Origin of the sequence: Variovorax sp. KK3 (genome assembly GCF_001984055.1) — a bacterium.
Classification (GTDB): domain Bacteria; phylum Pseudomonadota; class Gammaproteobacteria; order Burkholderiales; family Burkholderiaceae_C; genus Variovorax.
The window spans coordinates 1-57,671 of sequence record NZ_LYVO01000041.1 but is presented as its reverse complement, the minus strand read 5'-3'; the positions used below and the strand labels follow the sequence as shown (position 1 = coordinate 57,671).

Below are 57,671 nucleotides of genomic sequence, written 5' to 3'. Positions count from 1 at the left end.
CTGGCCTACCTGCGCGCCACCCGCAAGCGGGGCTTCGCCATGATCAACGAGGTGTTCGCGCCGGGCATGACCGCCATGGCGGCGCCGGTTCAGGTGGGGAAGGGCCCGGTGCTGGGCGTGGTGACGATCGCCGGGCCGCTGGTGCGCCTCACCGAGGCGCGCATGGCCGAACTGGGGCCGGCGCTGCTGGCCACGGCGGAAGATGTCGCGCAAGCCAGTGGCGCATCGACGCTTCTGCGCAAGCGCGCTTGAGCGGGCGGCCTCAGCAGCGCGCGGCGGCCTTCGTCAGGTGCGCGAGGCGGCACGATGCATGGGGCGAGCGGTGCTGCCGGTGCGTGCAGAGCGCGAGGCGCCGCGAGGCGCGGCGGCCATCTGCGCCGCGAAGCTCAGGATCTGTTCCAGCGCGATGATGAACGCGCCACCCACCGCCACCAGCGTGACCAGCACCGGCAGGTCGAGCGCGCTGATCACGCCGAAGCCGTTCGGAATGGCGCGCGGCGTCGCGGTCGTGCAGATGAAGTCCGCGGCGCCCATGCCGGTGTAGTGCATCGAGCAGACGGCCAGGCCCATCACCAGTGCGGCCGCGAGGCGCACGCCGATCGTGCGGGTATTGAAAGCCAGCCACAGGGCCGCGCTCGCAGCCACCATCGCCATCAGGACAGACAGCGCGACGATGCCGGCATCCCAGCGGATGAAGCCGCCGAAGCGCATGCCATACATGCCCAGGTAGTGCATCACTGCCACGCCCAGGCCCAGCAGCGAGCCGGCCGTGACGATGCGTCGCGGGTTGTTCGGTGCCTGCGCCACGTAGGCCAGCGCGAGTGCAGAGGCGGCGATCGCAGCCACCAGCGAGACCAGCGTTTCGAAGAGCGAATAGGCGATGCCCATCTGCAGCTTGACCGCGACCATGCCGATGAAGTGCATCGACCACACGCCGATGCCGCCCAAGGCGATGCCGGTGACGATGCTGTTGGAGATGCTGGTGCTGCCGTCGGCACGGCGAATGCGCCGTGCAGCGGTCAGTGCGATGAAGGCGCCGATGACCGACAGCAGATAGGAGAGGCCGACGAATCCGACCTGGTAGACGGGGACGATCAGGGTTTCCATGGTTCGCGCCGAGGCCCATCAGGGCGTTGTTTTCAGTGGTAACAATGTTATTCATTGTTACTACATCAGGGCTGTGATTGAAGTCACGCGAAACAAAAGTTCTCGTCTGTTTGCGTTCGTCTACCAGGGCTCTTCCTGCGATTTCACGGCGTGGCGGGGCGGCAGAATGGCGCCAACCTCCAACTTTCACCCACTGCATGACCACCACGACGCCTGACCATCCGCCCCCGCACGCCCAGTCCGGCGCCTGTGCCTACCTGCTTCACGTGCTCCTGCAGGAGGCCGAGCGAAGGCAGTCCGGCTTCATCGGCGGCGTCATCGACGGTGTGGTGAACGACCACCGGAGCATCCCGGGCAACCTGCCCGAGAAGCCCCTGGTCGATGCGATCTTCGGCGAGACGCTCCGGATTCTTCGGCACGCCAACGAGCCCTTCGGCCCGCCCGCGCTGGAGCCGGCGCCCAAGCCCGCGGCCGCGTAGGCACCGGGCGCGACCCTCAGGGTTGCTGCAGGCGCTGGAGCAATTCGAGGCTCGGGAAGCCGTCTGCCGGCAGGCCGACGCTGCGCTGGTAGCGGCGCAGTCCCTCGCGCGTCGCCGGCCCCATCACGCCATCGGGTGTTCCGCTGGCAAAGCCGCGCTGGTTGAGCGCGGCCTGCATGTCGACCAGTTGGCTGCGCGTGAGGGCGACCATGTCGCGCGGCCAAGACGCCTGCACGCCGGGCCCGCCGGCCAGGCGCTGCGCCAGCAGGCCCACCGCCAGCGCATAGCTGGTCGAGTTGTTGTAACGCAGGATGGTGCGGAAGTTCGGGCCGACGAGGAACGCGGGGCCGCGCGCACCGGCGGGCTGCAGCACCGACCCATCGGCGAACTCGGGCAGCGGCCGGCCGTCGATGCTGCGCAGGCCTTCGGCGGCCCACTGCACCGTGGGCTGCCGCACGGCCGCATCGGCGCGGGCGGGGTCGAAGCCGGGTGGCAGTACGACCTCGGTTCCCCACGGTTGCTGCGCCTGCCAACCCGAGCGCGACAGGAAATTGGCAGTCGACGCCATCACGTCGGGCATGCTGCCCCAGATGTCGCGCCGGCCATCGCCATCGGCATCCACTGCGTAGGCCAGGAAACTCGAGGGCAGGAACTGCGTCTGGCCCATGGCACCGGCCCATGAGCCGATCATGTCCTCGCGCCGGATGTCGCCGCGTTCGAGGATCTTGAGGGCCGCGAGCAGTTCTCCACGCGCCCAGTCGGCCCGGCGACCTTCGAAACCCAAGGTCGCCAGCGCGTCGATGGTCGGCGTGTTGCCGTAGTTGCCACCATAGTTGCTTTCCATGCCCCAGATGGCGACGAGGATGGTCGGCGGAACGCCGTAGCGCACGGCAGCGGCATCGGCTTCGGATCGGACCTGCACCAGCTTGTCCTGGCCATTGGTCACGCGTGCGTCCGACACGGTGCTGTCGAGATAGGCCCAGACCGTGCGCGTGGACTCGGGCTGCGCGCGGTCCAGCTCGATCACGCGCGGAAGGAACTGGGTCGCTTCGAAGGCGCGCTGCAGCGTCGCTTCGCCGATCCCGTTGGCGCGGGCGAAGTTGCGGTAGTCGGCGATCCACTGCGCGAAGCGCTGCTGGTGCTGCGCATCGTCCACGGGCAGGGGCACAGGCATCGCCGCCGGTGGCGGGGCAGCCGCGGGCGGCTGCGGTCGCACGGCCGCAGGCATGGGCGGGGTGGCGGAAGGTGCGGGCGCGGGAGCGGTCGCACAGCCTCCCAGAACTGCGATCGCGATGACGGTGATGGCACGCCGATGGAGGCGCACCGCAGGGTGTCGTACTGGGTGCATGGCTGCATTGTCGTCGGCCTGTCGCGCCGGCCTGGCTCGGCACCATGACGCGCTGCCGCGATGGCTCAGGCTGCCGCGCTGCGCTGCGCGAAATAGGCCGCCAGTCGCGTGCGCTCGTGCTCGAACGCGGGCATGCCCGCGGCGACGGCTTGCCAGTCGCCGCGGCGGCTGGCGCGCTCGATGTGCTCGCACGCCAGCGCGAACGAACGCGCGCCGACCATCTTGCTGGCCCCGGCCATGCGATGCGCGAACTGCGTGACCTGCGCGGCATCGTCGGCGGCCAGGGCCTGTCGCAGGCCGGCAGAGTCGTCTTCGCAGGTGCGCTGGAACGCGTTCAGCACCTGGCTCACTACCGATGCATCGCCGACGCAATTGGCCGTGAGCAGCGCCTGGTCGATCGGGCTGTCGGCGGCGGCATCCGTGCCGGGCTCGTTGCCAGGCTTCGTCGACGACGACGGCGGAGCGAGCGGGGAGGGCGTCACCGCCGCTGGCAGCGCCGCCGGCAGCGGCAGCCATCGATCGAGCCTGCCGGTCAGCTGCGCGAGTTCCACCGGCTTGATCAGGAAGTCGTCCATGCCCGCTGCAAGGCAGGCCTCGGCCTCGCCCTGCAGCGCGTTGGCGGTGCAGGCGATGATCGGCACGCGTGTTCCGCCGGCTGCCGACTCCAGGCTGCGGATGCTGCGCGCCAATTCGTAGCCATCCATGTGCGGCATGTGGCAGTCGGTGATGACCAGGCCGAAGCGGCCCGTTTTCCATCGCTCCAGCGCCTGCGCGCCGTCGTCCGCCGTCTCGGCCGCATAGCCCAGCGTGCGAACCTGCCGCATCAGCAGCATGCGGTTCACCGGATGGTCGTCGACCAGCAGCACCAGCGTGCCTTCTGCCTCGGCCTGTGCGGTGTCCGGCGCCGCACGGCGCGCCGACGCGGGCAGCGGGCGCGCGGCATCGGCGTCGCTGCCTGCCGGCGCCTCGGCGATGGGCAGCGACAGCTCCAGCGTGATCGTGGTGCCCTTGCCCGCCGCGCTCTCGAGCGTGATGGTGCCGCCCATCATCTGCGCGAGCTGCCGCGAAATGACCAGGCCCAGCCCGGTGCCGCCGGGCCGCCGCCGGCCTTCGTCGCCATCGGCCTGGGTGAAGGGCTGGAACAGGCGCCGCTGGTCGTCCGGAGAAATGCCGATGCCCGTGTCCTTGACCTCGAAGCGCAGGTGCTCGTGCCCCTCGTTGCGTCCCAGCCATTGCACGTTGATGTCGATCCAGCCATCGGCGGTGAACTTGATCGCGTTGCTGACGAAGTTGTTGAGGATCTGACGCAGCCGCACCGGGTCGACCCGCAGCGCCGGGCTCACGCGCGGGTCGACCATGCGCCGCACGATCAGCCCCTTGCTGCTGGCGTTGCCCAGGTAGATGCTCTGCACTTCCTCGATCACGCGCTTGATCGACACGACCTCGGGCCGCACTTCGAGCTTGCCGGCCTCGATCTTCGAGAAGTCGAGGATGTCGTCGATGATGCGCAGCAGCGAGCGGCTCGATTCGCGCACCAGCCCGAGCGTTTCGCGCTGTTCGAAGTCGAGCTCGGTCAGGCTCAGCAGTTCCAGCATGCCGAGCATGCCGTTCATCGGCGTGCGGATCTCGTGGCTCATGGTGGCCAGGAAGGTGCCCTTGGCGCGGTTGGCCGCCTCCACCTCGGCACTGCGCCGCGACAGCTCTGCGTTGAGCCGCTCGATCTCGCGTTCCTTCTTCTTCTGCTCCGTCACGTCCTCCGAAATGGTGAGCACGTAGCGCGCCTGGCCTGTGTCGTCGAGGATCGGGAGCTTCTTCGCATGCAGCACCCTCACGCTGCCGTCGTGGGCGTGCAGGGTCTCCTCGGGGATGTCGACTTCGCGGCCGAGCGCCAGGGCCTCGCGGTCCTTGGCATCGAAGAAGTCGGCTTCTTCGCTGGAGCGCACGAACTCGTGCGCCGTCATGCCGATGAGCTCCTGCTGGCTGCGCCCGGTCAGCTCTTCCATGGCGCGGTTGACGCGCACCACCTTCAGGTGAACGGGGTCCTTGACGATCACCTGGTAGGGGATGTGGTTGATCACCGAGTTCAGGAAGGCGTTGGTCGTTTCCAGCTCCGTGGTGCGCTCGCGAACGCGCGCCTCCAGCTCGGCGTTGAGTGCGCGCAGATCTTCTTCGGCGCGGCGCAGCGCGGCCCGCTGGCACTGCTCGGCCAGCGCGCGCCGCACCGAAAAGCCAAGACGGCGCAGGCGCTGCTTCAGCACGTAGTCGGTGGCGCCGGCCTTCATGCAGTCGACCGCCTCTTCCTCGCTGAGCGCGGTCGCGATCACGATGACGGGCAGCTCGGGCCGCTGCTTGGCCCGCCGTACCGCGGCCAGGCCGCCCACTTCGAAGTCCGACAGCACGAGGTCGAAGGCCTGCTTCTGCAAGGCGGCGTCGAATTCATCGCGCGTCCGCACCCGCACCAGATCGCAGGCCAGGGCTTCCTCGTCGAGCCGGTCACGCAGGCGGTCCGCATCGGCCGGGTCGTCCTCGAGGACGAGCACGCGGATGGCGGCGGCGGTGCTCATCGCGGGCTGCCCTCGTCGCCGCGCAGCGATGCCACCACGTCCTTGAACTCCTCGCGGTTGTGCTCGCTGAGGGCCGACAACGCCTCGTGCGCGCGAAGGATGCGCGCCTGCGCAAGATCGTCGGCGCCCTGCGCGTTCAACGCGTAAAGCCCCGGCGCAGCCGGAAGATCGTCGCGCACCGCATCGAGCACCTGCTGCATGCTGAGTTCCTCGAACAGAGCGCGCACGGCCGGCGTCACGCCCGCCAGCAGCACGCGCCCGCGCGCCACCAACTCGTGCACCGTGCCCAGGCAGGTGCTGTCCATGTACTCGCAGCGCGACAGGTCGATCACGAGCAGGCGCTTCGCGTCCAGCATGGCCAGGGCGGCGTCGTGGAAGGCATCGCAGTGCATCCAGGCGGCCCGACCGCGCAGCGCGAGCCACGCGGCATCGTCGGTCTCGCCGTAGAAGACCACCTCGCCCTCGTTGCGCGGCACGTCGGCGATGACCGATGAAGGCGCCTCGGCACCGTTGTCGAACCACGAGGCGCCGGCGTGGGCGTCGATGAGCAGGATCGTCACGTCGTCCCGGTCCGGCGACGGCGCCGCGCTGCCTTGCAGGTGCGCCGCCACCTCTTGAGCGCTGGACATCGGCCGGGCCAGCACCTCCTGCAGCAACTCGAGTTCACGATCCGAGCCCGATGGCAGCAGCCCGTCGGTGTAGAGCAGGATGCGGTCGCCCGCCAGCAACTGCAGTCGCTCCTGGCCGAAGCGCGCGTCCGGCGCCAGGCCGAGCGCGGGGCCGGTGCGGCGCACCAGGCGGGTCGGCGCGCCTGCGCGTGCGTGCAGCACGGGAGGATGTCCGGCCGATGCCAGCGTGAGGCTGGCGTCCGAGGAGTCCAGCAGGCCGAATACGGCGGTCAGGAACAAGCCCGGGGCGGCATGCGCCTCGCAGATCGAGCGGTTGACCGCCGCCAGCACTTCCGCTGGCGGCAGCGCCAGTCCGGTGGCGGGATCGGCCAGCACCAGCCGCTGTTTGAACAACACCGACAGCATCGCCGAGGTCACGCCGTGGCCGGTGGCGTCGGCCAGGTAGAAGGCCAGGTGCCGCTCGCCCAGCCGCACCACGTCGTACAAATCGCCGCCCACGTGCTGCCCCGGGCGGTACACGGCCTGGATGCAATAGCCCTCCATTGGCGGCGGGCTGCGCGGCAGCAGGGCGCGCTGGATGACTTCGGCGCGTTCAAGGTCGTGACGCAGCGCCGCGGACGTTTCTTCGAGCTCGCGCACCTTGCGCTGCAGCTCGCGATGCAGCCGCTCGCGCTCGGCCAGCAGCTGTCGCTTCTCCAGCGCATTGCGCACTGCGACGCCGATCTCTTCGCGGTGCGGCGACTTGGGCAGGAAGTCGAAGGCGCCCAGGCGGATGGCCGTCACCGCGGAGTCGAAGGTCTCCAGGCCCGACAACACGATCCACATGGCGTCGGGCACGGCCTCTCTGCCCCAGCGCAGCAGCGCCAGGCCGTCCATGCGGGGCATCATGATGTCGGTCAGCACCAGCGCGACCTCGGGATGCGCGCGCAGCACCTCTTGCGCCGCGATGCCGTCCTGGGCTTCGAGAACGGGCGCACAGCCCAGCCCCTCCAGCGTCAGCTTCGCCATCAGGCGAGTGACTGGCTCGTCATCCACCACCAAGGCCACGGGAGGGACGGGGTCGGGGTTCATAGCTTCGCGAGCGACGCGGTTGCCGTGCGAGTGCGAATTCTCGGAGTCGACAGGCGGGATGGCAAGCCGTCGATGTCGACGCGATTTCAACGCGATTTCAGCGCGTCACATCGGGGCTCCGACAGGCGCCGTGCGACAGGCCGGCAAGTGCGATGCCGGCCCCCAAGCCCGGCTTGACATCGATCTTCCTTGTGCTTAAGCTCGGTTCTAGGTTAGCGCTATCATAAATTCTACCGATCTTCGAAGATCGTCGGAAATCATCGGAAAGCGAAGGAGACATGCAGATGTTCAAAGCCAGGGTGATCGTCACGGGCCTCATGGCGTTGCTGGGCACGTTCGGCGCCTCGGGCAATGCATCGGCCGAGGTGTTTCCCGACAAGCCGATCAAGCTGGTCGTGGCCAGTGCGGCCGGCGGCGCGTCGGACATCGTCGCGCGTCTCATGGCCGATCGGCTCACGCAATCGCTCGGCCAGCCCGTGGTGGTCGAGGCCAAGCCGGGCGCCAACGGCAACATCGCGGCCGAGCTGGTGGCCAAGTCGCCGCCCGACGGCTACACGCTGATGATGGGCACCATCGGCGTGCTGGCCATCAATCCGTCGATGTACAAGAGCGTGCGCTTCGATCCGCTCAAGGACTATGCGCCGGTGGCGCGGCTGGTGTCGTTCTCGAACATGCTGGTCGTCACACCCAACCTGCCTGTGAAGACGGTGAAGGAGCTCGTCGAGTACGCGAAGGCCAACCCGGGGCGCCTGCGCTACGGGTCGCCCGGCGCGGGCGGTTCGCCGCACATGGCGATGGTCGTCTTCGGGCAGATGACGAACACCGATCTGACCCATGTTCCGTACAAGGGCGCCGCACCGGCCCTGACGGACCTCATGGGCGGCCACATCGACTTCGCCTTCAGCGACCCGTTGCTGACCCTGCCGCAGGTGCGGGCCGGCAAGGTGCGCGCATTGGCGGTGAGCGGTAACACGCGCCTCGCCTCCGCACCCGAGATTCCCACCGTCGCCGAGGCCGGCGTGCCGGGCTATGCGGTGAGCGGCTGGCTCGGCATCGTCGCGCCGGCCGGTACGCCGGCCGATCGCATCGCCAAGCTCAATGCCGCCCTCAACGAAGCGCTGGCCGTGCCCGAGGTCAACGCCAAACTGGTGGAGCAGGGCTCGGCCGTCATCCCCGGCACGCCGCAGGAGTTCGGCGCCTTCATCCGCAGCGAGTACTTCCGCTGGAAGAAGGTGGTGGACGAGGCCAAGCTGGTGGCCGACTGAGCCATCGTTTCATCTTTGTTCAAGACACGACCACGACACGAGATCGCATCGATGACCCATGACTCTTCGGCCGGCGCGGATGCCAGCCTTTCCGGCGCCCAGGCGCTGGTCGCCCAGTTCGCAGCGCGCGGCGTGAAGCGCATCTACGGCGTTCCCGGCGGCGACTGCAGCCTGGACATCATCGCCGCGGCGCACGAAGCCGGCATCGCCTTCGTGCTGGCCCGCACCGAAAGCGCCGCCGCGATGATGGCCGCCGCCGAAGCCGAGCTCACCGACAGCCTGGGCGTGCTGCTGACCACCCGGGGCCCGGGCTTGGCCAACGGCGTCAACGGCGTGGCCTGCGCCATGCTCGACCGCTGCGGCATCGTGGTGATCAGCGACGGCTACGAGAACGAGCAGGCTTTCGTCAGCCACCAGCGCTTCGACCAGCAGCGCATGCTCGAGCCGGTGACCAAGGGCGCGCTGCGCGTCGATTCGCCGCAGGCGCTGCCCGCCGTCGGGCCGCTCCTGGACCTCGCGCTCGCGCGGCCGCGCGGCCCGGTCTACCTCGAGGTGACGGGGCAGGGCATGCGCAACAAGGTGCCGGCTTCGTCGCTGCCGGTGCAACCCGCGCGGCAGGCGCCGCTGCCGGCGCACCCGGCCGACGCCGTCGCGGCCGCGAGCAAGCTGATGGCGCATGCTCGTCGGCCGGTCGTCATCGCCGGACTGCAGACCCGTGAAGCCGGTGCCGCGCAGGGCCTGCGCGACCTGGCCGCGGCGTGGCAGTGCCCCGTGTTCTCCACCTACATGGGCAAGGGCGCGCTGCCCGATGCCGATCCGCGGATGATGGGCCTCTTCATGGCCGGTGGCGCGGAAGACGAGGCGATGAAGTCGGCCGACCTCATCGTCACCTACGGGCTCGATCCCATCGAGCTGCTGCCCAAGCCCTGGCGCTACGGCGCGCCGGTGCTGGAGCTCAGCACGCACCCCTTCGGACGCAACCACTTCACGCCAGCGGTGGCCCTGGTCGGCGACCTCGGCGCCGCGGCCGCGCAACTCGGCGAAGGCCTGGGGCGCAGCGGCTGGCAGGCCGACGAACTCAAGGCCTTGAAGTCGCACATGCAGGCACGCGCAGTCGCGGAAGGCGCAGGCATCACGCCGACGCTGCTCGCGCAGACCGCGTGCAGGCTGCTGCCGCAGCGGGCCCGCATCACCGTCGATGCCGGTGCGCACATGCTGCCGGTGATGGCCTTCTTCGACGCCGCGGCGCCGCGCGACGTGCTGATCTCGCGCGGCCTGGCCACCATGGCCTACGCACTGCCGACCGCCATCGGCGCGGCGCTGGCCGACCCCTCGCGCCCCGTGGTGGCCTTCACCGGCGACGGTGGCCTGATGATGTGCGCCTCGGAGCTGGCCACGGCGGTGCAGGCGGTGTGCAAGCTGACGGTGGTGGTCTTCAACGACTCTGCCATCGCCATGATCGGCGTCAAGCAGGGGCAGCGCGGCCTCGAGCGACGCGGCATGGATTACTCGCCCAGCGATTTCTCGCTGGTGGCGCAAGGCTACGGCTGCCAGGGCCTGCGCGTGAGCGAGCCCGCCGAGCTGGGCGCCGCGCTCCAGCGTGCCTTCGCCGCCGACGGCCCGGCGCTCGTCGACGTCATCGTCGATCCCAGTACCTACCCGGCGCAGCTGCGTTCGCTGCGCGGCTGACCCGACCCTCACACCCTTCATGGACAAGCACCTACCGACCACGGTCAGCGACCCGGCATTGCGCGCCGAACTGCGCGACCTCCACGACGACTACGCCACGACGCTCGACGACCTCGACTTCGCGCGCTGGGTCGGCTTCTTCACCGAGGGATGCGTGTACCGCGTCGTCTCGCTCGAGAACTTCGACCAGGGCCTGCCGTTGTCGACCATCGCATGCGATGGGCTCGGCTCGCTGCGCGACCGCGTCGCGGCCATTCGCGAGACGGCGGTGTTCGAGCCGCGCACGCTGCGCCGCCTGGTCAGCGGCACGCGCATCAACGCCATCGACGGCGACGAGATCCAGGCCCAGGCCAGCTTCGCGATTTTCGAGAGCCTGTCGGACCGCGAGCCGCACCTGTTCATGACCGGCCGCTACCTCGACCGCGTGGTGCGCGAGGACGGCCGCCTCAAGCTGCGCGAGCGCGTCTGCGTGTTCGACAACTACCGCGTACGCACCTCACTTGTGTATCCCGTTTGACGTTCGAAGCTCCAAGTTCGACCATGACCACTGACACCCTTCCCGAAGCGACATCGTGCGCCGCGGCAACCGAAACCCCGATCTCCACCTGGCAGATGCGGCGCTGGCCCGACACGCGCGACACTCGCATTCCGGCCTGGATCTATTCCGACCCCTCGCTCTTCGCGCGCGAGATGGAGGTGTTCCACGACGGCCCGGGTTGGAACTTCGTCGGCCTCGAATGCGAGATCGAGGCCGTCGGCGCCTTCAAGCGCAGCTGGATCGGGCCGCGCTCGGTGATCATGGTGCGCGGCGAGGACGACCACATCCACGTGCTCGAAAACCGCTGCGCCCACCGCGGCTCGCAACTGTGCTGGGAGAACAAGGGCGTGGTGAAGGACTTCACCTGCCCCTACCACCACTGGAACTACGACCTCGAAGGCAACCTGCTCGGCCTGCCATTCTTCCGCGGCGCGATGGGGAAGGGCGGCATGCCGCGCGACTTCCAGAAGTCCGAGCACGGGCTGCGCAAGCTGCGCGTGGCCACGCTGGGCGGCATCGTCTGGGCCAGCTTCTCTGACGAGGCGCCCTCGCTCGAAGACTACCTGGGTGAAGAGATCCACTCCCTGGTGCTGCGCGCCACCGGCGGTGGCAAGAAGAAGCTGCGCCTGCTGGGCTACAACCGCCAGTTGCTCCCCTGCAACTGGAAGCTTTACCTCGAGAACAGCCGCGACCCTTATCACGCGACCCTGCTGCACAGCTTCTTCCTCACCTTCGGCCTGCTGCGCACCGACACCGCCTTCAAGGCCGTGCCCACGATCGGCGGGCGCCACGGCATCATGGCTTCCACCTATTCGGCGACCACCGCGGGGCAGCAGAACGAAGTCACGAAGCAGTTGGCCAACCTGAAGACCGACTTCAAGCTCGAAGACATGGAAGTCGTCAAGCCGGTGGACGAGATGGGCGACAGCGCGATGATCAATTTCTCGGTGCTGCCCTCGGTCTTCTTCCAGCAGCACGGCAACTCGCTGGCCTTGCGGCACCTGGTCCCCAAGTCGGCCTCGCAGACCGAACTGTCGTGGACGCACTACGGATTCGACGACGACGACGAGGCCATGAACCGGCGCCGGCTCAAGCAGGCCAACCTGATGGGCCCGGCCGGCTACGTGGCGATCGACGACAGCGAAGTGCTGGCACGCATGCAGCCGGTGGCCGAAAGCGCACCGGAGTCGGTGCAGGTCGTGACCATGGGCGGCGTGGACCACGCGCCGCAGGACACCATGCTCACCGAGACGCTGATCCGCGGCTTCTACAGCTACTACCGCGAGAAGATGGGACTTTGAGATGACGCAATGGCATCGTGCGAGCTCGCTGGAGGACGTATGGGAAGGCACGCCCCTGCCGGTGACGGTGGAAGGGCGCCCGATCGCGCTATACCGCTTCGGCGACCGCGTGCATGCCGTGGGTGATCTCTGCCCGCACCAGAAGGACGTGAAGCTGTCGGACGGCTATCTGGACGGCGAAACCATCGAGTGCCCGATGCACCAGTCCTGCTTCAACGTGTGCACGGGCGAGGTGCTGAACGCGCCGGCGCGCGAGAACCTGCCGGTGTTCGAAGTGCGCATCGAGGACGGCGACGTCTTCGTCGGCGTGTAGCGCATGGAAGCGATGGTTCGCCATCTTGACCTCGGGTTGGTTAGCGCTATCATAATTCGACAAGAAACGGGTCGATGCGTGTAGCGCCCGGCCGAACGAAGGAGACACCATGAACCACTGCCGCAGCCGTGTTCAACGTACCGCCATCGCCGCCTGTTCGGCGCTTTCGCTGATCGCGGCGTCGCCCGCGTTCGCGCAGTTCTCGGGCGACGTCATCCGGATCGGCTTCCTGACCGACATCTCCGGCGTCTACTCCGACAACGACGGGCAGGGCGGCGTGGAGGCGATCAAGATGGCCGTGAAGGACTTCGGCGACATCAGCGGGAAGAAGGTCGAGTTCCTCTACGCGGATCACCTGAACAAGGTCGATGTCGCTTCGTCCAAGGCGCGGGAGTGGTTCGATCGCGAGGGCATGGACATGCTGGTGATCGGCGCGAACTCGGGCGCTGCGCTCGCGCTGGCCAAGCTGGCTGCCGAGCGCAAGAAGCCGATGTTCGCGGTCACCGCGGCCACGGCGCGCCTCACCAACGAGGAATGCACGCCCTACAACGTGGCCTATGCGTACGACACCGTGTCGGTCGCGCGCGGCACGGCCAATGCCATCGTCGAAGCGGGCGGCAAGGATTGGTTCTTTCTGACTGCCGACTACGCCTTCGGCACCTCGCTGGAAAAGGACGCCACCGACGTCATCAAGGCGAAGGGGGGCAGGGTGCTCGGCGGCGTGAAGCACCCGGTCGGCGCCACGCCCAACTTCTCGGCGCTGCTGCTGCAGGCGCAGTCGTCCAAGGCGAAGATCCTGGCGCTGGCCACCAGCGGCGACGACCTGATCAACGCCATCAAGGTGGCCAACGAGTTCGGCATCAACAAGTCGATGACGCTGGCCGCCATCCTGACCCACATCCCCGAAGTCAATGCGCTGGGCCTGAAGCTGACGCAGGGCATGTACCTGACCGACGGCTGGTACTGGGACCAGAACGATGCCTCGCGCGCCTGGGCCAAGCGCTATTTCGAGGTGATGAAGAAGATGCCGGGGGCCATGCAGGCGGCCGACTACTCGGCCGTCACGACCTACCTGAAGGCCGTGAAGGCGGCAGGCACCGACGACGGTGACAAGGTCATGGCGACCTTGAAGTCCACGAAGATCAACGACATGTACACCGCCAGCGGCGTGATCCGGCCCGACGGCCGCATGGTCTACGACATGTCGCTGCGCCAGGTGAAGAAGCCCGAGGAGTCGAAGTACCCCTGGGACTACTACAAGACCGTCAAGACCATCCCCGGCGACGAAGCTTTCACCAAGAAGTCGGAGACGAAGTGCGCGCTGTGGAAGTGACGTTCGGCAAACGCGCCTGACTTTCGGCGCGCACACTCTCTGCGACCGGCCATGGAACTCTTCGGCGTCCCGCTGCAGGCCCTGCTGGCGCAGCTTTTCCTCGGGCTGGTCAACGGCTGCTTCTATGCGCTGCTCTCGCTCGGGCTCGCGATCATCTTCGGCCTGCTCAACGTGATCAACCTGTCGCACGGCGCGCTCTACATGCTGGGCGCCTTCGTCACCTGGATGGCCTTTTACTACTTCGGGCTCAGCTACTGGGTGATGCTGCTGCTGGCGCCGCTCCTCATCGGCGCCTTCGGCATCTTCATCGAGCGCACGACGCTGCGCCGGCTCTACCGGCTCGATCACCTGTACGGCATGCTGCTGATGATCGGCCTGGCGCTCGCGCTCGAAGGGCTCTTCCATTCCTTCTACGGCGTGTCGGGGCGCTCGTACTCGGCGCCCGATGCGCTCTCGGGCGCGATGGACATCGGCTTCATGGTGCTGCCCAACTATCGCGCGTGGGTGGTCGCCGTCTCCATGGTCGTCTGCTTCGCGACCTGGTTCGTCATCGAGAAAACGCGCCTGGGCGCGACGCTGCGCGCCGGCACGGAGAACCCGAAGCTGGTCGAAGCCTTCGGCGTCAACGTGCCGCGCATGGTGACGCTGACCTACGGCTTCGGCGCGGCCCTGGCGGGCTTTGCCGGCGTGCTCGCAGCGCCCATGGTGCAGGTCTCGCCGCTCATGGGCGCCAACCTGATCGTGGTCGTGTTCGCGGTGGTGGTCATCGGCGGGCTGAGTTCGATCCTCGGCGCGATCCTCACCGGCCTGGGATTGGGCTTGATCGAGAGCGCGGTGGGCATCTTCTATCCGCAGTTGTCGGCCACGGTCGTCTTCATCGTCATGGCCGTCGTGCTGATGCTGCGGCCCGTGGGCCTGTTCGGCCGCGAGAAGTAGAGGCGCGCCGATGGACCTTCGAAAGCTGGGCTACGCCGTCGCCGTGCTCGCGCTGCTGGTGGCGCCGGCCTTCCTGTACCCGGTGCTGGTGATGAAGGTGCTGTGCTATGCGCTCTTCGCCTGCGCCTTCAACCTGCTGATCGGCTTCGCCGGGCTCGTGTCGTTCGGGCATGCGACCTTCTTCGGCGGCGCTGCCTATTTCTGCGGCTACGCGCTGGCGTCACTCGGGCTACCGACGCCGCTGGGCATTCTGTTCGGCACCGCAGCCTCGGCACTCGTTGGGCTTTTCATCGGCAGCCTGGCCATCCGCCGGCAGGGCGTGTACTTCTCGATGATCACGCTGGCGCTCGCGCAGATGCTGTACTTCTTCTACCTGCAGGCGCCGTTCACCGGCGGCGAGGATGGCCTGCAATCCATTCCGCGCGGCACGCTGTTCGGGCTGGTGGACCTGCGCAACGACCTCGCCATGTATTACTTCGTGGTCGCGATCTTCCTGGCCGGCTTCGCGCTGATCATGCGGATCGTGCATTCACCCTTCGGCCAGGTGCTTCAGGCCATCAAGGACAACGAGCCGCGCGCGGTCTCGCTGGGCTACGACATCGCCAAGTACAAGCTCGCAGCCTTCGTGCTGTCGGCCGCGCTGGCCGGCCTGGCCGGCGCGACGAAGAGCGTGGTGCTCGGCGCGGCCACGCTGACGGACGTGCACTGGGCCATGTCGGGCCACGTGATCCTCATGACGCTGATGGGCGGCATGGGCACCTTCGCCGGCCCGGTGTTCGGCGCCGCGATCATCGTCGCGCTCGAGAACAAGCTGGGCGACATCGGCAACCTGCTGGCCAGCTCGACCGGCGTCGAATGGTTCCGGGCGATCGGCACCTCGGTGCCGCTGGTGACCGGCCTCATCTTCATGGCCTGCGTGCTGGCCTTTCGCCGCGGTGTCCTCGGCGAGCTGGCGCACGTGTTGCGGCTCGGGCGGGCCGCGCCGGGCAAGGCCGCCGATGCCTGACGCCATCCTGAAGGCGCAGGGCCTGCGCAAGGATTTTCGCGGCTTCCGGGCTGTCGACGGCGTGGACCTGGAGGTGCAGCGCGGGCACATCCATGCGCTGATCGGACCGAACGGCGCCGGCAAGACGACCTGCTTCAACCTGCTCACCAAGTTCCTCGAGCCGAGCGCGGGCAGCATCCTCTTCAACGGCCGCGACATCACCCGCGCGCGGCCGGCGGAGATCGCGCGCCAGGGCGTGATCCGTTCCTTCCAGATCTCGGCCGTGTTCTCGCACATGACGGTGCTGCAGAACGTGCGCGTCGGCCTGCAGCGCAGGCTGGGCACTTCCTTCCACTTCTGGAAGCGCGGCAGCACGCTGAAGGCGCTGGATGCCCGTGCCATGGAACTGCTGGCCCAGGTCGACCTGGAGCGCTTCGCGGGCGACCTGGCCATGGACCTGCCCTACGGCCGCAAGCGCGCATTGGAAATCGCGACCACGCTGGCCATGGAGCCCGAGCTGATGCTGCTGGACGAGCCCACCGCCGGCATGGGCCTCGAAGACGTGGCGCGCGTCACCGCGCTGATCAAGCGCGTGGCGGCCGGGCGGACCATCCTCATGGTCGAGCACAACATGAACATCGTGGCCGGCATTTCCGACCGCATCACCGTTCTGCAGCGCGGCAGCGTGCTGGCGGAAGGGCGCTACGAGGAAGTGTCCAGCAATCCGCAGGTGATCGAGGCGTACATGGGGTCCTAGAGGTCCTGGACCACGGAGAGGATCACGCGCTGGCGGGGCACGGCCTCGAACTCGTCCTGGTCGGCGGTGCTCGCCTTCGGCACGTAGGCGCGGAAGGCCTCGATCGACTGCCAGCGCTCCACCATGATGTACGTGGCGCAGCCGGGGTTGCCGCCCACGTGGAAGCTGTTGAGCCCGGGCGGCAGCGCCGACATGTCGTCGAGCCGGGTCAGCGTCTTGCCGATGAAGCCCTCGTGTCGGGGCACGGCCTGGGCGTGGTGCCAGGCCAGGAAATCCTGCTCGCGCTCGGGCCTGATCAAGCGGCGGATCAAGACCATGCATTCCATGCGCTGCTCCTCGTCAGTGCGCAGGCGAGTCGAGCCGCACGATCCAGCCCTCGTGCTCGCGGCTGCCGGCGGCGAAGCGGCGCAGCACTTCGGGGTCGTGCCCCGGCACGACGAGCTGCGGGGCATCGGCGAGCGCATGCACCCGGGCATAGCCTTCGAGCATGTCGCCGACGTTGTAGACCACCGGGAAGGGCCTCTGCTGGTCCATGTTGGCGTACAGGTGCGATGCGTCCGAAGCCAGCACGAGCCAGCCCAGCCGCGTGTGGACGCGCACCACCTGCAGGCCGTTGGTGTGGCCGCCGACGCGATGCACGCTCAGCCCGGGCGCCACGTCCGAATCGCCGTCGTGAAAGCGCACGCGTCCGTCGAACACCCGCCGCACCATGCTGGCGACGTCCTCGACCTCGAATGGATGGCTCAGCGTGGGATGACACATGCAGCGGCCGGTGCAGTAGGCCATCTCGCGGTCCTGCAGGTGATAGCGTGCGCGCGGAAACAGCTCGCGGTTGCCGGCATGGTCGTAGTGCATGTGGGTCACGATCACGTCTTCGACCGCGGCGGCGTCGATGCCGATCGCCTTCAGGCCTTCGTCGATGGGGCGGGTGATCACACGGCCGCGCTTGGCAGCGCCCGCCTGGTCGAAGCCGGTGTCGACCAGGAAGGTGCGCGACGCGCCGACCACGGCCCAGACGAAGTAGTCGAGCGGCATGGGCACGTCGTGGCTGTCGCCGCCGATGAAGTTGGCCGACGACATGCGGTCGTGATGGGCGTACTTGATGGCGTAGACCTGGTAGTCGGGGAGAGCGTCTGTCATGGGTTCGCGCGTCCGGTTCGAGAATCGATGCGAATCATGATACCGCTATCATAAATGGCTGTCACCGGGCCTGTCACTTATCATTTCCCGGATGAAGAATCACAAGTTCCAGGGTGCACCTGCGGCGCGCAGGGGCGGCGGCGACGCGGACGCAGGGGCCGGCCATGGCTGAGGGCAGGGTTCGTTCGGGCGGGCAGGGCGCCCGCATGCGCGACGTGGCCAAGGCGGCCGGCGTGTCGTTGATGACGGTGTCGCGCGCGCTGCGCGAGCCGCAGCGGCTTTCCGAGGAGACGCGAAAGACGGTGCTCGACGCCGTCAAGAAGATCGGCTACGTGCCCAACAGCATCGCGGCGAACCTGGCGTCGAACCGGTCGAGCGTGGTCGGGCAGATCGTGCCCAGCATCCAGAACTCGCTCTACGCCGAAACGCTCAAGGGCTCGGCCGACGTGCTGCGCACGGCCGGCATGCACCTGATGCTCGCCGACAGCGGCTATTCGATGCAGGAAGAAGAGGCGCTGATCGGCGCCTTCCTCGCGCAGCGCGTCTGCGGGCTGATCCTGCACAACACCGACCACACGCCGCGGGCGCTCGAAATGATCGAGCGCGCCGGCGTGCCGGTGATCGAGACCGGCGACATCCCACGCAGTCCCATCGACATGGTGGCCAGCTATTCGAATGCCGAAGCCGCGAAGGCCATGACGCTGCACCTGGCGGCGCGCGGCTACAAGCGCATCGGCTTCGTCAGCCTCGACACCAAGATCAACCGTCGCGCGCGCGAGCGCCTGCGCGGGCACCTGGCGGCGCTCAAGTCGCTGGGCCTGCCGAAGGATGCCTCACTGCTCAGCGAGGTGGGGCCGGGCCTGACCTCGGGCGCCCACGCGATGGTCGACATGATGTCGCGCGCGCCCGACGTCGACGCCATCTTCTTCGCCGGCGACGTGCTGGCCATCGGGGCGCTGTTCGAGGCGCAGCGGCGCGGGTGGAAAGTGCCCGGCCGCATCGCGATCGCCGGCTTCGACGACCTCGACATCCTGCAGCACACGGTGCCGCGGCTGACCTGCCTGCGGCTGCCGCGGCTGGAGATCGGCCGCCGCAGCGCCGAGGCCTTGCTGGACAGGGTGCGGGGCACGGGCGACGCGGTTCGCCTCGACCTCGGCTTCGAAGTCATCCAGCGCGAAAGCACCTGAAGCCCGGCCCGCCGAGCCGGGCAGGGCGAAACTACTTGCACGCCCCTTCTTTTTCCGATAATGTTACCGCTATCACAACGCGATGGCGGCCAGCACACTTTGGGATCGGATGATTGAGCATGAAGGGTAAGACAGCACTGATCACCGGCTCGTCGGGAGGGCTCGGCTTCGCGGTGGCCCAGGAGCTGGCGCGTGCGGGTTGCAACGTGGTCCTGCATGGGATCGAGCCGGAAGAGGGCGTGCGCGGCCGCGCGGCAGAGTTGGCGCAGGCGCACGGCGTGGTGGCCAGCTACATGCAGGTCGACCTGACGGACGCGGCCGCCACCGAGAAGCTTGTGCGCGACGTGCACGAGCGCCACGGTGGCATCGACGTGCTGGTCAACAACGCGGTGACACGGCACTTCGCCGCCATCGATGCCTTTCCCGTCGAGTGCTGGGACCGTGCGCTCGCGGTGAACCTGAGCGCCGCGTTCCACACCATCCGGCTCAGCCTGCCCGGCATGCGGGCACGCGGCTGGGGCCGCATCTTCAACATGACCTCGGTGTACGGCTCGCGCGGCATCGCCAATCGCGTCGACTACGTCACGACAAAGACGGCGCTGATCGGCATGACGCGCGCCGTGGCGATGGAGACGATCAACCAGGGCATCACCTGCAACGCCATCTGTCCGGGTGCCGTGTTGACGCCGACCAGCGAGCTGCGCATCGACGCGCTGATGGAAGAGACCGGACTGTCGCGCGAGCGCGCCACGCAGCAGTTCCTGCAGGGCAAGCAGCCGACGCACCGCTTCATCGACGCGGCCCACGTGGCGCAGATGCTGGTGTTCCTGTGCGGCCCGGCGGGCGGCGAGATCACCGGGGCCGTGATGCCCGTGGAGGCGGGATGGCTGGCGAGCTGAGCGGCATGGAGGGCTCGAACGAGATCAGCGCGGCGCTGTCGCGCTTCGTGGTTCGCACGCGATGGGACGAACTGCCCGAGGCGGTGCGGCACGAGGCCAAGCGCGCGCTGGTGAATTTCTTCGCCACGGCCCTGGCAGGCTGCCGCGACCCGGCGATCGAAGCGGCCTCGTCCGTGTTTTCCGGATTTCGCAGCGGCGCCGGCTGCACCGTGATCGGGCGGACGGAGCAGACCGACGCGCTGCATGCCGCGTCGTTGAACGCGATGAGCGGCAACGTCTTCGACTTCGACGACACCCACGTGCCGACCATCATCCACCCGACCGCGCCGGTCGCGCCGGCACTGCTCGCGCTCGCGCAGACGCGGCGGTTGTCGGGGCGCGAACTGCTGCTGGCCTTCGTCCTCGGTGTCGAGGTGGAATGCCGGCTGGGCAACGCGATCTCGCCGGGGCACTACCAGCGCGGCTGGCACATCACGTCGACCTGCGGCGTCTTCGGCGCTGCCGCGGCCAGTGCGCGCGTGCTGGGCCTGGAAGCGCAGGGCGTGCTCTGGTCGCTCGGCAACGCCGCTGCGCAATCGGGTGGCCTGGTGGAAAACCTCGGCAGCATGGCCAAGAGCATCGGCGTGGGCAACGCTGCGTCCAATGGGCTGCTGTCTGCACTGTTGGCGGCTCGCGGCTTCCAGGGCCCGGCGCAACCGGTGGAAGGGTCGCGCGGCTTTTTGCGGGTGACGGGCGAACAACCCGACCTGCAAGGCGTGGCGCAGGGCCTCGGCGAACGCTGGGAGCTCATGAAGAACACCTACAAGCCTTATCCGTGCGGCGTGGTGCTCAACCCGGTCATCGAAGCTTGTCTCGCACTGCACGAGAGCGCGCGCCGCATGCTCGACGAGGTGGAAGCCGTCGCCCTGACCGGCCACCCGCTGCTGCGCGAACGCACCGACCGGCCCGCGCCGCGCTCGGGCCGAGAGGCGCAGGTCAGCGCGCAGCATGCGGTGGCGGTCTGCCTGACGCTCGGCAGGGCAGGGCTGGACGAGTTCAGCGATGCCTGTGTGGCCGACCCGGCGTGGCGCGATCTGGGCGCCAAGGTGCGCTTCGTCGACGATGCGCGCTATGGCATCGAGGCGGCGCAGGTCACGCTTCATCTTCGCGGCGGCGACACGGTGTCGCACCGCGTGGACGCCGCACGCGGCAGCCTGGGCGCACCGTTGACCGACGAAGACCTCGCACGCAAGCTCCGGACGCTGGCCGCCTGGGGCGGCAGCGGCTGCGCACCCGACCCGCTGATCGACGCGCTGTGGTCGCTCGACACGGCCGACGATGCCGGTGCGCTGATGCCGCTGGCCGCCGGCCGCACCTGACCCGGCATTTCCCAATCCCCTAGCTCTGAAGGAAGACACACCATGAACCAGGAACTGTTCGACACGGGCCTGAAGATCCGCCGCGAAGTGGTGGGCGACGCTTACGTCGATGCATCGCTCAAGGGCGCCGACGATTTCAGCATGCCGATGCAGGAACTGGTCACGCAGTACTGCTGGGGCGACGTGTGGGCGCGGCCGGGCCTGGACCGCCGGGCGCGCAGCCTGCTCAACCTCGGCATGATCGCGGCGCTGAACCGGCCCGAGGAGCTTGCCACGCACGTGCGCGGCGCCCTCAACAACGGCGTGACCAAGGACGAGATCCAGGAAGCCTTCCTGCAGGTCGCCATCTACTGCGGCATGCCTGCGGGCCTCGGCTCGTTCAAGATCGCGAAGCAGGTGTTCAAGGAGATGGGCCTCTGAGCCCGGAGGACGCATCACCATGTCAACAGACATCAAGACCCTGGGATTCATCGGCGTCGGCGTGATGGGCAACCCGATCGCGAAGCATCTGATCGGCAAGGGCCACCAGCTGGTGGTCTACGACAAGAGCGAGCGGGCCGTGGCAGCGCTCGTGGGCGAAGGTGCGAAGGCCGCGGCGAGCATCTCGCAGGTGGTCGACGAGGCCGAGATCGTCTTCACCAGCCTGCCGTCACCGGCCATCTTCACCGAGGTGGCGCTCGGCGCCGGCGGAGTGAAGGAGGGCAAGGCGGTGCGCATCATGGTCGACCTGTCGACCGTGGGCTCGCGCGCCACCCGCCATGCAGCGGCGCAACTGCTGGAGCACGACATCGACCTGGTCGATGCGCCGGTCAGCGGAGGCGCCGCCGGTGCGCAAAAGGGGACGTTGGCGGTGATGGTCGCCGGCAAGCCCGAAGCGGTGGCAGAAGTGCGCGAGCTGCTCGAAGCCTTCGGCAAGCTCTTCATGGTGGGCCCGCAGGCAGGGCAGGCGCAGCTGCTGAAGCTGCTCAACAACATGCTGTCGTCGACCGCCTTCGCCATCACGTCCGAGGCTTTCGTGGCCGGCGTGCGCGGCGGGCTCGACCCCGAAGTGATGATGGCCGCCATCAATGCGGGCAGCGGGCGCAGCGGCGCGTCGCAGGACAAGTTCATGAAGCAGGTGATGCCGCGCACCTTCGACTTCGGCTTTCCGATCGCCAGCGTGTGCAAGGACATCGGCCTGGCCGTGGAAGAGTGCGAGGCGCTCGGCGTGCCGATGTGGGTGGGCAACACCGTGCGCCAGCTCTGGAACTTCGCCGGCCGTCAAGACGGCATGCAGCGCGACATGACCGAGCTGGTGACGTCGATCGAGCACTGGGCCGAAGGCGACGCAGCGGCGTCCAGGCCGCGCACGTGAACGCAGCCGGAGGAGACGAGATGGAAGGCATCCACGTCATCGCGGAAGGCTTGCTCTTTCCAGAAGGACCGGTCGCGATGCGAGACGGCTCCGTGCTGGTCGTCGAGATCCGCGGCGGCACGGTGCGCCGCGTGGCAGCGGACGGCGCGCTGTCGCTCGTTGCCGAATGCGGCGGCGGGCCGAACGGCGCAGCCATCGGACCCGACGGTGCGCTGTACGTCTGCAACAACGGCGGCTCGAGCTACACGCCCGGGCAGGTGCTGTCGAGCGGGCCGGCCGCGGATTACACGGGTGGCTCGATCCAGCGCGTCGACCTCGCCACCGGCGAGGTGCGCGTGCTCTACGACGGCTGCGACGGCACGCGGCTGTCGGCACCGAACGACCTGGTCTTCGACCGAGAAGGCGGCTTCTACTTCACCGACATGGGCAAGAAGCACGCCACGCACCGCGTGCACGGTGCGCTGTATTACGCGCAGGCGGACGGTTCGGGCATCCGGCAGCTGGCCTACCACCTGCAGCAGCCCAACGGCGTCGCGCTGTCGCCGGACGGCGGCACGGTCTACGTCGCCGAGACCGACACCGCGCGGCTGTGGGCCTTCGACGTGGCCGCGCCCGGCGAGATCCGCCGGCACGGCACTCCGCCGCCGCACGGGGGCCGGCTCGTGTGCGGGCTGCCGGGCTACCAGGGCTTCGACAGCATGGCGGTCGATGCGCAGGGCAACATCTGCGTGGCGACCCTCACGACGGGCTGCATCACGGTGGTGTCGCCAGGTGGCCAGGTGTTGCGGCAGGTGCCGGTGCCCGATGCGCACGTCACCAACATCTGCTTCGGCGGGCCCGAGCTGCGCACGGCCTACGTGACGCTGGCCGGCACCGGCAGGCTGGCGGCGATGCCGTGGCCGGAGCAGGGGCTGGCCTTGAACTTCAATGCCTGAAGATCGCGCCATGTCATCTGCATCTGCGTCTGCATCGGCCGAACCACCTGCACCGCGCGGCGTCGCCGTCGTCACCGGCGGCGCGCGGGGCATCGGCGAGGCGGCGGTCCGACGCTTCGCCGCGGACGGCTACCCGGTAGCCATCCTCGACGTCGACGCGGGACGCGGCGAAAAGCTGGCCGCGGAGCTGAGCCGTGATGGTGCGCAGGTCGCATTCCATGCCTGCGACGTGGCAGATCCGGACACGGTAGCCGCCGTGGCCGACCGGGTGGCCGCCGAGTTCGGCCCTGCCGGCGTGCTCGTGACCTCCGCCGCACTGATCCCGAACACCGAGTCGATCATGGACATGGACCTCTCGGCCCACGACCGGATGTGGCGGGTGAACTACCACGGCACGCTCCACGCCTGCCGCAGCTTCGGGCGCCAGATGGTCGATGCCGGGGCAGGGGGCTCGATCGTCACGGTGGGCTCCATCAACAGCCTGCTGCCGTTGCCGCTGCCCGCGTACAACCCGGCCAAGGTCGCCTTGGCGCGCCTCACGCAGCTGCTGGCGGCCGAGCTCGGGCGACATCGCGTGCGGGTGAACAGCGTGGCGCCGACCTACGTCATGACGCCGGAACTGCAGGCCCGCATCGACGCGGGCCAGCGCGACCTCGGCAAGATGATGGGCGTGCATGCGCTCGACACGCTGCCGCTCACCGCCGACGTGGCGGACGCCATCGCGTTCCTGTGCTCGCCGCAGGCTCGGACCATCACGGGCGTGCTGCTGCCGGTGGATTCGGGATGGGCCGCGAGCGTGAGCTACATGACCTATTCCGGTGGAGTGCCATGGCAAAAGCCGAATACGCGCTGAGTGCCGGCGTCGCCTAGCCGAGAAAGTCCACCAAGGCCGGGATGACCTGGTCGGGCGCCTCTTCCATCAACCAGTGGCCGGAGCCGACGACGATCACGCCCTTGACGTTGGTTGCGACCATCTTTCCCTGGTCGATCAGGAAGCTGCCGCCGGCCTTTTCGCCCGACAACACCAGCATGGGCATCGGCAATGGCGTTTTGCCCAGTTCCGCGAACTCGGCCGCGTCGCGTTCGAAGGCCTTGAAGTACTCGAAGCCGGCGCGCATACCGCCCGGTTGCGCATACGCCTTGGCGTAGACGCGGCGGTCCGCTTCGGGCACCGAGCGCTTGGGGTCGGCCGCGAAGTCGTTCCAGAAGTGTTCGAAGTAGGTGCGTTCACGGCCTTTGACCAGGGCCAGCGGCGTGGGTCCGTGGAAGTGAAAGTGCCACAGGTCGCGCAGCAGCCAGACGTTCTGCCAGGGGCCGATGCCGGGCAGGAAGGCGTCCATCAGCACGACGCGGTCGGTCTCGGAGGGGAACTGCGCGGCGTACGCGTAAGCCACCATCAGTCCGATGTCGTGGCCCACGATGCTGGCCTTCGCGATGCCGAGCGACTTCACGAGTTCGTGAATATCGACGGCCATGTTCTTCTTCTCGTAGCCCGCATCGGGCTTGGACGAACCGCCGGCGCCGCGCAGGTCGGGAACGACGACGGTGTGCGTCTTCGCGAGCAGCGGCATCAGCGGGTTCCACATGTGGCTGGTTTCGGCGTAGCCGTGCAGCAGCACGACGGCAGGGCCGGTGCCGCCGATTCGATAGTGGATGCGTGTGCCGTTGACGTCCGCGGTGCGCGAGCGGAAGCCTGCGACCGTGTCGGTCGACGCGGCATGGGCCGGATCGCCGAGCACGAAGGTGGCGCCGATGCCGGCGGCTGCGGCGAGGAGGGTGCGGCGGGTGGGGAGGGCGTCGGTGGCCATGGGTGTGTCGTTTTTCGGTGTGCTGGTGAAGACGAAGGTGCCAAGGACCGAATCTAAGATTCAGCTTCGCTTTCAGGAAGGCAGCAAAGCTGCTCTACTCGTTCAGCTTTCATGAATGATCGGAGCGAGCATGGACCGCCTCAGGGCCTTCGAGGTTTTCGTGACCGTGGTGGCACGCGGCAGCTTCATCAAGGCGGCCGATGCGCTCGACACCTCGCCGGCCAACGTGACGCGCTACGTCAACGAACTCGAAACGCACTTGGGCACGCGACTGCTCAACCGCAACTCGCGCCGGCTGTCGCTCACCGAGGGCGGAGAAGCCGTCTACGAGCGCGCGAAGTCGATCCTCGAGGACATGGCCGAGACAGAGGCGCTGGCCAGCACCGCGTCGCTGCAACCGCGCGGCCGCTTGCGCATCAACACGCCGCTGAGCTTCGGCATCCTGGTGCTGGCGCCGTTGTGGCCACGCTTCATGGCGAAGTACCCCGAAGTCGAACTCGACATCGCATTGATGGATCGCGTGGTCGACATCGTCGAAGAAGGCTACGACCTGGCCATCCGCATCTCGCGCAGCGGCTCGACGAGCCACATCGCGCGCCGGCTCGGCTGCTCGCGCAACATCGTGTGCGCCTCGCCGGATTACCTGGCCGCGCATGGCATGCCGCAGGTGCCCGCCGATCTGACGCGGCATGTGTGCCTGGGCTACACCTACGGCGCCACGTCCGACGACTGGCAGTTCATCGGGCCCGGCGGAGAGCGTGAATCGGTGCGCGTGCGCTGGGCCATGCGTGCCAACAACGGCGACACCGCGCGCGCGGCCGCGCTGGCGGGCGCCGGCGTGATCTGGCAACCGAGCTTCCTGATCGGCGAAGACGTGCGCGCGGGCCGGCTGGTCGAGGTGATGCCGGGCTACCGCATGCCGGACATCGACATCCAAGCCATCTACGCGAGCCGCCGCCACCTGAGCGCGAAGGTTCGCGTGATGGTGGATTTCCTGGTCGATGCCTTCGATGGCATTCCGCCGTGGGAGAGTGCGGAGGGCGCTTGAACTCGGCTGGCGCCGGGGCGTGCTTCAAGGAGGGCTTGCTGAACCATCCCTCCGAACTCATCTCATTCGTTTTACATAATGCATATTGTGATCTTCAAAGATGGACCGAGGACAAGGCGGGGCCACACGTTGATTCGAGTTTCAGGCGACCTCGAAACTCACGTGACTTCCACAGTCGTCTGCCCCGGCGTCACCACGCTGATGGCGCCACCCCATATGCACTGAAGCGTGCAGCCATCGTGCAATGCCGGCAGCCCGCCGAGCTTGACCTTCGTCGCGCCCGGCACCCAGGGCGATGGCGTCACCGGCACGCAAGGCATGGGCGTGAGCACGCCGCTGGCCGCGGCGGTGGCCGAAGCCACTGCGGGGTTCGCGGGACTGCGGCACATGCCGAACGGCGCGATGTTGAGGAACGGCACGTTGTCCTGCACATGGCCCGGCGGACCCGCGGGCATCGACGCCAGCATCGGCGTGGCCGTGAACACCGATGGCGCGAGCCCCATCGAGCATGAGATCTGGGCACCGGTACACACCTGCATCGGCATACGCACGCTCCTTCGATGTCGCGATGATCGATCGATGGCAGCTTAGCGGGCTGTGCGACGACTTCAACCGCTGCACGGCCGACGACGCTCGGCTGCACGGTCGAAGACGAATGCGTGTCATAGCTCCAAAGGTCTAAGGCCGACGGCCGGATTGACGCTACCCGGACCCCAAGAATACTGTTGCGCTCCCCGACAACAGGGGGCGAAAGGTGCAACGTTGATCGACACAGCGCTCGAGTTTGTGGCAGAGGAACTCAATGCCCATTTGCGCAAGCGCATGGGCAATGAACTCTCCACCGTCGATCTCGGTCCGGTGGTCGACGAGCGCGGCAACTGGGTCGGCCCCATGGACACCTTGCGCGTCACCTTGTTCCAGATCGACGAGGAGCGCGTGCTGCGTGCGCAGATGCCTGAACGCACGGTCGTCGCGGGGCGCGAAGTGATGCTGCCGCCACCCATCAAGCTCAACCTGGTGCTGTTGTTGTCGGCCCGCTACCAGCAGTACGCGCAGGCCTTGCGCACCCTCTCCCACACGATGGCGTTCTTCCAGGCGCGGCCGGTGTTCACGCCCGCGGACAGCCCTGCGCTGCCGGACAACCTGGAGCGCCTGTCCATCGACCTGGTCACCTACGGCCCCGAGCAACTGAACCAGATGTGGACCTGCCTCGGCGCGAAGCACCTGCCGTCGGCGGTGTACCGCGTTCGACTTGTGGCGCTGCAGGATTCGGAGCCCATCGGCACCGGCGCGCCGATCACGACCATCGAGACCACGCTGCACGGTCGCTGACATGGCACGCATCGATTTCCGACCGCTCTGGACCGTGGAGGTGCAGCATGCCTTCTTCGGCGGCACCTGCGATGCGATGGAGTTCATCATCCCGCCGTCCACGCTGCGCGCGCTGGCCGGCGCGCATGCGATCGCGCTGCAGCGCGACGGCCGGCTGCACGTGCTCTACGAGGCGCGCGAAGACGGGCAGCCGCTGTCGCCCTTGGCAGGGCGGCACTTCCTGTTCGGGCTGCGGCCGCGCTCGGCCTCGTTCGATCTCATCACCCTGCCCTTCGGCATTCCGCCCGGCGACGCGGCACTGTGGCGCAACGCGCCGGATGCCGATTCGCTCGCGCTCGCCGCCGCGGTGCGCATCAGCGGCGAGCGCTTGCGCATCGAGCCGCGCTCGACGCAGCGCCCCTTGACGGTGCGCCTCTTCGACAGCAGCGACACCGAGCGCGCGCAGATCGTGTTGAACATCGGCGACGAGGCGTGGACACCGCAGGGCGCTTTCACGGAAGGTCCGTGGCGCGTCGAGGAGACCGCAGGCAACGGCCCGCCGGCAAGCTGGATCCTGCACATCGCACCCGAACTCGGCGGCGCCTGGGGCTTGCTGGACCTCACCGTCGTTGCCGCTCACGTTGCCGACGGCCACGCGTTCGCGCTTTCTTTCGCCGCCCGCAGCGACACGCTGCGGTACTACGTCGTCGCGCATCGCCTCAGCGATACCGAGTTCAACCAGCTGCAAGTGCTCGACAACGGTTTCGCCGCCGAGGCGCGCCCGCAGATTGCGTTCGACCGCGTGCTGCCTGCTGCCTTCGGTGCGGATCACCTGGCGCCCGGGCTGCTCGATCCGTCAGGCAGCGCGCGCATGGCCTTGTTCGAGGCCCAGGCACCGGTCGCACGCCGCGCCCGAGGGCCTGCCGGCGTGGAGCTTCACCGCAATGGCGAACTCCTCGTGGGCAACCTGCCGCAGCCCGGTGCCGACCGCCCGGATGCGCAATTCGTCGTGCATCTCTGAGCACAGCAACCCATTCACCCGAACGTCCGCCAAAGGAGTCTTCGCCATGCCGACCTACCGCACGCCCGACGTCTACGTCGAGGAGATCTCGGTCTTTCCACCATCGGTGGCCGAAGTGGAGACCGCCATACCGGCCTTCATCGGCTACACCGCGCAGGCGCGCAAGGTGAGCATCGGCGACCTGGCTGGACGGCCCACCAAGATCTACAACTTTGCAGAATACGAGCAGTACTTCGGTGGGCCCGATACGCCCGACATCGGAGTCGCACTGGTGGCTGAGGGGCCCGGCTTCATCAGCACCGTCACGCCGCCCACGGTGACGTACCTGCTGTACCACGCCGTCAAGATGTTCTTCGACAACGGTGGCGGCAAGTGCTACATCGTGTCCGTCGGCACCTACGTCGACGCCATCGCCATCGCCGCCCTCACCGCCGGGCTCGACGCCGTGGCGCTGGAGGACGAACCCACGCTGCTGGTCTGTCCCGAGGTCGTGCGGCTGGCAGCCAACGGCTACGACACCATGTCCCAGAACATGCTGATCCAGTGCGGCACGCTGAAAGACCGCTTCGCGATCCTCGACCTCTTCGGCGGCGACGCGGCGCAGGACAACGCCGCGCTCACCGCCAACCGCGCAAGGGTCGGCAACAACCACCTGAAGTACGGCGCGCTGTACTACCCCTTCCTGAAGTCCAGCTTCAACCACGCGGTGGCGGGCGAAGGCACCAACGTCAACGTGACCATCGACGGTGCTGCGGCGGTGACGCTCGACACCCTGCAGACCACCGCCACCGCCGCCTTCAATGCCGCCAAGGCCGCGCTGCTGGACCACTTCATCGTGCTGCCGCCCAGTGGCGCCGTCGCCGGCGTGTATGCCGCCACCGACACCGCCCGTGGCGTCTGGAAGGCACCGGCGAACGTCGGCCTGGCCGACGTGGTGGAGCCGGTGGTCCGCCTCGACACCGCGCACCAGGACGAGCTGAACGTCGACGCCACCACCGGCAAGTCCGTCAACGCGATCCGCGCCTTCGCAGGCAAGGGCACGCTGGTGTGGGGTGCCCGCACGCTCGCCGGCAACGACAACGAATGGCGCTACGTGTCGGTGCGGCGCTTCTTCAACATGGTCGAGGAGTCGGTCAAGAAGAGCACCTACTGGGCCGTCTTCGAGCCCAACGACGCCAACACCTGGGTCAAGGTGCGCGGAATGATCGAGAACTACCTGACCCAGAAGTGGCGCGAGGGCGCTCTGGCCGGCGCCACCACCAAGGACGCCTTCTACGTGCGCTGCGGGCTGGGCACCACGATGAGCCCGCAGGACATCCTCGAAGGCCGCATGAACGTCGAGATCGCCATCGCCACGGTGCGTCCGGCGGAATTCATCATCCTCAAGTTCTCGCACAAGCTGCAGACCAGCTGAGCGCAGACCCGCTGACACGCACATCCAGGAGCCGACGTCATGCCCCAGCAATACCCTCTTCCCGTCTTCCACTTCACCGTCCAGTGGGGCGGCACCCGCCTGGGCTTTTCCGAAGTCACCGGGCTCACGCAGGAGAACCAGGCCATCGAGTACCGCGACGGGTCGTTCCCCGAGTACTCGTCGATCAAGATGCCGGGCCTGCGCAAGTTCAACAACGTCACGTTGAAGCGCGGCATCGTCAAGGCCGACAACGAGTTCTTCAGGTGGCTGTCCACCGTCAAGCTCAACACGGTGGAGCGCCGCGACGTGGTCGTCTCGCTGCTCAACGAGGAGCATGCGCCGGTGATGACCTGGAAGATCCACAACGCCTTTCCCGTCAAGGTCGAGGGGCCGGCCCTCAAGGCCTCGGGCAACGAGGTGGCGATCGAATCGATCGAGATCGCGCACGAGGGCCTGGAGCTGCAGAACGACTGACGGCCCGCGCCGCCCATCGCCCCATCGCCCTCCCCGCGCCATGTACACGCCTCCCGTCGGCTTCCACTTCAAGGTGGAAGTGCTCGGACTCACGCCTGCGGCCGACGACCTGCGCTTCGTCGAGGTCGGCGGCCTGGCGCTGGAGGTCGTCACCGAAGAATTGCCGGAGGGCGGCGAGAACCGCTTCGTCCAGCGCTACCCCGGCCCGGCCAAGTACGGCGATCTGGTGCTCAAGCGCGGGCTGCTGAAGGACAGCGAAGTCTGGAACTGGGCGCGCCAGTGCATCGAAGAACTCGATGTGAGCCCGAAGGACGTCGACGTCACGCTGCTCAACCCCGACCACGAGCCCCTGATGACCTGGCACGTGGTCGGCGCCTTTCCGACCAAGTGGTCCGTCTCGGACCTCAATGCCTCGGCCAATGCCATCGTCGTGGAGACGCTGACGCTGGCCTACAAATACTTTCGGCTCGACAAGAGCTGAGGAAGACCCGGATGCCCATCGTCGTCGATGAAGTCGTGATCACGGTCGAAGTCGGCAACGCCGCCGGCGGCGGCACCACGACGCCGCCCTCGCCCGCCGACGACCGCCAGACGCTGGTGGCCGAGTGCGTGGAGCGCGTGCTCGAGCTGCTGCGCGAGCAGCGGGAGCCCTGACATGGCCTCCGGACAGCTCGAGAAACTGCAGGTCAGGGCCTTCAAGGCCCCCGACTATGCGCAGGCCAGCCAGGTCGGCACCTTCGAAGCCTATGTGAACCCGAACGAGATCACGCTGGCCTACGAGATGGAATACGACGCCGCGCAGGGCTCGGGCACCACCGGCAGCCGCATGGAGTTCAAGAAGGTCAAGCCCGGCGACATGTCGCTCAACTTCTTTCTCGACGGCACGGGCGCCAACGGCGTGAAGATCGACGTGCAGGAGCAAGTCGAGAAGTTCCAGACCTTGACCGGCTACAACGGCGACATCCATCGCCCCAATTACCTGCTGGTGGCCTGGGGCAAGATCCAGGTGAAGCGCTGCGTGCTCAAGAGCGCATCGATCGCCTACAAGCTCTTCAAGGCCGACGGCACGCCGCTGCGCGCGACCATCGCCGCCACCTTCGTCGATGCGGTCGAAGACCAGACGCGCGTCGCCCTGGCGCAGGACGCATCGCCCGACCTCACCCACCTGCGCGTGCTGCGCGCCGGCGACACGCTGGCGGCCCTGTGCGGCCAGATCTACGGCGACCCCGCGCTCTACCTGAAGGTGGCGCGTGCCAACAACCTCGACGGCGTGCGGCATCTTCCGGCCGGCACGCGCGTGCGCTTCCCGCCGTTGCGCAAGTAGCCGGAGCACCGACGACCATGCCCGACGCCGTTGCAGCCGCACCGCCCTCTCCTTCCGCAGCGCCCGCAGAGCGCACGCTGCCGGTCGGCGCCGGGCATCGCGAATTCACGATCAAGGTCGACGGCCAGCCCGTGCCGCGCCAGCATGCGCTGCATTCGGTCGCCGTGGTCGCCGGTGCCAACCGCATCGCCCGCGCGCGGCTCACCTACGTCGATGGGGCGGCGGGTGCGGGCGACTTCCCGCTCAGCAATCTCGACATCGTCAAGCCGGGCGCCACGGTCGAGATCCTGGCGGGCGGCGACACCGACACGGCGCTCGTGTTCAAGGGCCTGATCGTGGGGCAGCGCCTGCGCATCCGGGAGACCTCGTCCTCGCTGCTGGTCATCGACTGCCGCCATGCGTCGACGCGGCTCGCGCTGGTGCGCCGCAGCGCCAACTACTTCGACCAGACCGACGCCGATGCCATCGAATCGCTGCTGGCCGCGGCCGGCGCCGACGGCGAGGTCGAGGCCACCACGGTCACGCACAAGCAGCTGGTGCAGCACGACTGCAGCGACTGGGACTTCATCGTCACGCGGGCCAGCGCCAACGGGCAACTCGTCTTCACGCGCGGCGGCGCGCTGGCCGTGCGCAAGCCGACGATCGAGGCACCCGTCGTGCAGCTGCAGTTCGGCGCCACCTTGCTCGAATTCGATGCCGCCGTCGACGCCCGCGACCAGGCGCAAGCCGTCAAGGCCGTGAGCTGGAGCGCCGCCGACCAGTCGCTCGAAGAACACGAAGGCGAGGCGCCTACGTTCCGATCGACCGGCAACTTCGACGCGGAGACATTGGCCACCGATGCCGGCGCAGACACGGTGACGCTGGTCCACGCGGCGCTCGATGCATCCGAAGCCGCCGCGCTGGCCAGCGCGGCACGGCAGCGCGCGGCGGTCGACCTGGCCGGCGGCCGCGCGATGTGCACCGGTATCGCCAAGGTGCAGCCAGGCGACACCGTCAAGCTCGGCGGCGTCGGCGCGCGCTTCAGCGGCGACGTGCTCGTCACCGGAGTCCGGCACGATTTCGACACGCTCAAGGGCTGGAAGACGCATCTGCAGTTCGGCGGCGTCGACCCCGACCCCGCCTTGCGCGAGCGCCTGCAGCGCCGTCGCAGCGCCGACCTGCTGGCGCCCACAGCCGGCCTGCAAGTGGGCGTGGTCACCGACAACGAGGACCCCGACGGCGAGTTTCGGGTGCGCGTGCGCTTGCCGCTCGTGAACGGTGGCGACGACGGGGTCTGGGCCCGCGTGGCGGCCGCCGATGCGGGCGACCAGCGCGGCCTTTTCTTTCGTCCGGAAATCGGCGACGAGGTGCTGCTCGGCTTCCTCGACGAAGACCCGCGCCACCCCGTCGTGCTGGGCATGCTGCACAGCAGCGCCAAGGCCGCGCCGCTGCGCCCCAGCAACGACAACCACCAGAAGGGCTACACCAGCCGCAGCGGCATCGCACTGACTTTCGACGACGGGAAGAAGTCGCTCACGCTCGCCACGCCCGGCGGCAACACGCTGGTGCTGGACGACGACAGCGGCGGCATCACCATCAGCGACCGCAACGGCAACAAGATCACGATGTCGAGCCAGGGCATCGCCATCGAGAGCGCCACCGCCTTGTCCCTCAAGGCCAAGACCGAAATGAAGCTCGACAGCGTGGCCGGCACCGACGTCAAGAGCGCCGGCGTCGTCAAGGTCGCGGGCTCCGCGCTGCAATTGGGATAGGGCCATGGACGACATTCCGCTGTTCCTCGGCCGCGGCTTCGGCTTTCCGCCGTCGTTCACGAACGGCGAAGTTCGCATGGTCGAGGACGAAGTGGACATCCGCGAAAGCCTCACGATCCTGTTCGGCACCGCGCCGGGCGAACGGGTGTTGTCGCCCCTGTTCGGGCTCGACCTGTCGCCGCTGCTGTTCGAGCCGTTGAGCACCACGCTGCGCACGTTGCTGCAAGACCGCATCACCACCACGCTGCTGATCCAGGAGCCGCGCATCCGGCTGATCGAACTCGCGGTCGACGACTCGCTCGCGCTCGAAGGCATGCTGCAGATCCGCCTCGACTACGCGGTGCGCAGCACGAATTCGCGCTTCAACCTCGTGTTTCCGTATTACCTGGGCGACGCGAACGAAGTGCGCGAACGGGTCGTGCCGGGAAGAAGCTGATGGCTGCGACCGACCTCCTGGCTGCATTCGCCGCGGTGCCCGGCACCGCCCAGCAGGAGCGCGTCGATCCGCGCCTGGCGCCGGCCTTCGCGCCGATCGACGACCGCGACACGGCGCGGCTCCTGCAATCGCTGCATGCGCTGGCCGGCTTGATCCGGCATCACGAGCAATGGCCGGATACGCCGGCGGAGGTGGCGGCGGCGGGCGACTGGCAGCCGTACCTGCCGTCGGGCGGCCTCGATGAACTCCGCGCGCTGGTACAGCAGACGGACGGCAGGCTGCCGCCGCACCACGGGCTGCTGGTCGCCTTCCTGCAACTGCTGGCACGGCCGCAGGCCAGCCTCAACGAGTTCACCGCGAAGCAGCTGAACTACCAGATGCAGCGCGTGCTCGGCTTCGCACCCCGCGCGCCCCGGCCGGACCGCGCGCACCTGGTCTTCGAACTCAAGAAGGGCGCCGGTGCCGTGGAGATCGCGCGCCCGCAGATGTTTTCGGCAGGCAAGGACGCGACCAAGGTCGAACAGCTTTTCGCGCCCGTCAGGCCCACGGTGGTGAGCCCGGCGCGCGTGGCTCGGCTGGCGAGCGTCCTGCGCGACGGCCAGCGCCTGCTCTTCGCGCCGGTTGCCGATTCGGCCGACGGACTGGGCACGCCGTTGTCCCCGGCCGCGCCGCATTGGCCACCCTTCGGTCGCCCCGGGTTGCCGGCGGCACCGGTCGGCTTCGCCGTGGCCTCGCCGGTGCTGCGCCTGGCCGAGGGCGAACGCCGGGTTCGGCTCGCGCTGCGGGTGTCCGGCCTGCCGCCCGCTGCGGATGCCACTGCCCTTGGCGCCGCCTTCGAAGCGCACTTCACCGGCCCCGTCGGCTGGACCGGGCCGCTGCCGATGCGTGCGACGCTGAGCACGGACCTGTTGACGCTCGAAGTCGTGCTCGACGCTGCGCAACCTGCCGTGGTCGACCACGATCCCGCGATCCACCTGCACGCCTTTCCCGCGGCCTTGCCGGTCGTCCAGTGCCTGCTGCGGCCGAAGGCGAGCCTGTCCTTCGCGATGCTCGAGCACGTGACGGTGCGCAGCGTGCAGGTGTCGGTCGACGTGAAGGGCATGCGCACGCTCGTCCTCGAGAACGACGACGCGACGCTCGATCCGAAGAAGGCCTTCCTGCCCTTCGGCGCACAAGCTGCCGCCGGCTCGCGCTTGCACGTGGGATGCCCCGAGGCGCTGTCCAAGCCGGTCACCGCGCTGAAGATCCACCTGGCCTGGCAGGGTGCGCCGGCCGACCTGTCCGCCTGGTACGAGGGCTACGCACGGGTCGCGAGCCTGGCCAACGGCGTCGGCGCCACCATCACCTGGCGCGACGCCTCGGGCACCGAGCGCCGTTCGCCCGACGTCACGCTGATCGCGCGCCGCCCGGGGCCCACCACGCTCGACGTCGTGGCGGGTGCGGCCAGCAGCGTGCAGGCTTACGCACCCGGCTGGCAGCTGCAATCGTTGGTCACGAGCGGCAGCGCGGTCGCGGCGAACGCGGCGCTGGCGATGCAGCTCGCCAAGCCCATCGCGGGTTCGCCCACGTTGAAGGCGATGCAGGTCGGCGGCGCAGCGAGCGTCGCGCTCGGCATCGCCAAGGTCGGGATTCATGCCGGTTTCGCGGCCTTCCCGGGCGCATCGGCAGCCGCACCTGTCGCACCCGCCGCAGCGCGCGCGGGCTTCGTCACGGTTTCGCTGACCGAAGACCTGCTGCACCGCGACTTCATGCGCGATGCCACCGCAGCCGCGACCGCCACCCCACCCAAGGTGCTCAACCCGCCCTACACGCCCAAGGTGCAGGAGATCACGCTCGACTACGCCGCCCGGAGCGACGACAGCCAGCTCGCCGATCCATCGCTGGCCGCCTTCACCGACACCGGTGTCCAGTTCTTCCAGATCGATGCCCTGGGCCTGGCTCGCGAACACGCCTGGCTCGACGCGAACCGGCCCTGGGCGCCGCAGGGCGGCATCGGCCTCTTGCCCGCGCACCGGGCGGCGGCCGAGTTCCTGATCGCCATCGACGGCGCACAGGCCGGCGATTCGCAGAGCCTGCTGATCCAGGTGGCCGACGGCACGGCCGATCCGTTGGCGGCCGCGCAAGGCGTGCAGTGGTCGGTGCTGGCCGACAACGCCTGGCGCACGCTCGGCACCGGCGAACTGGTGCTCGACGAAACGCGCGGCCTGCGCGCCAGCGGCCTCGTGGGCGTGGTGCTGCCGCGCGAGACCACCACCGCCAACACGCGCCTGCCGCCCGGACCGGTGTGGTTGCGCGCCACCACGACGGGCGCTGCCGACGCGGCCTGCGACGTGGTCGGCGTCCATGCCAATGCCGTGGAGGTGGCGTTCGCCGACCAGGGCAACGACCCGTCGCGGCTCGCGGCAGCGCTGCCGCAGGGCCGCATCATCAAGGCGCGCACGCCGCTCGCGCAGGTCAAGGCGATCGCGCAGCCTTACGCCTCCTTCGGCGGCGCCATGCAGGAAGACGATGCATCGCTGTCCCGCCGCGCATCGGAGCGGCTGCGCCATCGCAACCGCGCCATCAACCGCTGGGATTGCGAGCGGCTCGTGCTGCAGGCCTTTCCATCGGTGCACCGCGCCAAGTGCATTCCTCATGCCAGCGACGACGCCTGGCTCGCGCCCGGCCACCTGATGCTGGTGGTGGTGCCCGACCTGCGTGGCCGGCCGACCGCCAGCCAGCTGCAGCCGCGCGTGGACCTCGACACGCTGACGCGCATCCAGGCACACCTGTCCGCGCGCTGCGGGCCCCAGACGCGGGTGCACGTGCGCAACCCCGGCTACGTGCCGGTGCAGCTCGACTTCAAGGTGCGCCTGCGGCCCGGCTTCGGCTTCAACTTCTACGCGCCGCAGATCGATCGCGCCATCGTGCAGGCGCTGTCGCCCTGGGCCTTCGACAGCGCGGCCGAACTGGGCTTCGGTGGCCGCGTGGTGCGCTCCGAGCTGCTGGATTTCGTCGAGGCCCTGCCGTGGGTGGACTTCGTCACCGACTTTCGCCTGGTCCGCCTGGTGCCATCGGGCGAGCCGAGGGACGAAGACGAAATCGTGCCCGATACGCCGGACGCGATCCTCGTGTCCGCCCTCTCCCATCGCATCGCGGAGCTCTGAGCCGTGTTCGATCTTCCCTCCACCGCACTGCCGCCGATCTCGAACGCGCCCGATGCCGACCCGGCGCTGAATCCGCGCGCACTGTTCGACGAAGGCCTGGCCTCGGTGCGGCGCCTGTCGCGCGCCCACTGGACCGATCACAACACCCACGACCCCGGCATCACCATGCTCGAGGCGGCGTGCTACGCGCTCACCGACCTCGCGTACCGCCATTCATTGCCCATCGAAGACCTGCTCACCGGCAAGGGCGAGGCGCCGGAGCAGGCCTTGTCGCGCCTTCATGCGCCGCAGGCCGTGCTGCCCAACCGTGCCCTCACCGAACTCGACTGGCGCAAGCTGCTCATCGACCTGCCCGACGTGAAGAACGCCTGGATCGAGCCGGTGACCGACGTCGTGCTCCATGCCGACCTGCGCCGGCGCGAGCTGCGCACCACGCCGCCCGAGCATCCCGATACCCGGCCCGTGCCGCTCGCCGGGCTCTACCGCGCACGCATCGAGTTCATGGACTCGGTCACCACCGAAGAGGAGCGCGAGCGCGTGCTGGCGGCGGTGCGCGATGCGCTCGAGGCCTCGCGCAACCTGTGCGAAGACTTCATCGACGTGCGCACCGTGCGCGCCGAGTACTTCGCGCTGTGCGCAGAAATCGACCTGACGCCCGATGCCGATCCGGTGGAGACCGCCGCGCGCCTGTTGTTCGACGTGGCCGAGGCGATCGCACCGCCCGTGCTCACGCACGACCTCGACACCCTACTCGCCAGCGGGCTGACGCTGCCCGACATCCTGGACGGCCCGCTCCTGAAGCGCGGCTTCATCGACGATGCCGAACTGCAGGCCACCGCCCTGCCCTCCGAGCTTCGCCTGTCGGACCTGATCGGCGTGGCGATGGACGTGCCCGGCGTGCGCTCGGTCCGCACGATGCTGGTCAACCCACTCGTGCCGATCGAACCCGCCGAGCCCGATGACGACGATGCGCCGGACGTCGACCCCACCACGGCCCAGGCCGACCCGGTGCCGCTGACCAACCCCTGGCGCATTCCGGTGCGCGCAGGCCGCCTGCCGCGCCTGTCGCTCCGACAGGGACGGCTGGTCTTCAGCAAGCGCGGCCTGGCCGTGCAAGGCTGGAACACCGTCGACATGCCCCAGGCGGTGGCCGCGCGGCTGGCCGCCCTGCGCGCCGAGGCGCGCCTGCGCATCGAACGGGACAGCGGCGTCGAGGTGCCGCCACCGGCGCCCGGCCGCGGTCGGACGCTCGCGGACTGGACGTCGTTCCAGCAGGACTTTCCGGCCATCTATGGCATCGGGCCTCAAGGCCTCGGCCTCGACGCCAGCGAGGCGCGACGCGTCCAGGCGCTGCAACTGCAAGGCTGGCTGCTGTTCTTCGACCATGCGATGGCCGGGCAGCTGTCGATGCTGCAGGATGCACGGCGCCAGCTGTCGGTCGCGCCGGCCGACCTGAATGCCGTGGCACGGCGCTTCAGCGACGTGGGCGACGATCGCCACACGCTCTCGGCGCAGGTGGTCACGACCATCCGCAACCATGACCTGCTCTACCCCGCGGACGTGTCGCCACGCGTGCTGGCCGACGCCATCGAAACCGAAGCCGAAGCCGCGGTGCGGCAGCAGCGGCTGCTCGATCACCTGCTGGCCAGGGTGGCCGAGGACTTCGCCGACTACGCCGGCGCCATGGCCTCGGCCTTCGGCCACGACAGCGACCGCCTGATCGGCGACCGCTGCCGCTTCCTGCAGGACGTGGCCGGCCTCTCGCAAGACCGCGGCGGTGGCTTCGTGCAGCGCCCGGCCACGCAGGCCGAGGTGTGGAACACGCCGAACGTCTCGGGCCTGGAGCGCCGCATCGCGCGGCTGCTGGGCATTGCCGACTTCACGCGACGCAACCTCGGGCTGCAGAGCTACGACCTCTACAACGAGATCGATGCCGTGCCCGACGCCACCGACGAGTTCCGCTTCCGCGTGCGGCATGCGGTGACCCACACGATCCTGCTGTCGTCGAGCACCCGCTACCCGACCCGCGAGGCCGCGCGCGAGGCCATGGTGCTCGCGATCGAGCTCGCCCAACGCCCCGAGGCCTATCAGCGCCTGATGACCGCCGGCGCAGAGCCCAAGCCGTACTTCAACATCGTCGACGCCGCGGGCGAGGTCGTCGCGCGGCGCATCCACTACTTCGACGATGCCGAGGCGATGGAAGCGGCGATCGCGGAACTCCTGACCTACCTGGCCGGCCGCTACGGCGGCGAGGGCATGTACCTGGTCGAGCACCTGCTGCTGCGCCCGCGTGCCGACGCCGACCGCATGTTCGACATCTGCATCGACGCCGGCTGCAAGGACTGCGCCGACCTCGACCCGTACTCGTACCGCGTCCACGTGCTGCTGCCGGCCTACGCCGGCCGCTTCCGCAACGAAAGCTTCAGGCGCTTCGCCGAGCAGGTGATCCGTGCCGAGATGCCCGCGCACATCCTGCCCACGGTGTGCTGGCTGGGCACCGCCGACATGGCCGACTTCGAAACCGCGTGGCGCGACTGGCTGATGGTGCACGCCGGCTTCGGCAGCACCACGGAGGCCACGCGGCAATCGCGGCTGGCCGCGCTCGTCGGCGTACTGCAGCGCGCCAAGAACGTTCACCCGGCCCGCGCACTCTTCGACTGCGCCGGCGACGACAGCAAGCCGCCGTTCATCCTGGGCCGAACCGCCATCGGCACCGGGCCGACCGGCGGCGATTGAACAGAACCCAAGGAAGGAGTCACCCCCATGGCCGATCCACTGCAGGTGGTCAGCAGCCTCGACCGGCTGGCGGACCACTACACCGTTTTCGAACGCGACCAGCTGCTCACGCACGGGCAGCTCAACAGCGTGGCCGACTTCTGGGGTGGCCAGGTGCGCCTGTCGCGCGTGGCGCTGTCGGGTGTCGGGCTGGTCGCCGGGCTGCACGTGTCGCGTGCCGATGGCAACGTGCGCGTGTCGCGCGGCTTCGGCGTCAGCACCGACGGCGACCTGATCGCGCTGGCGGCCGACACGGTCTACGACAGTTTCCGCCCCTACGACGCCACCGCGCCCGTCTACCCGCCCTTCTATCCCGACCGTGCGGCCGGCGACGGCGCGCTCGGCGCCATGTTCTCGCTGCACGAACTGGTGCCCGTGGGCGAAAGCGACGTGCTCAAGAAGCCGCTGTCGGCCCTGCCCGACGGCGTGCTGGACGACTGCGCGGTGCTCATGCTGATGGAGAGCGTGGTCAACGACCCCGACATCTGCAGCGGCACCGACTGCGACAACCTCGGGCGCGACGCGATGCACCGGGTGCGCCTGCTGCTGATCGGCCGCCGCGACGCGCAGCGCCTGCTCGACGCCCTGCCGCTGCGCCCCACCAGCGTGGCGGCGCAGGCGCTGCCGGCGGCCGCCATGGAACGCCCCGTGGTGGGCAAGGACATCGTCGACACCGGCACGTTCGCCAAGGGCTACCGCGACAGCGCGCAAGCCTCCCTGAAGGAACTCCAGGCCGCGCTGCCTTCGTTGAACGCCAACTGCCCCGAGGTGCTCTCCGACGTGTTCGGCAGCGACCCCACGCCGGGCTGGCTGGCGTCGCTGGCCAGCCACTCCACGCAGATCGCCGGCGCGGCCGCCGGGCTGCAGCTCTGGTATGCCTTCGTCAAGGACCTGGTCGACCAGTGGAATGCGTTGCGCGAGGCGCTGCTGGCCGACGATGCGGTGGCGCTGCCCGACGTGGCCGCCTTTCCGAAGCATCTGCTGCTCGGCAGCCTGGCGGCACCGCGTGCCTTTCGCACGGGGCTCTATCCGTCGCCGCTCGACGCCACGGCGCGCGAATGCTCGGCGCATGCGCGCTTCCATGCGTGGAAGCTCGACGCGTTGATCGCGAGCTTTCAGGTGCCGGACGACGCCGTGGTCCGCGTCACGCCCAGCCTGTCGGACGTCCATGCGCTGGAGGCGCGCGCCATCCCCTGGTACTACGCGCTGCGCAAGGAGGCGCCGATTCATGCCGCGTGGAACTTCAAGCTGTCGTCGCGCCGCCAGGAAGACCAGAACCTGGGCTATCGCTCGAACGCGTGGAGCGAGGCGCGCCGCGTCACCAAGCCGCTGGCCTATGCCATTTCCGGCCACGACTTCTTTCGCATCGAAGGCCACCTGGGTGCCGCGGCAGAGGCCGTGACGACGGCGCTGCGCCGGCAGATCGCCGACTTCAACCTGCCCTTCCAGGTGCAGGCCGTGCTCGTGCACACCAGCCGCGACCGGATTCGCGTGCGCCCGCCCTTCCGCTACACGCCGCTGCACAGCCTGCACTACCTGGTGCGCCAGGACGTCGCCTTCCGGCTCGACGAAAGCGAGCAGTTCGGGCAGCTGCATCTGACGCAGATGTCCGATGCCGTAACCGCCAAGCTGATTCCCGCGACGACCAGCAGTGGCGCCCCGGTCCTGACCAGCGCACGCCAGGCCGGCGAAGCCGTCGCCAGTACGAACAAGACGGCCGCGCCCGTGCTGACCAAGGCGCGCTACAGCGCCTACAAGGCCGCCGCGACCGAGCAGGGCCCGGCCATCAAGGCGAGCTATGCGTCGTCGCTGAGCTCGGTGCGCGAATCGCGCGCCACGCTGAGCGAGCTGTCGCGTGCCGACACCGTGTCGCCCTTCGATGGCCTTCTCAACACCAACCAGCCGCACTGGATCGACTGGCTCGACGACCTGATCCTCGACCAGGGCAACAAGGCCGACGACAAGCTGCTGCTGTCGCGCTTCGTGCAGGACCATCCCGGGCTGGACCACGTCGGCGGCGTCTGGCGCGGCGGCACCTTCGTGCTGGTCTACGACGACCAGGGCCGCGTGGTGGGCGATTTCGCGCTGCCCTACCCTGCTGCCGAGGCCGAGACGCCCGAAGCCGACGACCCGCCGCTGACGCGCCCGCCCTACCGGCCGCCGCTGGTCACGGGCATCGCCACCATCCGGCCGGTGCGTCCGATCGACCTGGTCGTCAACGACCGCATCCTTGCCGAGCGCACCGTCTTCCAGAAAGACCTGGACGTGCAGCGTGCCAGCCTCGAAGGCCTGGTCAAGGGCGCCTTCGTGCCGAGCAATGCCGTGGTGCCGAAGACGAGGGAGTTGCTGGACCTGACCGGCAACGCCTACCTCGACATGCAAGCCAACGAAATGGCCCGTCGCCGCGAGAGCGTCGAGGCCCTGAAAGGCGTGCTGGTCCAGCCCGGCCTGCCAGACGACGAGCGCGTGCGGGTGACCAGCGACCTCGACCGCGCGCAGCTGGAGCTGGCCGAAACGGTGGGCAGCGTGGCCGCACAGCTGGTCACGGCCGGTGTCGACATGGACAGCCCGGCCGGCAGGCAGCTGACCCAGTCGATGGCGACCAGCGTGTCGACCATCCAGAGCCCGGCCGCCAAGACGCAGGTCGACACACGGCTCGCGACCGCGCAGGGCCGTGCCGCCGGCAACCAGGCCACCGTGTTCGCCAACCTGCGGACCCTGGGCCGCTGACCGGCCGAGGCGAGCCCATGGACACCCATCGCGTGCGACGTCTGCGCTGGCATGCATCGGCGGCGAACCCTGCCGAAGCCTTCGCGCTGCGCAAGCTGCTGCGCGAACGGGTCGACACCTGCGAGGCGGCCCTGGGCCGGGCCTTCGACAAGGCCGTGCCGGCGCACGAGGTGTTGCATGTGCCGAAGCTGTCGTTGGACCTTCGCTTCGCCGACCTCGAGACGGTGTCCGACGGCGAACTGGCGGAACGCATCGAGGCGGCGGTGCGAGTGGCTTTGGACGCCGTGAAGCGCCCGGCAGCCATGGGCACGAGCACGGTGCCGCGGCAGGCGGACGCCGCGGCGTCGTCGTCGAGCGCGGATGCCGACAGCGCGCCGGCGCTGCACTCGCCTGCCACCGAGGCGCGACAGGCACTTCGCCATTACCTGGCAACGGGCCTGCTGCCATGGACCGTGGCCGGGCTCGCACCCGAGCCGACTCGGCGCCTGCTCGCCGATGCAGCGGTGCAAGCAGCCGAAGAAGTGGCGAGCGGGGCGGAGACGCTGGATGGCTTGTTGCCCGCGCCGATGGATGCTCGTGCGACCCTCGGCGCGCTGCTGCGTTGGCTGCCCTTGCTGCCGACCGGCCTGCGCCGTCGCCTCATGGCCGTCCGCTCGCCGACGTGCCCACTGGCGCCGCGCACCCTGCACGCCTGGCGCCAGTGGATCGACGACGACGCCGCGGACCGCATGGAGTGGCAGGCGCTGTGGCTGGCCGCGCCGGCCGACCTTTCGGCCGTGCAGGCGTTCGTCGCACGACAGCACCCTGCAGCGCATGCGCCGCCTTTCCTGGGCGAATTGCGCCTGGCCCTCGCGCACGGATCGCAAGCCCAAACGCCGACGCCGCGCGAAGACGCCCTCGCTCGTCGGCCCGCTTCGATGCCAGCATTGCCGAGGCCGGCGTCAACCGACGACACGGCCACCGCCGAATCCTTGCTGGTGCCGCTCGCCGGCCTGGTGCTGCTGCACCCCTGGCTGCCTCGCATGCTGGCCGCATGCGGTGTCGTGGACGTGGGCGGAAAGCAGATCGCCCCAGCCGAGTTGCCGCGCGCCTGCTCGCTGCTGCATGCCCTCGCCTGCGGCGATTCGCCCATCGCCGAGCACCAGTTGCCACTGGTCAAGCTTCTGCTCGGCAGCCCGCCGGACGAGCCCCTGTGCGCCGCCCTGCCCGCTCTCTCGGCCGATGACAAGGCGGAAGTCGAAGCGCTGCTCGATGCGGTGCGCGGCCACTGGAGCGCCCTGCGCGGCACCGGTGTCGACGGCCTGCGCCTGAGCTTCCTGCAGCGGCGCGGATTGCTCACGCGCGGCGACCAGGCCTGGCAACTGCGGATGCAGGCCGAGGCCTTCGACATGCTGATGGGCATGCTGCCTTGGCGCATCGAGCAGATCCGCCTGCCCTGGATGCCCGAACTGCTGATCGTGGAGTGGCCTACCCCGTGAAACCTGCCGACCTGCCGCCTGCCGACCTCGTGCCCGCCGAAATTCGCATCGACGCCGACACGCTCGAAGCCGAGCTCGAATGGCTCGCTCAGGTGATCGAGCTGCGGCTGCGCCACTACTTCGACGACAAGGCGCCGGCATCGCCGCCGCTGCCCGGCACGCTCGCCCCGCCGCCGGTGCTGGACCCGGCCGCCGGCCCTTATGCGGCTGCACTGCTGCGTCACGCCTTCGACGCCACCGAGCGCCTGCTGATGGTGCTGTCGCTCGCGCCGCAGCTGCGCCCTCAGCTGCTCGACGTGCTGGCCACGCAGAACGCCACCACGCAGCGCCCCTACACCGAGTTTGGTGCGCACGTCGGTGCGGGCGGCGTGCTGATGCCGACGGTCGAGACCGCCTGCTTCCTGTTAGCCGGAGACAAGCTCGCACTGCGCCTGGAGGCGCTGCAGCGCTTGGCACCGCAGCAGCGGCTGGCGCGCGACGACCTGCTGCTCGCACGCCCCCCCGCCGGGCCGGATGCCGCCGCCGCCTCCGCCGCCGGCGCGACCTTGCCATCCCTGCTGCTCGCGCCCTCGCCCGCCTTCCTGGCCGAAGCGCTGCCCGGGCCCGCCCTGCCGGCGCCGGCCGAGCACAGCCCCATGGCCAGCCGCGTGCGAACCGGCCTGCGCTGGGACGACCTGGTGCTGCCCGCCACGACGCTCGCGCAGTTGGAGGACATCCAGCTGTGGCTCGCCCACCGGCACCGGCTGCTGCACGACTGGGGCTTCGGGCGCCGCACCGGCCCCGGCCACGTCAGCCTGTTCCATGGCCCCTCGGGCACCGGCAAGACCCTGTCGGCCTGCCTGATCGGCGACCGCTGCGGCCGCGAGGTGCACCGCGTGGACCTGTCGCTGGTGGTGTCCAAGTACATCGGCGAGACCGAGAAGAACCTCGCGCGCCTGTTCGACGCCGCCGAGCGCGAGGGCTGGATCCTGTTCTTCGACGAGGCCGACGCGCTCTTCGGCAAGCGCACCAGCGTCAACGACGCGCACGACCGCTACGCCAACCAGGAGGTGAGCTACCTGCTGCAGCGCATCGAGGCCTTCGACGGCGTGGTGATCCTCGCCACCAACCTGCGCCACAACATCGACGACGCCTTCCTGCGCCGCTTCCAGTCGGTGGTGCAGTTCCCACTGCCGCGCCCGCCCGAGCGGCTGCGCCTCTGGCGCGAAAGCATCCCCGACGCGGCGCGGCTCGACCCGGCGCTCGACCTGGGGCGCCTGGCGCAACAGCACGAGCTTTCGGGCGGCACCATCGTCAACGTGCTGCGCCATGCCTGCCTGCGCTCGCTGGGCCGCGGCGACGACGTGCTGCGCGCCGAAGACGTCGACGAAGGCGTGCGACGCGAACTCCTCAAGGAAGGCCGCGCGCTGTAGCGCCGCGCCGCCACGGCAACACGAGGCCGGGTCGTCACCATGCCGGACACCGCACAGGCCTCCCCCACCCGCGCCGCGATGCGCGTGCCCGACACGCGCCGGCCGCCGCCGCGGCGGGTGCCGCCGGCCACGTCCCGGGCCACGCCGTCCGTCGTCCCCGTGCGCGTGTCGCAGCCCTCCGACCCCGCCGAGCGCGAAGCCGTGCGCATGTCGCAGCGCGTGCTGGCGCTGGCGCCGTCGGCGGCGACGCCCCTGGCGCGCCGCTTCGCGCAAAGCGTGCCGGCGCGCAGTGCCGCACGCAGCGTTCTGCCGGCATCGCTGGGCGTCGGGGCATCGGTCGGCCAACCGCTGCCGCGTGCCTTGCTGGCCGACATGGAGCCGCGCTTCGGCGCCGATTTCTCGGCCGTGCGCATGCACACGGGCGACGCCGCAGCCCGTGCGAGCCGGCGGCTCAATGCGGCCGCGTTCACGGTCGGCCACGAGGTGTTCTTCGGCCGCAACCGATTCGCGCCCGGCAGCGGACCCGGCCGCGCGCTGATCGCCCACGAACTGACGCACACCATCCAGCAAGGCGGCGCGGCCCAGGTCGGCACGGCGCACCGCAGCATCGACACCACCGTACACGAGCGCAGCACGCCGCACATCCAGCGGCTCGGCGTGCAGGACGCGCTGGACTACTTCGCCGGCAAGGCCGACAACATCCCGGGCTTCAGCATGTTCGCGCTCGTGCTGGGCATGAACCCGATCAACGGTCGCAAGGTCGACCGCTCGCCGGCCAACGTGCTGCGGGCGCTGGTCCGCTTCATTCCGGGCGGCGACCTGATCGTGCAGGCGCTCGACACCTACGGCGTCTTCGACAAGATCGCGAACTGGCTGTCGCAGCAGGTCGACAGCCTGGGCATGGTCGGCACGAGCTTCAAGCAGGCGGTGCTCGACTACGCGCACTCGCTCGACTTCGGCGACCTGTTCGACCTGGGCGGCGCGTGGGATCGCGCCGCGCGCATCGTCACGGCGCCCATCGCGCAGATCAAGAGCTTCGTGGCGGGCCTGGCCGGCGACATCCTGGCGCTCATCAAGGAAGCCGTGCTGCGGCCCCTGGCCGCGCTGGCCGAGGGCACGCCGGCCTATCCGCTGCTCAAGGCGGTGCTCGGCAAGGACCCGGTGACCGGCGAAGAATCGCCCGGCGACGCGGCGGCGCTGATCGGTGGCCTGATGACGCTGGCCGGCCAGGGCGAAGTGTGGGGACGGGTGCAGTCGACCGGCGCCATCGGCCGCGTCGTCGCCTGGTTCGCCGATGCGAAGAAGGCGCTGGTCGGTTACGTCAAGCAGGTGCCGGCCCTGGCGCTGGCGGCCTTCACGTCGCTGGAACTGGTCGACATCGTGCTGCTGCCGCGGGCCTTCGCGAAGGTCGGCGCGGTGTTCGGCAACTTCGCGGGCAGCTTCACCGACTGGGCCATCGGCGCCGCCATGAAGCTGGCCGAGATCGTGTTCGAAGTGGTGAGCCCCGGCGCCTGGGGCACCATCCAGAGGACCGGTGCCGCGCTCAAGAGCATCGTGAAAGACCCGCTTCCCTTCGTCGGCAACCTGGCGAAGGCCGCGAAGCTGGGCTTCCAGAACTTCGCAGGCAACTTCGTCGGGCACCTGACCAACGGCTTGATCAAGTGGCTGACCGGTGCACTCTCGGGCGTGTACATCCCGACCGCCCTGTCGCTGTCGGAGATCGTGAAGTTCGCCTTCTCGGTGCTGGGCCTGAGCTGGGCCACCCTGCGCGGCAAGCTGGTCAAGGCCATCGGAGCGACGGCCGTCGGCGCGCTCGAAAAAGGCTTCGGGCTCGTCAAGACGCTGGTGCGAGACGGCCCGGCCGCCGCATGGGAGCAGGTCAAGGCCGAGCTCGCCGCGCTCAAGGACCAGGTGATCGAAGGCATCAAGGGCATGATCATCGAGGCGGTCGTGACCAAGGCCGTTCCGAAGCTGGTCGCCATGTTCATCCCGGGTGCGGGCTTCATCTCGGCCATCGTGTCGATCTACGACATGGTGATGGTCTTCGTGAACAAGATATCCGAGATCGCCGCGGTGGTCAGTGCCTTCGTGGGCTCGATCACCGCCATCGCCGGCGGTGCCATCGGTGCCGCGGCCGGCAAGGTCGAGTCGGTGCTGGCCGGCGGCCTGGCACTGGCCATCGATTTTCTCGCGGGCTTCGCGGGGCTCGGCAAGATCGCCACCAAGATCAACGGCATCCTGCAGAAGATCCGCGCGCCCATCGACAAGGCCCTGGACTCGATGGTCGCGTGGATTCGCAAGATGGCGAAAAAATTCCTCGACGCGCTGGTGGGCGCGAACGATTCGCCCGAAGAAAAGCAGAAGCGCCTCGACCAGGCCGCGGCCGCCGCGCTGGCGGCGGTGTCGAAGTACTCGGGCAAGACGGTGGGTGCGCTGATCCTCAAGCCGCTGTTGTTCGCCGTGAAGGTGCGCTATCGGCTGACTTCGCTGGAGCCGGTGCGCCAGGGCGACGTCTGGGCGATCCGGGCCGAGATCAATCCGGTGAAGATCGTGAAGACCAGCGTGAAGGCGGGCTCGGCGACGGCGAAGATGACCATCACCTACGAGCCGCACTGGCCGCTGGACGAGTTCCGCTCCAAGGCGCACGCCATGAAGCGCGCCGCCGAGAAGCAGCCGGTCAGCAAGGTGCGGCTGCTGCCCATCGAGCCCGCGACAGGCAAGCGCCAGTCCACCGACGACATGCGCGAGGGCGGCCAGGACCGGTTCAGGGGCGAGATCAAGGCCTTCATCAACACCCACGTCGACGAGGGCGCACGCGGCGCGGCGAATGCGCTGATGAAGGGCCTGCAGGCGGACCACCAGCAGGAGTTGCAGCTGTCGGGCGACGATTCGGCAGGCAACATGGCGATGGTGGAGAGCCGCATGAACTCGCAGTTCGGCGCCATGATCAAGGGGCAGTTGCTGACCCTCACCGACCCCGAGACCGTCATCGACGAAGTCGCCGTCCAGACGGGCGCCAAGCGCGGAGAGCACAAGGCCACCGGCAAGGCACGCGAGCTGCTCGACCTGCTTCTGGTCTATGCCAAGCCTGATATGGTGGTCATGGTCAAAGGCTGGTTCAAGCTCAAGTAGGGCTGCTGCAGCGCGTGCATTCACGGAGGCACATCACGAACACCGACCAATTCGAAGCGTACCTTTCCGAATCGCGCCAGCTCGCGCAAGACCGCATGCAAAAGGCGCGAGACAGCTTCGGCCTTGGCACCTTCAAGCACTTCCACATCGACCTGCCGACGGCGAGCATGCGCTTCCAGGACGCGCACCAGATCGACCGAATCCATGCGCGCATCCAGGTCGCTGGAAGCTGGTCGTCCGAATCGGGTTCGTGGTTGTGGCCTTGGGACAACCCCTCGCTGCCCGCCGACGTGCAGTCGCGCATGGGCGAGGTCAAGGCCTTCGGTGTCAAGGAAGGCCTGCCCTTTCTCCAGGCGCCGGTGCAACCCTGCGACGAGGGCATGGCCTGGTCGATGGCATCCATCGCTGCCCGGCTGCTCGACGCCCAGAGCCTCTACCGCGCGCCCGGCGGCAAGACGGCGCTGTTCCTGCTGCTCTTCGACATCCAGGCGCAGCCCGCGCCCTGACGGGCTTGTAGCGCGACCCGGCACGACGGCCTGGCCTTCCGGCCAGTCGACGCTTTCGCCTATGTCGTCACGACGGTCGCGATGCGCCGAACAGCAGATGGACGGCCCTCCCGTGCATTGAGACCATTCAGCTCCCACAGGCGTCCATGCGCGGTTGCATGCGGCGCTCGTGCCGAGCTGGAGGAGGTACGCCATGTCCCGCTGGATCGCCATGGTCTCGAAGCACATCGCGCAAGCGGCGCTGCTTTGCGCCGGGGCATTCGGCGCTTGCTGGGCGCAGGTTCCCGCGGCGGCGCATGCAGCGCCCGTAAAGCCGAACTTCGCGGCGCAGAAGGCACAGCTCGCGCAAGTCCCGGTTCCGTCGGTCATGGGCATGGAGTTGGGCCAGGCACAGCAGCTGCTGCAGAAAGAGGGCTTCGCGAGCGAGCCCCAAGCCTTGAGTCCCGCAGGCGGCCGCCGCATGGTCCGACGCATGTCGCCAGCAGCCGGCACCGCGGTGCCTTCGATCGCGCGACCTGTCGTGAAGCTCTATCACAGCGGGGTGCCTGTGCCACCGCAACCGCCCGGGGCGGCTGGAGCTGGGCCTGGTGGCGCTGCGGAAGCAGTTCGGCCCATGCCCAACCTGGTCGGCATGGCGTGCGGCGATGCGCAAAGCAGGATCGCCCAGCTGTTGCATGCCCAACTCGTCTGCGGCAAGGGCGGTTCTTCAGGCAAGGTGCCGGCTGGCACGATCAACCGGCAATCACCGGATCCTGGGACGCCCGTGGTGCTTTCCTCCGGCTTGCAATACCGCGCGTGGATCGAGGCGACGACGGTCGCCCCACCCCCGCAGGCCATCGTTCCCGACGTGCGCGGACTCACCGCGACCGAGGCCGACAGGTCGCTGCGCGGCAAGGGCTTGACGGCCCGCTTGCAAGGATCGGCCGATGTCCGAGGTCGGCAGGTCGCGGCCCAGTCGGTGGCGCCCGGCACACCGGTGCCTCCCGGGACCGAAGTCGCACTGACGCTGGTGCTTCGTGTTCCGACCCTGCTGGGCCTCGACTGCGAGCGGGCTCGCGAGGTGGCGCGCGAGGCCGGCTTCGACGATCTCCGATGCGAACCCCGGTTGGCCGGGGCTGGCCAGCCGCTGCACCGCGTGTTCGAACAGACGCCGCCGGCAGGTTCGATCGTCCCCACGCCCCGACAACTGCAGGCGGCTTCCGCGCAGCCAGTGCCCGTTCCGAACGTTGTCGGCATGCGCCTGGTCGACGCGCTGACCGCGCTCGGCAACATCCCGTTGGTCGGTCGACCCGACGCCACCGACGGCGACAGGCAGGTGAAGTCGCAGCACCCGGGATGGACGGCCGAGGCCGCGCCCGGCAGCGAGGTGGCGCTGGCGACCGACCTCTACATGGCGGTGCCCAAGGTCGAAGGCCTGGCGCTGTCGGCTGCGCAAGACCGCCTGCGTGGGCGCGGATTCGATGTCCGCGCGGACCACACCGACCGCGTCGGCGCACGCAAGGTCGACACGCAGTCGCCTGCGCCGGACGCGCGAGTGCTGGCGTCCACCGTGGTCGAACTCACGACGCATGTCGAAGTGCGGGTGCCGCACGTCGTGGGCCTGTGGCTGCCGGAAGCGAACACCCGGCTCGGCGGTAGCGGCCTGAACGGCAAGCCGGACCGCAACGACAACCAGGATGACCGCCAGGTTCGCGAACAGCAGCCTGCGCCCGACACCTTCGTGCCGGAACGCACAGCCGTCTCGCTGACGACCGTGCGCATGATCAAGGCCTTGCCGCCGATGGAACGCAAGACGTGCAGCGAAGCCCGGGATGCGGGCCGGCAGGCCGGCGTGGCCATTCGATGCGAGGTGAAGAGCCCCCTGCCCCTCGTGCTCGGCGAGCCGATCGTGATGGAGGAGCCATCGGTGGCGATGCCTGTCGAGGAGAACACGGTGGTCGTGCTGAAGGCGGTCCCGCCGTGGTGGTCGATGCCATCGCTGCTGGCCTTTACCCTGTCTGCGACGGGCGGCCTCGGCTGGACTGGCCGCAAGGTGTATCGCCTGGTCTTTCCCGATCCGGTTCCACCTGGGCCGGCGCCACCGAAGCCGGTGGCTCCCGTGGTGACACTGCGCATCGCTCCCGACACCAACCCGTCCATCAGCGTGCGCTTCGCCGATGGCGCAGATTGGCACGGACCGCACGGGCCTCGGCTGGCGTGGTGCCTCGCACCCGACGAGCCACGGGTCTGCGTGCGCGGCTTGCAGGATCTATCAGGAGTTATCGATGAGCAGCAGCGTTGAATTGCAGAAGGAAGAGTCGCTCTACCAACTGCTTGCCGTCTACAGCAATCCGGATGGCATGCAGGAGTTGCGCGAGCGGGCGTCTTTGAGCGTGGGCGGCATCGATGCGGAAGGCGCCAGCTTTCTCAAGAAGAAGTTGTCCGAATGGGCCGTTGCGGACCTGAACGCCGAGCTCGAGAAGGCCCTGACGCCCGATCCGTTTTCTCTGCTGGCCAAGGCCTGGGTCCAGGTCCGCGAGGTTCGGGAGGCCGTCAAGGCCAGCAAGGGCCCACCGGCCGTGGCGAAGGCCGTCAAGCTGCTGAAGCATGAGGTGGAGGCCAAGCTTGAGCCTCGGCTCGTGCTCAAGGTCTCCGGCGTCGACTGGTGCAGCGTCAAGCTCGCGATCGAGCTGAAACTGAACTTCGACGCCGTGGAACTCGAATGGATGGACGGCCGCCTCGCGCAATTGAAGTCGGGCAATCCTGCGGGAAGCATCAGCCTCAAGTGTGCGGATCAGGAGATCAAGGCCTTCAAGCGCGAGCTCAAGATCAAGGCGCACTATCGATTCGAAAAGCCGGTCGAGATATCGGCGCCTGCGGTGGCTGCGCCTGTTCCTGCCACGGCCACAGCGTCAGCCTGACGCCGCTCACCGCGCATCCTTGACCGACGCCAAGGCCTGCACCTTCAGCACATCCGGCGCGATGAGCTGAGGCGTCTGCCGCGACCGGCGCGCGCGCAGGCTTTCGACCATCGGTGCCAGGTGGTCGAAGGCTTCCTGCACGGTCACCATGCCGTCGCGATTGGCATCCGCGCCGGTCTTCAGCGATTCGAGCAGCGCGTAGGTGAACAGGCCATGCCGGCCGGGCTCGTACTCCTGAGACTTCTCGTTGCCCTTGGCCGCGACCAGGAACGCGAACTTCGATGCGGCCGAGCGCTTGCGCAGGCTGTGCGTGTCCAGGCCGCCTTCGATGCCGCGCGCATGGCAGGTGTCGACCACGAGCAGGCGGCGGCCGGCGGTCTTGCGCAGTGCATCGAAGAACTCGCCGCCATCCATCAACGACGGCGCGCTGCCCGCGCTGTTGGGGCTGCGCACCACCTTCATGACGTCGTCGAGGCGGCCGTCGCGCGTCATGAAGTAGTAGTTGCCCGCGCCATCGCTGAAGCCGTGCGAGGCCAGGAAGACGACCACGGTGTCGTCCGGGCCGGCTTCTTCCAGCGCGGCGAGCGCCTTGCGGATCTCGTCGCGGTCGGGCTTGACGCTCGTGAAGTCGTTGAGCAGCACGGTCTTGACCTGGCTGAACAGCCCGCGACCGGAGCGCTCCAGCATCTTGGCGACCTCTTCGGCGTCCTGCGCCGCGAAGTCGAGGTCGTCGAGCTGGTTCTTTTCCTCTTTCGTGATCTTCACGAAGCCGTTGATGCCGATCGCCACCACGATGAGTTTGCCCCGGCGCGGCGCCTGCGAGGGCAGCGCGTTCGAGAACTCCACGTAGGTTTCCGCCAGCGCCAGCGACTGGCCATGGTCGACCTCGACGCGCACGTCGTTCTGCGCGGAATCGCTCTCGATGGTGAGCGTGCGTTCGAAGCGCCTCTGGTTCGCGCCCGCCAGCGGACGCTCCACGGTAGGCGTGACGGGGATGTCGTTGAGGTACACCGCCAGCTGCTGCATGGGCAGGGCCTCGGCCTGGCCCGCGACCTTGAGCGAGATCTCGACCCTGCCCTTCGCGTTGATGCGCGTCGTCGCGTCCTGCACGCTGAGCCGCGCCGGCGCCAGGCGTTGCAGGTCGGCCTGCAGCTCGGACGAGCCGCGCATGGGCGACTTGCGTGCATCGTCGAGCGCGCTGCGCAGCAGGTCGGGCCGGTAGAAGATGCGCTCGAACTGCACGGCGCGGTAGAAATCGGGCTCGCGGTCCACGCCGCGGTTGACGTGCCATCCGACGAACTGGTCGCCCTCCTCCGATGAGGCGTAGTAGCCGTCGGCGCGCCACAGCACCCAGTCGTGGCCGTTGTTGTGCGGGAAGAACGCGAGCACCTCCTGCCCGTCCGACTGCCGAAGCCAGCGCACGGTGCCGTCGGCCAGTGCGATGACGACCCACGCGCCATTGCCGCTGGCGTTGACGGCACGCACCTCGCTGCCGAAGTCCTGCCGCCAGATCACGCTGCCCGCGCGGTCGAGCTTGAGCAGATGCCAGATGGTGCCGACGAACACCGCGCCGCCGTCGTGCGCGATGGCGTGTGCGTTGACCTGGTCGCTCGGGTGGAGTTGCATGGCCTTGCCGTTGACCCGCGCGGCGTCGCCGCTGCCGGCCGGGATGCCTTCGAGCTTGAATCGCGAGTCCGACCGCTTCGGAGCCAGGAGGCTCGCATTCAACGGCGGCAAATCGAGGTCGGTGACCAGAAAGGTCCGGGGCTTGTCGCCGAAGCGCGCCATCGGCACCGAGATGCCTTGTCCGTCGGCGCTCAGCAGCAATTGCTGCTGGCCGTCGCGGAAATCGCCGATCACGGTGCCGACGGTGCGGACCACGCTGCCGCGTGCATCGAGCAGCGTCAGCGACGGCGTGGTGGTGGCGAACAGCATGCCGCCGTCGGCCAGCGGCAGCATGTTGGTGAAGCGCTGGTTGCCCACGGCCAGGCGCTGCGGCGTGCCCATGCCGCCGTTGCCGAACAGGTAGAGCGGCGTGGCGCCGCTGCCGGGGTGCTCGCCGTTGACGAAGAGCGCGCTGCCGTCGCGGGCCCAGGCGATGCAGCACAGTCCCTTCTGCTGGGCATCGGGCACCTGGCGCAGCGCGGCCAGGTCGAGCGACGGCACCTTGAGCAAGAGCGCGAGCGGCTTGTCGATGATGCCCAGCGCCAGCATCTGCCCGTCGGGCGAAAAGCGCACGCCGCCGAGCAGCTTCGAGACACCGATCGCCTGCCTCGCCACCAGCGCGTGCGCGGCATCGTAGAGACGCACGGCCCCGTCGGCCGCGCTCGATGCCAGCCAGCCCTGCGCCGAGAAATGCAGGAAGCTCACCGAGTCGTTGTACTGGTCGTCCCGCGCGACGACGCGCCAGGTCGACGTGTCGAGCACCCGGATGCCGTGGTTGCCGGCGATGCCGACGGCAAGGAAGCGCCCGTCGGGTGACCAGTCGAGCGCGCTGATGCGGTCGTCGAGGCCGTCGATGCGCCGGATCATCTGGCCGCCGACGCTGTCATACAGATAGATCGAGGCCGTCTTCGACCAGGCCAGCCCGGTCACGCCGCCCACGGCCACGGTGCGGCCGTCGGGGCTGATGGCCAGGCCGAACGGCAGGCCTTCGATCGAGCCTTCCTGCGGCAGCCGCAGGACACGGATGAGCCGCAGCGACGGCAGCTGCCAGATGCGGACGGTGCGGTCGCTGCCCAGCGTGACCACGCGGTTGCGCGGCGCGTCGGCGCGTATCTGCCCGATGGCCGCCGTGTGCATGGCCGAGTCGACGCGGAACTGCGGGATCGTCGATGGCACGGCGTTGGCTGCGCACGCTGCCGTGATGCCGAGCGCGTACAGCAGCACTCCGAAGAGCGCTTGCGCCACCCGCCATGCGCGCACGATGAGTTTCGGCACCGATGGGACTACAGGCAGGGGTCCGCGCCGCCGGTGCCCGCGATGGTGCCGCCGTCCGCCGTCGCGAGTGCCGGCGCCACCTGGCCCAGTGCGTACGTCGTCTGGAATACCGATCGGGTCGCGCCGCGCAGCGCGGTCGTGGTGCCGACGTCGACTTCATCGCCGGCCGTGCGGCCGACCACCTGGCGCGCCCGGCCGGCGCAAAGGACGACCGGCGTCTCGCCCGCACGGCTCTCGATGGCGGCCACGCTGGCGATGGTCTCGCCGCTCAAGACCTCGGTGGCCGTCGATGCCGCGGCGATCGTGTTCGCCACTTCGGCGGTGGCGGTCGCGCCGGCGACCTCTGCTGCCGGCGGGTTCGTCACCCCCGGTACGACAGGCGCAACCGGGGTGACGGGCAGAACGGGCAGAACAGGCACGACCGGCCCGCTCGCCACGTCCGTCGCGGCGGGCGGCAGCGCAGCGAGGATGCGGGCCGCCAGGTTCACGCCGGCATTGCCCCCGACCTGCGGGTTGGTGAAGTTGGGCGGCGGCGTGGAGTTCGAATTGAAGCCGTAGGTGCCGTTCGGCAGGATGGTCGAGCCGTCGAAGACCAGCTGCGTATTGCTGTCGCCCATGCGGCCGGGGTAGGCGACATAGGCGATCGAGGCGATGTCGCCCGGGCTGATGAGCGTGCGCGAGCCCGTGGTCTCTTCGACCTGCGCCACGCCGTTGAAGAACTGCAGGTCACGCATCGGATCGGGCCGCACGGCGTAAGGCGCGAGGGCCGAGCCGCTCGGAAAGCCGAGCGAAAGATGACTGATGTTGAGCTGGCCTGCGCCGTTGCTGAGGTACGGAAACTCCACACCGGGAAGGAGGTTGACATCGACGAAGGTGGCGATGTCGAACTCGAACTGGCGGTAGTACAGCACGGTCGAGGCGGGGTTGGGGCTCGGCCGTATCGCACTCTCGGCGACCGACATCGGCACGATGACCTTGATCGACGCGTTCGCGACCGGCCCGCCCGCCGCGGCCCGCTCGGCCAGGCCGATGCCGCCGTCGAGCCGGACCACGCCCGGATCGTTGAGCCCTGCCGTCTCCTGGTTCGAGATCACGACCTTGGGCACCATCCAATAGTCGGCGTTTCCTGCGCAGCCCGCCAGCGGGCAAATCGTCACCACCCGGCCTCTCGGAACCGCGTTCGGGTCGAAGGTCACGCGCAGGCCGCCGCCCGCGGCGACGAGCCGCGCGGCGGCGTCGTTGCCCACCTCCACCGGAATCAGCAGCATGTCGACCAACTGGTCGCCCAAGCTGGCCGCGATCGGCAATGGAGACGCCGGATTGGCCGACGGCAGCAGGGCGCGCCAGCCGTCGTTGATGCGCGTGCCGTCCGCGATCACCGGCACGTTGAAGCGGATGTCCTGGCTGCCCGTGCGCGCGTAGACACCTTGCGACAAAACGGCGGCGCGCGTGGCGTCAGTGGTCGGCGTGCCGGGCCCGAACTGCAGGTTGCCGCGCGATACGCCGATGCGCTCGTTGACGACGATGCGGCCGCCCTGCCCCGCGGTGCCGGCTTCGACCCGCAGTCCATCCGCGCCCGGCGTGGCGTCGCCGGCCAGGTTCAGGCCCTCGATCGTCACGTCCTTGCCCGCGGTGATGCGCAGGCTGCCCAGCAGCGGGCTGCCGGCGTCGTCGCCGCCGAGCGCCTGCTGCAAGGTGACTGCGCCCGCCGTACTGGAAAGGTCTGTGCTGCCCCGCGCGACCAGTTGATTCACCGTCAGGTCGCCGCCTGCGGCCAGGGTGACGGTGCCGGCGGCTTGTGCCGGCGCCGCGGGATCAGGGTTGTTGGCCGCGATGGTGCCGAACGCCTGAATGCCGCCACCGGCCGTCAGCGCCACCTGGCCGCCGTAGCTCTGGATGCTGGCATTGGCCGGCAGCTCGATGCCGCTGGCGCTGCCGACGCGAATCGCACCGCCGCCGGTCGATTCGAGGTTGCCCAGGACGACGTTGCCGCCGGTCGCGCTGAGCCCGATGCCGGCCTGCGAACGGATGGTGCCGAGCGCGCCCACCGACGACGCGACGATCTCGACGCCACCGGCGCCCGCATCCAGTTGCCGTGTCTTGCCGCCCGTCGACGACATCGACAGGCTGCCGATCGGCGCACCCGATGCGCCGGCGACGAACCCGCCGGCCTGCACGTCGCCGAGCAGGTCGAGGTTGCTGCCCGCGGCGACGCGGACCGTGCCGCCCACCGAGGCCTCGCCCATCTGCACGGTGCGCGCGCCGAAGGTGGCGTCGCCGGTCGTGCGGATGCCCTGCACGGCATTCACCACGCCGTTGGCCGCGGAGAGCGTCAGGCTGCCGAGCGGCTGCGGCGTGCCGTCGCTCGCCTTGCCGCCCAGGGCCTGATTGGCCGTGATGTTTCCGTTTGCGCTGCTCAAGGCCACGCTGCCGCTCGTCAGCAAGGCCTGCGTCCCGATGTTGCCGGCCGAGGCGATGGTGATCGGGCTGCTGCCCAGGGTCGCGATGACGGTGCCCCCGGCCTGCGTGAAGCTGCCGCTCCGGGCTACGTTGAACGCGCCGCCGTTGAGCACGATCGACTTGTTGACCGCGACGGCACCGCCGGCATCCATGGTCAGGCCGGCCCCGCCGATGGCCAGCCCGCCGGGCTGTGCGCGGCCGTCGATCTGCGCGTCGACGGTGATGTTGTCGTCGGCCTGCAGGACGACAGACGTGCCCTGGCGCAACACGTTGTTCACGGTGCCCGCAGCCACCACCGAATCGGCGCCGGACGCATTGAAGCTGCTGCCGCCGACGTCGGCGACGGTCAGGGAGCCCGGGTCGAGCAACAGCGTGCCGGCGGTGCCCTGGGGCGCACTCGCGTCGGCATGCCCATCG

At 69.0% G+C, this 57,671-nt stretch carries 47 protein-coding genes (1 of these 47 running past the window's edge); 37 read left to right on the top strand and 10 right to left on the bottom strand.

Annotated features, from left to right (window positions below; translation table 11 throughout):
* Window positions 1-252, top strand: partial view of an IclR family transcriptional regulator gene (locus B0W80_RS19760; RefSeq protein ID WP_077000863.1) — the 3' end only. 531 nt of this gene lie to the left of the window's left edge; the window shows 252 of its 783 coding nt (coding positions 532-783); its start codon lies off the left edge, out of view; the stop codon is at window positions 250-252.
* A 33-nt stretch (window positions 253-285) separates the two neighbouring features.
* Here B0W80_RS19760 and B0W80_RS19755 read toward each other — a convergent pair whose 3' ends face one another.
* Window positions 286-1,107 (bottom strand): MHYT domain-containing protein, encoded by an 822-nt coding sequence (locus B0W80_RS19755; RefSeq protein WP_077000862.1) that lies wholly within the window; start codon window positions 1,105-1,107, stop codon window positions 286-288.
* A gap of 197 nt (window positions 1,108-1,304) precedes the next feature.
* Here B0W80_RS19755 and B0W80_RS19750 point away from each other — a divergent pair, with 197 nt between their 5' ends.
* Window positions 1,305-1,586, top strand: a complete 282-nt coding sequence (locus B0W80_RS19750) for a hypothetical protein (protein WP_077000861.1) — start codon at window positions 1,305-1,307, stop codon at window positions 1,584-1,586.
* Between the two features lie 16 nt (window positions 1,587-1,602).
* Here B0W80_RS19750 and B0W80_RS19745 read toward each other — a convergent pair whose 3' ends face one another.
* The 3 genes from B0W80_RS19745 to B0W80_RS19735 form a co-directional block, all read right to left on the bottom strand.
* Window positions 1,603-2,814, bottom strand: coding sequence for a lytic murein transglycosylase (locus tag B0W80_RS19745; protein ID WP_373038815.1), 1,212 nt, complete (start codon window positions 2,812-2,814; stop codon window positions 1,603-1,605).
* 185 nt (window positions 2,815-2,999) lie between these two features.
* Entirely contained in the window at window positions 3,000-5,498 is a 2,499-nt protein-coding gene (locus B0W80_RS19740; protein WP_077000859.1) for a response regulator, read from the bottom strand.
* On the bottom strand, window positions 5,495-7,198 hold the full coding sequence (locus B0W80_RS19735; RefSeq protein WP_077000858.1) for a SpoIIE family protein phosphatase: 1,704 nt from the start codon (window positions 7,196-7,198) through the stop codon (window positions 5,495-5,497). Before B0W80_RS19735 ends, B0W80_RS19740 begins: the two co-directional genes overlap by 4 nt.
* A 284-nt stretch (window positions 7,199-7,482) precedes the next feature.
* Between B0W80_RS19735 and B0W80_RS19730 the strand changes: the two genes are divergently transcribed.
* From B0W80_RS19730 to B0W80_RS19690, 9 genes are all read left to right on the top strand, one after another.
* Entirely contained in the window at window positions 7,483-8,463 is a 981-nt protein-coding gene (locus tag B0W80_RS19730) for a tripartite tricarboxylate transporter substrate binding protein (RefSeq protein WP_077000870.1), read from the top strand.
* A 51-nt stretch (window positions 8,464-8,514) separates the two neighbouring features.
* A complete protein-coding gene (locus B0W80_RS19725) occupies window positions 8,515-10,152 on the top strand; it encodes a thiamine pyrophosphate-binding protein (RefSeq protein WP_077000857.1) in 1,638 nt (545 codons plus the stop codon).
* Window positions 10,153-10,171: 19 nt separating this feature from the next.
* On the top strand, window positions 10,172-10,669 hold the full coding sequence (locus tag B0W80_RS19720) for an aromatic-ring-hydroxylating dioxygenase subunit beta (protein WP_077000856.1): 498 nt from the start codon (window positions 10,172-10,174) through the stop codon (window positions 10,667-10,669).
* A 23-nt stretch (window positions 10,670-10,692) separates the two neighbouring features.
* Complete coding sequence (locus B0W80_RS19715; protein WP_083745510.1) at window positions 10,693-11,991, top strand: SRPBCC family protein; 1,299 nt, start codon at window positions 10,693-10,695, stop codon at window positions 11,989-11,991.
* 1 nt (window position 11,992) lies between these two features.
* Window positions 11,993-12,304: a non-heme iron oxygenase ferredoxin subunit gene (locus B0W80_RS19710; RefSeq protein ID WP_077000854.1), complete on the top strand. Its 312-nt coding sequence runs from the start codon at window positions 11,993-11,995 to the stop codon at window positions 12,302-12,304.
* A gap of 109 nt (window positions 12,305-12,413) precedes the next feature.
* Entirely contained in the window at window positions 12,414-13,637 is a 1,224-nt protein-coding gene (locus B0W80_RS19705; protein ID WP_077000853.1) for an ABC transporter substrate-binding protein, read from the top strand.
* Window positions 13,638-13,688: 51 nt separating this feature from the next.
* On the top strand, window positions 13,689-14,573 hold the full coding sequence (locus B0W80_RS19700) for a branched-chain amino acid ABC transporter permease (protein WP_077000852.1): 885 nt from the start codon (window positions 13,689-13,691) through the stop codon (window positions 14,571-14,573).
* A 10-nt stretch (window positions 14,574-14,583) separates the two neighbouring features.
* Window positions 14,584-15,579, top strand: coding sequence for a branched-chain amino acid ABC transporter permease (locus tag B0W80_RS19695; RefSeq protein WP_077000851.1), 996 nt, complete (start codon window positions 14,584-14,586; stop codon window positions 15,577-15,579).
* Complete coding sequence (locus B0W80_RS19690; RefSeq protein ID WP_077000850.1) at window positions 15,572-16,315, top strand: ABC transporter ATP-binding protein; 744 nt, start codon at window positions 15,572-15,574, stop codon at window positions 16,313-16,315. The genes B0W80_RS19695 and B0W80_RS19690 overlap by 8 nt, the downstream gene beginning before the upstream one ends.
* On the opposite strand, the gene B0W80_RS19685 is transcribed toward B0W80_RS19690, so the two are convergent.
* Window positions 16,312-16,641 carry an antibiotic biosynthesis monooxygenase gene (locus tag B0W80_RS19685; RefSeq protein ID WP_077000849.1) on the bottom strand — a complete coding sequence of 110 codons (330 nt, stop codon included), beginning with the start codon at window positions 16,639-16,641 and terminating at the stop codon, window positions 16,312-16,314. The two genes, B0W80_RS19690 and B0W80_RS19685, sit on opposite strands and share 4 nt — an antisense overlap.
* Before the next feature lie 13 nt (window positions 16,642-16,654).
* Window positions 16,655-17,455, bottom strand: coding sequence for an N-acyl homoserine lactonase family protein (locus B0W80_RS19680; RefSeq protein WP_077000848.1), 801 nt, complete (start codon window positions 17,453-17,455; stop codon window positions 16,655-16,657).
* Window positions 17,456-17,619: 164 nt separating this feature from the next.
* Between B0W80_RS19680 and B0W80_RS19675 the strand changes: the two genes are divergently transcribed.
* The 7 genes from B0W80_RS19675 to B0W80_RS19645 all read left to right on the top strand — a co-directional run bounded on the left by B0W80_RS19675 (window position 17,620) and on the right by B0W80_RS19645 (window position 24,041).
* Window positions 17,620-18,642 carry a LacI family DNA-binding transcriptional regulator gene (locus B0W80_RS19675; RefSeq protein WP_077000847.1) on the top strand — a complete coding sequence of 341 codons (1,023 nt, stop codon included), beginning with the start codon at window positions 17,620-17,622 and terminating at the stop codon, window positions 18,640-18,642.
* A gap of 119 nt (window positions 18,643-18,761) precedes the next feature.
* Window positions 18,762-19,541 (top strand): SDR family oxidoreductase, encoded by a 780-nt coding sequence (locus tag B0W80_RS19670; RefSeq protein WP_083745509.1) that lies wholly within the window; start codon window positions 18,762-18,764, stop codon window positions 19,539-19,541.
* Window positions 19,526-20,899 (top strand): MmgE/PrpD family protein, encoded by a 1,374-nt coding sequence (locus B0W80_RS19665; protein ID WP_077000845.1) that lies wholly within the window; start codon window positions 19,526-19,528, stop codon window positions 20,897-20,899. Before B0W80_RS19670 ends, B0W80_RS19665 begins: the two co-directional genes overlap by 16 nt.
* 42 nt (window positions 20,900-20,941) lie before the next feature.
* Window positions 20,942-21,319 carry a 4-carboxymuconolactone decarboxylase gene (pcaC, locus tag B0W80_RS19660; protein WP_077000844.1) on the top strand — a complete coding sequence of 126 codons (378 nt, stop codon included), beginning with the start codon at window positions 20,942-20,944 and terminating at the stop codon, window positions 21,317-21,319.
* A 19-nt stretch (window positions 21,320-21,338) separates the two neighbouring features.
* Complete coding sequence (locus B0W80_RS19655; protein WP_077000843.1) at window positions 21,339-22,253, top strand: NAD(P)-dependent oxidoreductase; 915 nt, start codon at window positions 21,339-21,341, stop codon at window positions 22,251-22,253.
* Between the two features lie 20 nt (window positions 22,254-22,273).
* Window positions 22,274-23,188 carry an SMP-30/gluconolactonase/LRE family protein gene (locus tag B0W80_RS19650; protein WP_077000842.1) on the top strand — a complete coding sequence of 305 codons (915 nt, stop codon included), beginning with the start codon at window positions 22,274-22,276 and terminating at the stop codon, window positions 23,186-23,188.
* Window positions 23,189-23,198: 10 nt separating this feature from the next.
* Window positions 23,199-24,041 carry an SDR family NAD(P)-dependent oxidoreductase gene (locus B0W80_RS19645; RefSeq protein ID WP_077000869.1) on the top strand — a complete coding sequence of 281 codons (843 nt, stop codon included), beginning with the start codon at window positions 23,199-23,201 and terminating at the stop codon, window positions 24,039-24,041.
* Window positions 24,042-24,054: 13 nt separating this feature from the next.
* On the opposite strand, the gene B0W80_RS19640 is transcribed toward B0W80_RS19645, so the two are convergent.
* Window positions 24,055-24,996, bottom strand: a complete 942-nt coding sequence (locus B0W80_RS19640; RefSeq protein ID WP_077000841.1) for an alpha/beta fold hydrolase — start codon at window positions 24,994-24,996, stop codon at window positions 24,055-24,057.
* Window positions 24,997-25,126: 130 nt separating this feature from the next.
* Here B0W80_RS19640 and B0W80_RS19635 point away from each other — a divergent pair, with 130 nt between their 5' ends.
* A complete protein-coding gene (locus tag B0W80_RS19635; protein ID WP_077000840.1) occupies window positions 25,127-26,044 on the top strand; it encodes a LysR family transcriptional regulator in 918 nt (305 codons plus the stop codon).
* 158 nt (window positions 26,045-26,202) lie between these two features.
* Here B0W80_RS19635 and B0W80_RS19630 read toward each other — a convergent pair whose 3' ends face one another.
* Window positions 26,203-26,589: a DUF4280 domain-containing protein gene (locus B0W80_RS19630; RefSeq protein WP_077000839.1), complete on the bottom strand. Its 387-nt coding sequence runs from the start codon at window positions 26,587-26,589 to the stop codon at window positions 26,203-26,205.
* Between the two features lie 217 nt (window positions 26,590-26,806).
* Between B0W80_RS19630 and B0W80_RS19625 the strand changes: the two genes are divergently transcribed.
* The 18 genes from B0W80_RS19625 to B0W80_RS35565 all read left to right on the top strand — a co-directional run bounded on the left by B0W80_RS19625 (window position 26,807) and on the right by B0W80_RS35565 (window position 51,854).
* Window positions 26,807-27,376, top strand: a complete 570-nt coding sequence (locus B0W80_RS19625; protein ID WP_077000838.1) for a DUF4255 domain-containing protein — start codon at window positions 26,807-26,809, stop codon at window positions 27,374-27,376.
* A gap of 1 nt (window position 27,377) precedes the next feature.
* Window positions 27,378-28,376, top strand: coding sequence for a hypothetical protein (locus B0W80_RS19620; RefSeq protein ID WP_077000837.1), 999 nt, complete (start codon window positions 27,378-27,380; stop codon window positions 28,374-28,376).
* Between the two features lie 46 nt (window positions 28,377-28,422).
* Complete coding sequence (locus B0W80_RS19615; RefSeq protein ID WP_077000836.1) at window positions 28,423-29,790, top strand: phage tail sheath C-terminal domain-containing protein; 1,368 nt, start codon at window positions 28,423-28,425, stop codon at window positions 29,788-29,790.
* A 39-nt stretch (window positions 29,791-29,829) separates the two neighbouring features.
* Complete coding sequence (locus B0W80_RS19610) at window positions 29,830-30,264, top strand: phage tail protein (protein ID WP_077000835.1); 435 nt, start codon at window positions 29,830-29,832, stop codon at window positions 30,262-30,264.
* A 40-nt stretch (window positions 30,265-30,304) separates the two neighbouring features.
* Entirely contained in the window at window positions 30,305-30,745 is a 441-nt protein-coding gene (locus B0W80_RS19605) for a phage tail protein (protein ID WP_077000834.1), read from the top strand.
* 11 nt (window positions 30,746-30,756) lie between these two features.
* Window positions 30,757-30,918 (top strand): DUF5908 family protein, encoded by a 162-nt coding sequence (locus B0W80_RS35570; protein ID WP_179106978.1) that lies wholly within the window; start codon window positions 30,757-30,759, stop codon window positions 30,916-30,918.
* 1 nt (window position 30,919) lies between these two features.
* A complete protein-coding gene (locus tag B0W80_RS19600) occupies window positions 30,920-31,588 on the top strand; it encodes a hypothetical protein (protein ID WP_077000833.1) in 669 nt (222 codons plus the stop codon).
* Between the two features lie 17 nt (window positions 31,589-31,605).
* Window positions 31,606-33,339 (top strand): type VI secretion system tip protein VgrG, encoded by a 1,734-nt coding sequence (gene vgrG, locus B0W80_RS19595; RefSeq protein WP_083745508.1) that lies wholly within the window; start codon window positions 31,606-31,608, stop codon window positions 33,337-33,339.
* A 4-nt stretch (window positions 33,340-33,343) separates the two neighbouring features.
* Complete coding sequence (locus B0W80_RS19590) at window positions 33,344-33,775, top strand: GPW/gp25 family protein (RefSeq protein WP_077000832.1); 432 nt, start codon at window positions 33,344-33,346, stop codon at window positions 33,773-33,775.
* A complete protein-coding gene (locus tag B0W80_RS19585) occupies window positions 33,775-36,921 on the top strand; it encodes a baseplate J/gp47 family protein (protein ID WP_077000831.1) in 3,147 nt (1,048 codons plus the stop codon). Before B0W80_RS19590 ends, B0W80_RS19585 begins: the two co-directional genes overlap by 1 nt.
* A 3-nt stretch (window positions 36,922-36,924) precedes the next feature.
* Window positions 36,925-39,657: a hypothetical protein gene (locus B0W80_RS19580; protein ID WP_083745507.1), complete on the top strand. Its 2,733-nt coding sequence runs from the start codon at window positions 36,925-36,927 to the stop codon at window positions 39,655-39,657.
* 27 nt (window positions 39,658-39,684) lie between these two features.
* Window positions 39,685-42,426, top strand: coding sequence for a hypothetical protein (locus tag B0W80_RS19575; protein ID WP_077000830.1), 2,742 nt, complete (start codon window positions 39,685-39,687; stop codon window positions 42,424-42,426).
* Between the two features lie 17 nt (window positions 42,427-42,443).
* Entirely contained in the window at window positions 42,444-43,904 is a 1,461-nt protein-coding gene (locus tag B0W80_RS19570) for a contractile injection system tape measure protein (RefSeq protein WP_077000829.1), read from the top strand.
* On the top strand, window positions 43,901-45,316 hold the full coding sequence (locus B0W80_RS19565; protein ID WP_218668922.1) for an ATP-binding protein: 1,416 nt from the start codon (window positions 43,901-43,903) through the stop codon (window positions 45,314-45,316). Before B0W80_RS19570 ends, B0W80_RS19565 begins: the two co-directional genes overlap by 4 nt.
* A gap of 39 nt (window positions 45,317-45,355) precedes the next feature.
* Window positions 45,356-48,448: a DUF4157 domain-containing protein gene (locus B0W80_RS19560; protein WP_077000828.1), complete on the top strand. Its 3,093-nt coding sequence runs from the start codon at window positions 45,356-45,358 to the stop codon at window positions 48,446-48,448.
* 14 nt (window positions 48,449-48,462) lie between these two features.
* Window positions 48,463-48,954: a DUF6882 domain-containing protein gene (locus B0W80_RS19555; RefSeq protein ID WP_077000827.1), complete on the top strand. Its 492-nt coding sequence runs from the start codon at window positions 48,463-48,465 to the stop codon at window positions 48,952-48,954.
* A 193-nt stretch (window positions 48,955-49,147) separates the two neighbouring features.
* Window positions 49,148-51,235, top strand: coding sequence for a PASTA domain-containing protein (locus B0W80_RS19550; protein WP_077000826.1), 2,088 nt, complete (start codon window positions 49,148-49,150; stop codon window positions 51,233-51,235).
* Window positions 51,219-51,854, top strand: a complete 636-nt coding sequence (locus tag B0W80_RS35565; RefSeq protein ID WP_077000825.1) for a hypothetical protein — start codon at window positions 51,219-51,221, stop codon at window positions 51,852-51,854. Before B0W80_RS19550 ends, B0W80_RS35565 begins: the two co-directional genes overlap by 17 nt.
* A 6-nt stretch (window positions 51,855-51,860) precedes the next feature.
* Here B0W80_RS35565 and B0W80_RS19540 read toward each other — a convergent pair whose 3' ends face one another.
* Both B0W80_RS19540 and B0W80_RS35560 read right to left on the bottom strand, forming a co-directional pair.
* Window positions 51,861-54,794 (bottom strand): caspase family protein, encoded by a 2,934-nt coding sequence (locus B0W80_RS19540; RefSeq protein ID WP_143684696.1) that lies wholly within the window; start codon window positions 54,792-54,794, stop codon window positions 51,861-51,863.
* 8 nt (window positions 54,795-54,802) lie between these two features.
* Window positions 54,803-57,671: hypothetical protein (locus tag B0W80_RS35560; protein ID WP_179106977.1), on the bottom strand; the 2,869-nt coding region annotated here is incomplete at its 5' end.

Bases quoted from the DNA above. Each gene is read 5' to 3' on its own strand.
- B0W80_RS19635 (WP_077000840.1), top strand. From the start codon at position 25,127: ATGGACCGCCTCAGGGCCTTCGAGGTTTTCGTGACCGTGGTGGCACGC.
- B0W80_RS19720 (WP_077000856.1), top strand. From the start codon at position 10,172: ATGGACAAGCACCTACCGACCACGGTCAGCGACCCGGCATTGCGCGCC.
- B0W80_RS19715 (WP_083745510.1), top strand. From the start codon at position 10,693: ATGACCACTGACACCCTTCCCGAAGCGACATCGTGCGCCGCGGCAACC.
- B0W80_RS19640 (WP_077000841.1), bottom strand. From the start codon at position 24,996: ATGGCCACCGACGCCCTCCCCACCCGCCGCACCCTCCTCGCCGCAGCC.
- B0W80_RS19745 (WP_373038815.1), bottom strand. From the start codon at position 2,814: ATGCCTGCGGCCGTGCGACCGCAGCCGCCCGCGGCTGCCCCGCCACCG.
- B0W80_RS19645 (WP_077000869.1), top strand. From the start codon at position 23,199: ATGTCATCTGCATCTGCGTCTGCATCGGCCGAACCACCTGCACCGCGC.
- B0W80_RS19655 (WP_077000843.1), top strand. From the start codon at position 21,339: ATGTCAACAGACATCAAGACCCTGGGATTCATCGGCGTCGGCGTGATG.
- B0W80_RS19665 (WP_077000845.1), top strand. From the start codon at position 19,526: ATGGCTGGCGAGCTGAGCGGCATGGAGGGCTCGAACGAGATCAGCGCG.
- B0W80_RS19610 (WP_077000835.1), top strand. From the start codon at position 29,830: ATGCCCCAGCAATACCCTCTTCCCGTCTTCCACTTCACCGTCCAGTGG.
- B0W80_RS19650 (WP_077000842.1), top strand. From the start codon at position 22,274: ATGGAAGGCATCCACGTCATCGCGGAAGGCTTGCTCTTTCCAGAAGGA.
- B0W80_RS19585 (WP_077000831.1), top strand. From the start codon at position 33,775: ATGGCTGCGACCGACCTCCTGGCTGCATTCGCCGCGGTGCCCGGCACC.
- B0W80_RS19725 (WP_077000857.1), top strand. From the start codon at position 8,515: ATGACCCATGACTCTTCGGCCGGCGCGGATGCCAGCCTTTCCGGCGCC.
- B0W80_RS19630 (WP_077000839.1), bottom strand. From the start codon at position 26,589: ATGCCGATGCAGGTGTGTACCGGTGCCCAGATCTCATGCTCGATGGGG.
- B0W80_RS19550 (WP_077000826.1), top strand. From the start codon at position 49,148: ATGTCCCGCTGGATCGCCATGGTCTCGAAGCACATCGCGCAAGCGGCG.
- B0W80_RS19695 (WP_077000851.1), top strand. From the start codon at position 14,584: ATGGACCTTCGAAAGCTGGGCTACGCCGTCGCCGTGCTCGCGCTGCTG.
- pcaC (WP_077000844.1), top strand. From the start codon at position 20,942: ATGAACCAGGAACTGTTCGACACGGGCCTGAAGATCCGCCGCGAAGTG.
- B0W80_RS19680 (WP_077000848.1), bottom strand. From the start codon at position 17,455: ATGACAGACGCTCTCCCCGACTACCAGGTCTACGCCATCAAGTACGCC.
- B0W80_RS19605 (WP_077000834.1), top strand. From the start codon at position 30,305: ATGTACACGCCTCCCGTCGGCTTCCACTTCAAGGTGGAAGTGCTCGGA.
- B0W80_RS19670 (WP_083745509.1), top strand. From the start codon at position 18,762: ATGAAGGGTAAGACAGCACTGATCACCGGCTCGTCGGGAGGGCTCGGC.
- B0W80_RS19700 (WP_077000852.1), top strand. From the start codon at position 13,689: ATGGAACTCTTCGGCGTCCCGCTGCAGGCCCTGCTGGCGCAGCTTTTC.
- B0W80_RS19755 (WP_077000862.1), bottom strand. From the start codon at position 1,107: ATGGAAACCCTGATCGTCCCCGTCTACCAGGTCGGATTCGTCGGCCTC.
- B0W80_RS19705 (WP_077000853.1), top strand. From the start codon at position 12,414: ATGAACCACTGCCGCAGCCGTGTTCAACGTACCGCCATCGCCGCCTGT.
- B0W80_RS19560 (WP_077000828.1), top strand. From the start codon at position 45,356: ATGCCGGACACCGCACAGGCCTCCCCCACCCGCGCCGCGATGCGCGTG.
- B0W80_RS19740 (WP_077000859.1), bottom strand. From the start codon at position 5,498: ATGAGCACCGCCGCCGCCATCCGCGTGCTCGTCCTCGAGGACGACCCG.
- B0W80_RS19675 (WP_077000847.1), top strand. From the start codon at position 17,620: ATGGCTGAGGGCAGGGTTCGTTCGGGCGGGCAGGGCGCCCGCATGCGC.
- vgrG (WP_083745508.1), top strand. From the start codon at position 31,606: ATGCCCGACGCCGTTGCAGCCGCACCGCCCTCTCCTTCCGCAGCGCCC.
- B0W80_RS19735 (WP_077000858.1), bottom strand. From the start codon at position 7,198: ATGAACCCCGACCCCGTCCCTCCCGTGGCCTTGGTGGTGGATGACGAG.
- B0W80_RS19730 (WP_077000870.1), top strand. From the start codon at position 7,483: ATGTTCAAAGCCAGGGTGATCGTCACGGGCCTCATGGCGTTGCTGGGC.
- B0W80_RS19690 (WP_077000850.1), top strand. From the start codon at position 15,572: ATGCCTGACGCCATCCTGAAGGCGCAGGGCCTGCGCAAGGATTTTCGC.
- B0W80_RS35570 (WP_179106978.1), top strand. From the start codon at position 30,757: ATGCCCATCGTCGTCGATGAAGTCGTGATCACGGTCGAAGTCGGCAAC.
- B0W80_RS35565 (WP_077000825.1), top strand. From the start codon at position 51,219: ATGAGCAGCAGCGTTGAATTGCAGAAGGAAGAGTCGCTCTACCAACTG.
- B0W80_RS19570 (WP_077000829.1), top strand. From the start codon at position 42,444: ATGGACACCCATCGCGTGCGACGTCTGCGCTGGCATGCATCGGCGGCG.
- B0W80_RS19600 (WP_077000833.1), top strand. From the start codon at position 30,920: ATGGCCTCCGGACAGCTCGAGAAACTGCAGGTCAGGGCCTTCAAGGCC.
- B0W80_RS19710 (WP_077000854.1), top strand. From the start codon at position 11,993: ATGACGCAATGGCATCGTGCGAGCTCGCTGGAGGACGTATGGGAAGGC.
- B0W80_RS19620 (WP_077000837.1), top strand. From the start codon at position 27,378: ATGGCACGCATCGATTTCCGACCGCTCTGGACCGTGGAGGTGCAGCAT.
- B0W80_RS19750 (WP_077000861.1), top strand. From the start codon at position 1,305: ATGACCACCACGACGCCTGACCATCCGCCCCCGCACGCCCAGTCCGGC.
- B0W80_RS19685 (WP_077000849.1), bottom strand. From the start codon at position 16,641: ATGGAATGCATGGTCTTGATCCGCCGCTTGATCAGGCCCGAGCGCGAG.
- B0W80_RS19590 (WP_077000832.1), top strand. From the start codon at position 33,344: ATGGACGACATTCCGCTGTTCCTCGGCCGCGGCTTCGGCTTTCCGCCG.
- B0W80_RS19575 (WP_077000830.1), top strand. From the start codon at position 39,685: ATGGCCGATCCACTGCAGGTGGTCAGCAGCCTCGACCGGCTGGCGGAC.
- B0W80_RS19615 (WP_077000836.1), top strand. From the start codon at position 28,423: ATGCCGACCTACCGCACGCCCGACGTCTACGTCGAGGAGATCTCGGTC.